Genomic DNA, 56,171 nt, shown 5'->3' with positions numbered 1-56,171 from the left:
CTTACGTGGAGCGGGCGAAGGACTGAGGCGCGAGCGCCTCAACCCTGTCTAATCCCTTGCATTGCCTTCTGCGGCCGCTGGCTCGATAGTCCTGCCGATGTGGCAGACCTTCGTGACCTACTGGCCTCTGATCCTCGTGATCATTCCGATGCTGATGGCCGCCATCGGCATCGTCCACGCCATCATGACCAAGGAAGACGTCCGCGCCGCCACCGGCTGGGTCGGCGTGATGCTTTTGTCGCCTTTCCTTGGCGCGATCATCTATGCCATTGCCGGCATCAACCGCATCCGCCGGGCTACAATCAGCGCCATGCGGCCCTTGGCCGGTGAAGCCGAGACGGCCAAACACGACCGCGACATTGCGCTCGAAGCGCTCATCTCGGCTGAATTCGGCCAGCGCTTTGCCGGCCTGAAGACACTGGGCGACCGGGTGGCGCGGCGCGGCCTGCTTTCGGGCAACGCAATCACCATCCTGAGGACAGGCGACGCCGCCTACGCAGCAATGTGCGGCGCGATCGACGGCGCACAACGCAGTATCCTGCTCGAAACCTACATCTTCGACAATGACAAGGTCGGGCAACGTTTCGTCGAATGCCTGGCCGGCGCGGTCCGGCGCGGCGTCACCGTGCGCGTGCTGATCGATGCCGTCGGGGTGCGCTATTCCGTGCCCAGCATTCTTACGACTCTCCGAGAAGCCGGCGTCACCGTCGACCTCTTCAACGGCAACATCGTCATGGGCCTGAGACTTCCCTATGCGAATCTGAGAACCCACAGAAAGATCCTGGTCGTCGACGGTGCGGTGGCATTCACAGGGGGCATGAACATCCGCAAGGGATTCTCGGCCGAATTCGTGGGAAACGCCAGCTCGGCGGATACGCATTTCCAGGTTACCGGGCCGGTCGTGGCCGACCTGTTTGCGGTTGCCGCCGAAGACTGGCGCTTTGCCGGCAACGAAGCCCTCAAGGACGAAGTCTGGCATGTCGAAAAATCCTCGCCGCCGCCCGGTCAGCCGATCCTGGTGCGGGCGGTGGCGTCGGGACCGGACGCCAGCATCGAAACCAACCACAAGCTGCTGATGGGGGCGTTCTCCGTCGCCCGCAAATCGATCCGCATCATGTCGCCCTATTTCCTGCCGGACCGGGAATTCATCAGCGCGCTGACCACGGCGGCGCGACGCGGCGTCGAGATCGACATCGTCGTACCGGCGGTCAACAATCTCTTCCTCGTCGGCCGCGCCATGACGGCGCAATACGACCAGGTGCTGAAGCATTATTGCCGTGTCTGGCGCCATGAAGGATCGTTCGACCACTCGAAGCTGATCTCGGTCGATGGCGTGTGGGCCTATGTCGGCTCCTCCAACCTCGACGCCCGGTCACTGCGACTGAATTTCGAGATCGACCTGGAGGTGCTGGATACCGGTTTTGCCACCGAGATCGAAACGCGCATCGGAGCGGCAATCGCTTCCGCCAAACCCGTCACACTCGCAACTTTGAAAGCGCGGCCATTTGTCATTCGCGTCTTCGACCGGTTGTTATGGCTGGGATCGCCCTATCTTTAGAATCAGGACATCGAGCAGTAGCCATGGACATAAACGGACGCAGCCTTCCAGAGACCGTGCTCCTGTCGATCCGCGGCAGGAAAGCGCGCAAGGCGAACGCGACGCCGCGCAAGCGCGTCGACGGCGCCCAGATGGTGGTCGCCTCCTACAATGTCCACAAGTGCATCGGCACCGACCGCAGATTCGATCCTGAACGCACCGCCCGCGTCATCCGCGAGATCGGCCCCGATGTCATCGCTTTGCAGGAGGCCGACAACCGCTTCGGCGACCGCGCCGGGCTGCTCGATCTTGCCCGGATCGAACACGAAACCGGGCTGGTGCCGGTGCCGGTTTCCGGAAACGGCAAGGGCCATGGCTGGCGCGGCAATGTGCTGTTGTTCAAGCGCGGCACGGTGCGCGACGTGCATCAGATCAAGCTGCCTGGACTGGAGCCGCGCGGCGCGCTGGTGGCCGAGATCGACCTCGACGAAACGCGCACGCTGCGCGTCATTGCCGCCCATCTCGGCCTGCTGCGCCGCTCTCGCTCCGAGCAGGCCCGCGTCGTGCTCGACATTATGAGCAGCCAGGATGAAAGGCCGACCTTGCTGCTCGGCGACCTCAACGAATGGCGGCTGGGCAACCGCTCGGCGCTGAAGACGCTGCACGCCACCTTTGGCTTCACCCCGGCGGCCGTGCCGACTTTCCCCTCCGGCCTGCCGGTGCTGGCGCTCGACCGCATCATGGCCAACCGGCACGGCATGGTCTCGTCGGTGGAAGCCCATGACACACCGCTATCGCGAGTGGCGTCGGATCACCTGCCGCTTACGGCTTTTGTGAGTTTGTAACGCGGTTGCTTCCGCCGGAGTTTAGACCGAATGGAAGTAGATGTAAGTTCCACGCTTATCCTGTAATCAGAAGTTCGGTTGATTGCGATCTATAAGCAGCCTTGCCTGCGATGACACTATAACGTGATAGCTGGCGATGCCGTCCGAATCCTGAATACAGATCCCTAATGCTCTCGTGGTCCGCATTTGTCATTGCGAATGCGACACCGCGTTTATGAGCACGCAACAAGGCGTCTCTTAATCGGATCTGATCGCTCCAAGCAAATATATTCTGATTATATTTAACGAATCCGTTCATGTTGTGCCGAACTGTGTAAGGCGGATCTACAAATACAAAATCTCCCGCTTCTGCCTCGTCAATAGCTTCCTCAAAGTCCCTATGTTTTAGATGCGTCCCTTGCAACGCGCTTGACCAAGCTGGAAAATCATCTGCATCGAAGATCACGGTTTGCTTTGTGCCGATAGGCACGTTGAAATTTCCTTTTAGATTTTCACGATAAAGGCCGTTCCAACACGTCCTATTGAGATAAAGAAATTGCGCCGCCCGAGTGATAGATGTCCCTAACTGCTTGGAGCGCAGTTCGTAGTAGTAGCCCGTCGAATGGGCTTCAGCGTGCGTCTGCATGAGCGCTTCAAATGGATTCAGATTGTCTCTGATCACCACAAAAAGCTCGATCAGCCGCCAATTGCAGTCGCTGAGAACCGCGTTTTTAGGTTGATTCTCAAAGAACACTGCGCCGCCACCCAAAAATGGCTCCACGTACCGACCACTGAAACTCGGAAGCGAAAACTGCCCGCTTTCAAATAGCCAACGTTTGCCCCCTGCCCATTTCAGAAACGGCTTCAGCGCTTGCTGTGTCATGCTTGAACCTTCGGATGCACTTCAGTTCGCAGCCATTCCACAAATTCTAGATCTTCACCAGTATAAGTCTTAAGTTGATTCTTATGCGCTGCAATATTCCTCAGTTCATTAAATGTATTTATCCATGAAATATAGTATTTCTGCCCAGAACGTTCGCTAGGGAGAGGATTCTTGAACACGTGCTCGAAATGATCCCAGTTGTTCTGCTGCTTCACAATTTCTGCGAGGTCAACAATGTTCAGGTAAGCCTCCTTAGGTTTACGCCGCGCCTTGTCCCTTTGCTGCGCTTCAAAAGCGTTGCGACGAATGCGCTCACTGTCAACACCGATCTCCCAGAACGCCTGTTCATCACTCGCAAGGCGATGAGTGCCATGAACCTTTTTCAACGTGTCGATCACATAGTTGGTCAAGCGCTCAGCCAGTTTCATGAGGAACTGATTTACCTCATCAATCTTCTCCGACGTGCTTTGCTCAACCCACCGCTGGAACTCTTCCGAGCCGAAATCGCTATGGGTCTCCGTCAGGATCTGCATAAGATGATAGGTGTACTCTTTGACGCCGCCTTCTCCGAACCTTCGGGCAAACCTGGTTCGAACTTCATCGTCAGAGGCTTTCTTTATAAAATTGAAAACAGGCTTGCAGAACTCCTTGATTTTATCTGCAAAATCCTCTGGCTTCATCATCGGAAAGTCCAAAGACTTCTTGTGTGAAAGATAAAGCGCCACCTCGGAAATCACGCTCAAATGGGCACGAATCCCCGGATTCACGGCGATATATGCATCGCGCCCAGCCTCCCACCGCGACGGATTCGCGACTCGCACCTCCTCGAAATAGGCGCTTAGAACGCTTGAGGCCCGCTTTATCGTATCTTCATCGGTGGCGCCCGACAGCATCCCGGGAGCAAGCGTCTTGCCCGCAAGCTTGCCGATGAGCGCAGATCGGCGCAGGCCGTTTACGGCTTCTGATATAGTAAGGTTCTGGTTCGGCTCGGGTGGCACCCCGTGGATGGCAAAGCGTCTTGCTAGCGGGCTTGTCTTGTCTGTATTCAACATTCTGACAACGGCCGAACCAAGCGCAGACAGTGCTGTTGAAGGATCGCTGTCCCCCATCCGGATGTCGGCCAGCAAGCTAACCAGCAGGCTCTTCGGAACACTCTTCTGTTTATGGTTGATCGTAATGAAAAGATCCGCCTCCTTTTGGACAGCCATCTTTTCAAAAGCCAGCACGAAAAGGCTTTGATCTAAATATTCGTCATCCAGATGCGAAAACCCATATAGTCGGTGCTGGCCATCAATTATCCAAGCCGAGCGGTATTTTGAAGGCAATGTAATCCACCCGAATTTAACATTCGGATCGGTATTCTCTGCGTTCGATATCTGATCAAATCGCGGAGCGTCTGAGAAATTGACTAGAATGTTTGTGGGGAAAAAGCCACCCTTCTGAATAAAGGCACCAATTTCCTTGATCCGCCCAGAAGATATCATACGCTGGTATGCTGGGCGCCCATCCGGATGGTTCAATGCTTGGTGGTTGATGAAGGCAATCTTCAGCAGGTTCCGAGGTGTCGTAACAAAGCTATAAAACAATTCGCCGCCAATTTTACCTCGGATCGCCGGCAACTTGACATCAGAAAGCCCTGGAACTTTCTGACCTTTAAGAAACTCGCCAAGAATTTGATACCTCCCAGCCGGCCCCATATGCTTAACAAAAGTTTCAAAATACTGAAGCTCATTCTCCGTTATAATCTTAACATCGTGAGCATCAGCGCGTTCGATATCCTGAGTTGACCAAAGTATATTGTTGGTAACGTACACCCAAATTATTTTTGGCTTCGCCTTACCCTTGGAATGCCTGCTGATAGAGTCCCTAAAGTACTGCTGTAACGAAATTGTCTCTTGAATGTCCTTCTGCAGTGAGCGTCGTCCACGCTCTGATCTTGACTTGCATTCAATTACGAGCGCGGTCTCGCTATCCTCCGCATAGACATCAATCTGCTTCTTTCCGACCGAGTCGTCGCCCCTTGTGAAGGTGATTTTGAAACTGTCACCGTTGAGGCTTCGATATCCCATAGAGTAAAGCAGGCACCAGACACGATCTTCCAACCTTTTGTCATGCCCTTTGTCACGCTTCAGCCGCGTAGCTCGCTTGCCTGCGCGTTGTACCGCCCATCCTTTGGCCTCTTCAGCAGGAACGTCGGCAGGATGCACACTTTTAAGGGCACTGGCATTCCTGCGCCTGCGATATTCCGCGGCAAGTTCAGTCACGTCACTAAGCAGTGGCGACAGAAAATTAGTCTTGCTGTCTTCAACTTCTAAGGATGGAATTTCTTCAGCCTGGGAGGCAATCGTCATGAAATTACGTTGAGATTCGTGGTTGCCGCATCGCTTAGTAGAGAGCTCGCCTGCTCCTAAATTGTCAAGACTATCACGAGGTGTGCGAGGTAGGTACACAAGCTATATTGTAGCCAGTATCCTCTCCTTGGCGGCGGTGCGATCCCTTGCCCCCGTCGCCACCTTCGGCCCATCCTTGGCCGTCTCGCTACCGGTGTTTCTCATTCCAATGTCGATCGGCAGCAGAGCCTACTGGAATTTCACGGAGTGTGTCGCATCCGCCTAGCGCCGTCCGTCCTCTGGCCACAGAAAGGAGAACGCCATGCGGAAACTGATCGTCACCGAATTCATCAGCGTCGACGGCATAGCCGAGGTCGAGAAGCTGCCCAAAGTGACCTGGAACGACGAGATGCAAAGGTTCAAGGAGGATGAGCTTGCCGATAGCGGCGCCATGCTTCTGGGGCGCACGACCTATGAGATTTTTGCCGGCTCGTGGCCGAGCGAAACCGGCGATTTTGCCGACCGGTTCAACGCGCTGCCGAAATATGTCGCTTCCACCAGCCTGAAAGCACTGGACTGGAAGCCGGCGGAGCTGCTGCAAGGGTCGCTGCCGGAAGCAGTCCGGGCGCTGAAGCAAGGTAGCGGCGGCAACATCTATGTGCATGGCAGCCTCAGCGTCGCGCAGGAATTGCTGCGCCATGGCCTGGTCGACCGCGTCAGGTTGCTGAGCTACCCCGGCTCCGTCGGTGAGGGCAAGAAGCTGTTCCCGTCCGATATGCCAGTGGCGCTGGAGCCGGTCTCGGCCCTCACGTTCGGCAATGGCGTGGTGGCGCTGGAATATACGGCTGGGAAGGTGTGACAGCTAATCTCCCCCCTCGTGGGGGTTGAGGAGTGGTCCGCGAAGCGGACGGAAAGCCAATTGCTTGGCTTTCCGAACGACGAACGCCCGGCAGGGCAGAGGGGGGCGCGAAGGAACGCCAGCGTTCGGGTTCGACCGACGAAAGCCGACAAAACGGCGTGGCGCCCAAATGGAAGTTCGTTGACAGGCTGGCGGGACAGCGCCCCCCTCTGGCCTGCCGGCCATCTCCCCCACAAGGGGGGAGATCAGCAGCCTCCCTCACCCAGCCTTCTTTCCCCGTTTGCCTTTGGTGGCAGCGCCCTCCCTGGCCTCCACCACCCTTTCCACCTCGCGCTTCAGCTCGTCCTTGATCTCTTCCGTCTCGGCCATGAGCGTGTCGATCTTCATGAAATCGAGCACGCGGTATTTCGACACCGGCGGGCGGATCAATATGTCGGGGGGGCGCTGGTTCAGCTTGTGGGCGATGATCGACTGCATCATCAATTGCGTGGCGCCGTACATCAGGTCGACGGTGGTCGGGTGCTTGCGCTCGGCTTCGCTGGGCGCGCCGACGACGTCGATGGCGATGATGATGTCGGCGGCACGTTCGATGAGATCGAACGGCACGGGATTGTAGATGCCGCCGTCGATCAGCACGCGGTCGTCGCGCGTTACCGGGCGGAATACGGCGGGGATGGCGGCCGAAGCGGCCAAGGCCGAATGCAGGTCGCCATCGTCGAAGACAGCCAGCTTGTGGCCGAAATAGTCGGTCGCCGTCACCTTGAGCGGGATCTTCAGTTCGGCGAAGGTTTCGGGAATGGCTTCGGGCAGGAAGGCCTTCAGGATGCGCTCGATGTTGAACTGGCTGACGCGGATGCCGCCCTGCATGGCCTCGGCGATTGTGCCCGGCCGCGAGCGCCACATGCGTGCCGCGACCTCGGCGCGGCGGCCAAGGATCGAGCGGGCATAGTCCTCGATGTCCTTGCCGCTCATGCCCGAGGCCATGCCGGCGCCCATGATGGCGCCGATCGAGGAGCCGGCGATGGCCACCGGCTTGATGCCGAGTTCGTCCAGCGCCTCGACGATGTGGATGTGGGCAAGGCCGCGGGCGCCGCCGCCGCCAAAGGCGATGCCGAAGGTGGGACCTGTCATTTGGCCTCCAGCTTCGGGCCGATGCTCATGATCGCGGGCTCAGGCGTCAGCAGCTTCTTCGCCGCCGCCTTAACCTGATCGAGCGTCACGCCGTTGATCAGCGCCGCACGGCGCTGCATGTAATCGATGCCAAGATTGTCGAGCTGCAACTCCACGAGCGTCGAGGCAATGGCGCTGGAGGAATCCAGATTGCTGATAGCATAGGCGCCGACCATGTATTTCTTGGTTGCGTCCAGTTCGGCCTCGGTCGGGCCCTCCCCGGCCATCTTCTTGACGACATCCTTGACGATGCCGAGCGTCTCGGCCGCGCGGTCCGAACGCGTCGCCGTGGTGATGATCAGCGCGTTGGAATGCTGGTGATCGACCAGGTTGGAATCGACGCTGTAGGCCAGACCGCGCTTTTCGCGCACCTCGTCATAGAGGCGAGAGGTGAAGGTGCCACCACCGAGAATCTGGTTCATCAGCACCGCGGCGAAGAAATCCGGCGCATCGCGCTTCACGCCGGGATAGGCAAACTGCAGCGAGGTCTGCGGCAGGTCGTAGTCGACCTCCAGCTGCTGGCCGAGTTTCAGCTCGGTATCGGCAACCGGTTGCAGCAACTGCTTTTCCGGCAGGCCGCCGAAGACGTCATCGAGCTTCTGTTTCAGTGTCGCGGCGTCGATGTCGCCAACCACCGCAACATGCAGGCCGTTGCGGGCGAAATTGGCCTTGTGGAAGGCAGCCAGATCCGCCGCCGTGATGGTGGCAATACTGTCCTTGGTGCCCTGGTCGGGCCTGGAATAGGGATGGTCGCCATAGATGGCGCGCAGCCATTTGGTCTGCGCGACGGTGTTGGGGTCGCGCTCACTGGCGATGATGCCGGAGAGGATCTGGGAGCGGATGCGGTCTATCGGCGCCTGGTCGAAGCGTGGGCTGGTGACCGCCAGCCTGAGCAGGTCGAAGGCCGCATCCTTCTGGTCGGCCAGCATGCGCATCGAGCCATAGGTGCCGTCGCGTGCCGCGTCGAAGCCCATTTCGGCGCCGGCATCGTCAAGCCTGGTCTGAAAGGCCTCGCTGTCGAGGTCGCCGGCGCCCTCGTCGAACAGGCCGGTCATCAGATTGACCAACCCTTCCCGCCCCGCCGGATCCTGCGTCGAGCCGCCATCGAAGACGAAGCGAATGGCAATGATCGGAATCGAGTGATCCTCGACCAGCCAGGCGTTGATGCCCTTGGAGGACGTCACCTGCTGGATGTCCATCGCGCGCGCGGCAAGCGCCGGCAGGACGAGGAAAAGGATGGAGAGGAACAAAGTGGCGGAGGCGCGGAGCGCCTTACCTTCTCCCCGCCAGGCTCCCCCTTCTCCCCTTGTGGGAGAAGGTGGCCGAGCGAAGCTCGGTCGGATGAGGGGTGTTCCAGCTTGGCGACGACGGCGATCCTTCACGCGCCCCTCATCCGTCTCGGCGCTGCGCGCCGATCCACCTTCTCCCACAAGGGGAGAAGGTAAGTGGCGCACAACGCGAGAAGGCAACACAGCGCTATGCAGGCTCATCATCAATTCCCCGCCTGCTGCTGCGGCAAGAGATAGCCGGTGGTCGAACGGTCGAGCAGCAAATAGCGTGCGGCGACCGCCTTGATCTCGTCGGCGGTGACCTTGCGGATGCGGTCCGGCCATTCTTCGACATCCCTAACGTTGCCGCCGGTGGCGAGCTCGGCGCCGTAGAGATTGGCCATCTCGTCCTGCTTGTCGCGGGCGAAGATCAGGGCCCTGATATAGCGGGCCTTGGCCTTCTCCAGCTCGTCAGCAGTGACGCCGTCCTTGACGATGCGGGCGATCTCGGCGTCGACCGCTGCCTCGACGTCGCTCAGCTTGGCGTCGCCGCGCGGCGCGCCATAGACGGTGAAATTGGTGGCGTCGAGCATGGTGCCCTGGAAGAAGGCGCCGGTCCCCGATGCGATGCCTTGCTTGACCACGAGCTGCTGGTAGAGCCGGCTGCGGGTGCCGCCGCCAAGGATCTCTCCCAAAAGGTCGAGCGCCTCGGCCTCGCCGGGTTTTGCCGTGTGGTAGGACGGAACCACCCATTGCGTCGAAAAGCTCGGCACCGAAACGCGCGCATCGGTGAGCGTCACCGTGCGCCTGGTGTTCTGCTCCGGCTCGACCGGGCGGATGCGCGGGGGCAGATCCGGGCCGCGCGCGACCTTGCCATAGGTCCTTTCGGCCAGTGTCTTCACTATATCCGGATCGACATCGCCGGCCACGATCAGCACGGCATTGTTGGGCCGATAGTACTTGTCATAGAAAGCAACCGCATCGGTGCGGTTCAGCTGTTCCATCTCCTGCATCCAGCCGATCACCGGAATGCGGTAGGGCTGGTTCTGCCAGAGCGTTGCATCGACCTCTTCGTCGAGCACGGCCTCGGGATTGCTGTCTATGCGCGAGCGGCGCTCTTCCAGGATCACGTCGCGCTCGGTCTTGATGACCTCGTCGGTCAGGATGAGGTTACGCATGCGGTCGGCCTCGAAGCTCATCATCAGCTCGAGCGCCGAGGGCGTCACTGTCTCATGGAAGGCGGTGTAGTCATAGGACGTGAAGGCGTTGTTGGAGCCGCCTATGTCCGAAATGGCGCGGTCGAACTCGCCCGCGGCGTGGTTGGTCGTGGCCTTGAACATCAGATGTTCGAAGAAATGCGCAATGCCGGATTTGCCTGCCGGCTCGTCGGCGCTGCCGATCTTGTACCACACCATATGAGTGACGATGGGGGCGCGATGATCGGGGATAACGACCACTTCCATGCCGTTGTCGAGCAGGAAGTTCGCCACCTTGCCGTCGTCCGCGGCCAAGGCCGGGCCGGCCATGGTCAACGCGGTGGCGAGCAACGCTCTCCGCAGCCATTCAGTATGAAGTGTCATTGATGGCTCCGGTTGTTATCGCGCGAGGATAGGCAGGTTGGCCATGGAGGCAAAGTGAATTGTGCGTCATTTTGAAGGCGCTGTTTCTTCCTTCTCCCCTTGTGGGAGAAGGTGGATCGACGCGCAGCGCCGAGACGGATGAGGGGTGCCGGAAGAAATTCAACGAAGGAAAATGTAAGCGATTTTCGACACTTAACCTCCAAAGCAGCGATCCTTCCAACACCCCTCATCCGACCGAGCTTCGCTCGGCCACCTTCTCCCACAAGGGGAGAAGGGGGAGCCTAATCACCCAGCCTCGATGAACCGGATCACCGTCTCGCCGTAGTTGCGCTCGTCAACCACCGAGAATTCGGGCCCAACCTCGAAGGGCGCCGAGGCGGCTTCCTCGACCACGCAGAGCGCGCCGTGCAGCAACCAGCCGCCATCCCTGGCCGAACGCAAGGCGCGCTCGCCAAGGCCCTTGCCATAGGGCGGATCGGCGAAGATCAGGCCGAATGCCGCAAGCGTACCGGCCTCGCCCAAGGCCGACGCGTCGCGGCGAAAGATCTTGGTGCGTCCGGTGAGGCCAAAGGCTTCGACATTGGTACGGATCAGGCCGCGTCCTTCCGCCGATTCTTCGATGAAGACGCCATAGGAAGCGCCGCGCGACAGCGCTTCGAGGCCGAGCGCGCCGGTGCCGGCGAACAGGTCGAGCACGCGCGCGCCCTCGAGCTTGTCGGCGAAGCGGTGCGCCAGCACGTTGAAGACGGCCTCGCGGGCGCGGTCGGTGGTCGGACGAATGGCGTGGTCGCGAGGCGTCGCCAGCGGACGCCCGCGAAATTGGCCGCCGACGATTCTCATTTAGGTCCGGGTCTCATCTGGTCCGGGGACCCTTGGGACCATTGCGCGGCCGCTCACCGCCCCGACCGCCATCCGGGCGCTCGCCGCGTGGCTTGCCGAACGGCTTGGCGCCAGCCGGCTTGCCATAGGATGGCTTGAACGAGGCCTTGCGCGCCTTGGCGTCGGCCGCCTTGGCGGCGTCGGCTTCCGCCCTGCCCTTGCCGATCGGACGCGCGCCCGGCGCCATCCAGACATTGGCCTTGCGCTGGCCCGGCGGCTCGATCGGCCGCTGCTCGCGCTCAGGCTTCTTGCCGCCGCGCGGCTTGTCGCCAAAGCCACCACGGGGTTTGTCGCCGAAGCCGCCGCGGGGTTTGTCACCGAAATCGCCACGTGGCTTATCGCGAAACTCGCTTCGCTCGGGTCTCGCGCCGCGCTCGCCAAAGCTCTTTGCCGGCGCAGCGCCTCTTTCGGGGCTGGTCGACAGCTTGCCCAGCGCTTCGTCGCGGCTGCCCTCGCGGCGCTTACGGTTCTTGATCAGACCGCCTTCGCCGATCGGTCGGCGGTCGCCCTCGCGGGTGAATTTCGGCCGCTCCGGCTCCACTTCGCGCTCGCGCCGCACCGGCTGGTTGGAAAACGGCTTGATGATCTCGGCGTCGAAATTGGCGCCGGATTCCTCGACCAGGCGCTCGCCGAGCTGGTCGCGCAAGACGCGGCCCTTGATCTCCAGCACATGGCCTTCGGCGAGGTCGTCGAGCTGGAACGGCCCATAGGAGATGCGGATCAGCCGCGTCACGTCGAGGCCGAGCGAACCAAGGATGTTTTTCACTTCACGATTCTTGCCCTCGCGCAGGCCGATCGTCAGCCAGGCGTTGGTGCCTTGCTCACGGTCCAGCGTCGCTTCGATGGCGCCGTAGAAGACACCGTCGACGGCAATGCCTTCACGCAGGCCTGCGAGCACGCTTTCCTCGACCTTGCCATGAACGCGCACGCGGTAACGGCGCAGCCAACCAGTGGCAGGCAGTTCGAGCACGCGCGACAGCCCGCCATCATTTGTGAGCAGCAGCAGGCCCTCGGTGTTGATGTCGAGCCGACCGATGGTCATCAGCCGCGGCAATTCGGCCGGCAGCACGTCGAACACGGTCTTGCGTCCCTCGGGGTCGCGGTTGGTGGTGACGACCCCGGCCGGCTTGTGGAACAGGAACAGCCTTGTGCGCTCGATCGGCGGGATTTCCATGCCGTCGAGATGGATGATGTCGCCGGGCATCACGTTGAAGGCCGGCGAGGTCAAAGCCCGGTTGTTGACCTTGACGCGGCCCGCCGCGATCAGATCCTCGGCGTCGCGCCGCGACGCAAGGCCGGCGCGGGCCAGCCGCTTGGCGATGCGCTCGCCGGCTTCTTCCGCTTCCGCGGCGCGCGGGCGCGGCTTGAAGCCGCCGCCAGATCCACCTTGCGGCCGGTCACCGCCGAAATCGCGCTTGGGGCGATCCGCGAAGTCACGCTTGGGACGATCGCTGAAGTCACGCTTGGGACGATCTCCGGCGTCGCGCTGCGGGCGATCGCCAAAATCGCGCTTTGGCCGGTCGAAACGCTTTTCGCCTTCGGCGGAAGCGGGCCGATCGCCGCGCGGTGCGTAGGGCTTGCGCGGACCTTCGCGCTTCTCATAGGGCTTGCCTTCAGGGCGCGGCCCTTTGCTGAACGGTCGGTCGCCGCTCTTGAAGTCGCGCTTCGGCCGCTCGCCATCGGCCGCCATCGGCCGGTCGCCGCGCGGCGCATAGGGCTTGCGCGGCCCTTCGCGCTTTTCATACGGCTTGCGTTCACCCTCGGCCGCCATAGGGCGATCGCCACGCGGTGCGTAGGGTTTGCGCGGCCCTTCGCGCTTTTCGAAAGGCTTGCCTTCCGGGCGTGGTCCCTTGCTGAACGGCCGGTCGCCGCTCTTGAAGTCGCGCTTCGGCCGCTCGCCTTCAGCCGCTGCCGGCCGGGCGCCGCGCGGCGAGTAGGGTTTCTTGGCCCCGAAGGAAGGCTTGCCGCCTTTTCCGGCGGCGCCATCACGGCGCGGCCCCGCGGCTCTCGGGCCGCTTTTGCCCGAGCCTTTGTGTCGCGGAGATTTCTTGTCGTTGTCGTCCATGTGGCCTTTGTCCGTTTGCGCTGCTACAGCGTGGCGCATCCTCTGGGGCGCGCAACGAACGCTATAGCACTTTGATGTGGCGCATGATCATTTCCGAAAATCGAGTCCGACGTTCGGGTTGACGCGCTCCATAACAGGATCACCGCTAAGTGGCGAGGAGATAATCAGGATGGAAACCGCGTGAAGCGGCCGGATTTCATGGCGCTGGCGCTGAAAGAGGCGAAAGCCGCCGCCTTGCGTGGCGAAGTTCCCGTCGGCGCTGTCATCGCCAGCGGCGATACGGTGGTGGCATCCGCCGGCAACCGCACCCGCGAACTTGCCGATCCGACGGCGCATGCCGAAATGCTGGCGATCCGCGCGGCCTGCCAGAAGCTCTCCAGCGAGCGGCTGACCGGCCACGACCTTTATGTGACGCTGGAGCCCTGCGCCATGTGCGCCGGCGCCATTTCCTTCGCCAGGCTGCGCCGGCTGTATTTTGGCGCGGTTGACGAGAAGGGCGGCGCGGTGGTCAACGGCGTGCGCTTCTTCGCCTCCCCGACCTGCCACCATACGCCCGATATCTATCCGGGCATCGCCGAGGCCGATGCAGCCTCGCTGCTCAAGGAATTCTTCAGGGAAAGGCGGGAACCGTAGAACGCCAGAGACTGCTTCGAAATTCGCTCGGATGAGTCATATGGTGGTGGTTTCAAGAACCGGAGCGCAGCGGACATTGTGGTCCGTGAGCACCGGAAGCGCAGAAAACGCCATCAGATGGCCGCCGGAGTAGAATTTCCAAGCGGTCTCCTACCAGGAGGGCAGCCAGTCGAACAGCCCGCCGCTCTTGCTCTTGGCGGCAGCCTCCTTCTTGAGGCGGCGTTCCTTCTTGTATTCATCCTCGCCGAGCTCGCCCTGAGGCGCGGTGTCGGCGGCGGCGCGATAGGCCAGAGGCGGCTCGCTCAGATATTTGCGGCTGTTGGGATCGCCCTGCTTGCCCTCTGCCGTGCGGCGCTGGATCTCGGCGGCGCGGCCCTTGTCCGAATCCGCCGGCGACCAGCGCGGCGGGTGGCTCGAAGCTGAATCCGCCATCGCCTTCTTCACCGCGGCCGGATCGGTCTGCACATCGTCGACGATCTGTGACTGATAGGACGGATCATCCTGGTGGGCGGTGGCGTCTGCACGCAGGCGGGCGCGGCGCTGCTCGGGCGATTCGGGCCAATCGGTGCTCGCCGTCTCGATGCTTTCCTGCGGTGCCGGCAGCACTTCCTTCTGCCCCGGTGCGGGCTTCACCAGCTCCGGACGCGGCTTGTAGTCAATCTGTTGCTTGCGCTTTGGCGAGACCGCGAAGGCGCCGGACAGGTCGCCGACAAGCTGCTCGCCAGCGGTCTTGTCGGTGCCGTAGGTGGGCGAACTCATGCAGCCGGACAGAGCGAGGCCGGACGCGACAAGCGGCGCCAGCAGCGCAACGCGCACGGAAGTTCTGTCGGTCATGCCAAAAAGTCCCACTCTAGACAGCCTCTTGATCGTCACCGGCCAAAGGTCCGGTCCCCATCGTCCACGCTCTTGCGACGGAAATCCGGCGACAATTTGTCTTCCGGAGTTTCGCGTGTTTACCTCAACCACCCGTTAAGGGCAACGCGCGGGCGGTTTCCGCCCACGCGGCGTGGCTTTTGTGCACCGGCTTATGCACTCACAAACGTCCCAGAGCCTGCAGTTCATGCAGCACGGCGGCATCGCGGGCCGAAACATCGGGGAATTCGGCGTCCTGCCCGACATCGGCCGTATAGCGCCACGAGCGCGCGCATTTGACCAGGCCGCGGTCCTCGGCTTTTTCGACCACCACGGCGACACCTTTGACATCGTCGAGCGCAAAGGCGCCTTCCGGCGCCTTGCCATGGGCGATGACGAGATCGCTGGTGATCGCCATCTCGGCCATGTCGACATCGGCGATTGCGGCTTCAAGTGCGGCATCGTCGAGGGTCACGACCGGTACCGCTTCCAGCGATGAGCCGATGACCTTCTGGGCCCGGGCGATCTCGAGCGCACCGGTGACGACACGGCGGACCTGCCGCACCTTGCGCCATTTCTCCGCCAGCGCCTCGTTCTTCCAGTTGGCCGGAATCTCAGGGAACTGGTCGAGATGCAGCGAGACCGCATCGGGATGACGGTCGAGCCAGGCTTCTTCCATGGTGAAAGGCAGCATCGGCGCCAGCCATTTCACCAGGCAGTCGAAGAGGTGTCGCACCACTTGCACAGAGGCCTTGCGCTTCACGCTGGAGGGCCCGTCGCAATAAAGCGCGTCCTTCCTGATGTCGAAATAGAAGGCCGACAGCTCGACCACCATGAAGTCGAGCAAAGTGCGGGTGATGCGCTTGAACTCGAACGCGTCGTAACCCGAGCGCACGACCTCATCGAGCTCGGCCAGCCGGTGCAGCATCAGCCGCTCCAGCTCCGGCATCTTTTCCAGCGGTACCTCTTCGCCATCGTCATGGGCGAGCGTGCCCAGCATCCAGCGGATGGTGTTGCGGAGCTTGCGGTAGGCGTCGATGTTGGTCTGCAGCACGTTCTTGCCGAGCCGCTGGTCTTCCCAATAGTCTGTCGTCACCACCCACAACCGCAGGATGTCGGCGCCGGACTGTTTGATGACGTCCTGCGGCACCACCGTGTTGCCAAGCGACTTCGACATCTTGCGCCCCTCCTCGTCCATGGTGAAGCCATGGGTGACGACGGTGTCGTAGGGCGCCCTGCCCCTGGTGCCGCAGCTTTCGAGCAGCGAGGAGTGAAACCAGCCGCGATGCTGGTCGGAGCCTTCGAGATAAACGTCGGCCGGCCATTTCAGGTCCGGACGATCTTCCAGCGTGAAGACATGCGTCGAGCCCGAATCGAACCAGACGTCGAGAATGTCCATCACCTGCTTCCATTTGGAGGCATCGTGATTGCCGAGGAAACGCTCCTTGGCGCCGGCAGCGAACCAGGCGTCGGCGCCTTCCCGTTCGAAAGCGTCCATGATGCGCTGGTTGACGGCTTCGTCCTTCAGCACATTGCCGTCCTCGTCGGCAAAGACGGCGATCGGCACGCCCCAGGCGCGCTGGCGCGACAGCACCCAGTCAGGACGCTCCTCGATCATGGCGCGGATGCGGTTCTGGCCGGCCGCCGGCACGAAACGGGTGTCGTCGATCGCCTTCAGCGCGCGGCTGCGCAGCGTGGTGCCGTCGCCGAGTTCCTTGTCCATATAGACGAACCATTGCGGCGTGTTGCGGAAGATGATCGGCTTCTTCGAGCGCCACGAGTGCGGGTAGCTGTGCTTCAGCCGGCCGCGCGCAAAAAGTGCGTTGCGCTTGATCAGTTCGTCGATGACCGCCTGGTTGGCATTGCCCTTCTTGCCGTTGTCGTCGATGACGCGCGCAGGTCCGCCTTCGCGGTCTGGACCGAAGCCCGGCGCGTCCTTGGTGAAGAAGCCGGCATCGTCGACCGGGAACGGGATCGCCGTGTCGATGCCGCGCTTGAGCAGCTCGGCCATCGCATCCGTCCAGGCGTCGAAATCCTCGCGGCCGTGGCTGGGGGCGGTATGCACGAAGCCGGTTCCGGCATCGTCGGTGACGTGTTCGCCGGCGATCATCGGCACCGGGTATTCATAACCGCCGCCAAGACCCTGGAACGGATGGGAAAGCGTAAGGCTTCCAAGCTGTTCGGCCGAAACGCTATGAAGGCGATTCAAGGTGATTTTCGCCTTGGCCGCCGAGTCTTCGGCCAGCGCGTCGGCGAAGATCAGCTTCTCGCCCGGTTGCGGGCCGAACGCGTTCTCCGCTGCCGTGACGTCATAGAGCCCGTAGGCGACGCGCGGCGAATAGCTGACGGCGCGGTTGCCGGGGATTGTCCAGGGCGTCGTCGTCCAGATGACGACATGGGCCTCCAGCAGGTCCAGCGACGCCTCGGTGAGCTTGGGATCCAGTGCCGGCTGCCCAGCCTCGAGGCTGGCAACAGGAAACTTCACCCAGATCATGTCGCTCTCGTAGTCCTGGTACTCGACCTCGGCCTCGGCCAGCGCCGTGCGCTCGACCACGCTCCACATCACCGGCTTGGAGCCGCGGTAGAGCTGGCCCGACATGGCGAACTTCAGCAATTCGCCGGCGATGCGCGCCTCGGCATGGAAGGCCATCGTCGTATAGGGATTGTCGAAATCGCCGACGACGCCGAGCCGCTGGAACTCGCCGCCTTGCACCGAGATCCAGTGCGCGGCGAATTCCCTGCATTCCTTGCGGAATTCGTTGACCGGCACCTCGTCCTTGTTCTTGCCCTTGGCGCGGTACTGTTCCTCGATCTTCCATTCGATCGGCAGGCCGTGGCAATCCCAGCCCGGCACATAGTTGGAGTCATAGCCGCGCATCTGGAACGAGCGGGTGATGACGTCCTTGAGGATCTTGTTCAGCGCATGGCCGATATGGATGTTGCCGTTGGCGTAGGGCGGGCCGTCATGCAGGACGTATTTTTCGCGACCGGCTGCGTCTTCGCGCAGCTTGGCGTAGAGGTCCATGTCCTGCCAGCGCTTGACCAGCAGCGGTTCCTTCTCCGGCAAGCCGGCGCGCATCGGGAAATCCGTCTGCGGCAGATAAAGCGTCTTGGAATAGTCGATCGTTTCAACAGTGTCGGTCATTGGTCTGCCATGTGCATTGCCCGGCGGAAGCTCGGGCGTGAAGTCTTCGGTGACGCATATCAGTTTCCCAAAACCGGACCCACTTTTGGGCGATATGCTTTGATGTTCTGGAAACAGCGCGAGGGGCGCGCAGAAACTCCCGGCGGCTCCGGCGGCGCTCAGGCCACCCGGAACACCGGGCCTGTAATTCGTATCGCAATCGCGAAAAGGCGCGAAAAGCTGGTCATGGCTGGGCTTTTAGCCGATGCCACGGCAGGAATAAAGCGCGTAAATCGCCTACATTGAAAAGTTGAAACGGTAGGTGGTCGAGACGCCGACCGTGAATTGGTCGCGCTGGCCGCGCTCCTTGACCAGGCTGGAATCGGCGGCCGGGCCCATCAGGCGCGCATATTCGCCGAACAGGCTGGCGGTCATCGGCTCGGTTACCTTCCAGGTGATGGCGCCGCCGAGGCCGGTCGATTTCAGGCCGCCGCCTGGATGGTATTCGCTGAGGCCCGAGGCCGCAGCCTCCTTGGCGTTGACGCCGTAATAAGAGTCGAAATAGCCCGATGAGGCAAAGGACACGCGCGGGCCGCCCGAAATCCTGACCGTCGGCGTGATATCGTAGAAGGCATCGGCGGCGATGTCGGCGACAAAGCCGTCATGGGCACGGATGCCGTGGCGCAGTTCGGCGCGGGCGCGCAGCCAGTCCGTCGGGTAGAATTCGAAGAAACCGCCGACTTCACCGCCCCAACGCACCGGATCGAGGCCTTTCAGCTCATCCTTGCTGCTGCGGGAAAACAGGAACTTTCCGGTCAGGCCGGCGCGGACGCCCCCATCATCGATCAGCGCCAGCGAAATGTTGTCATTGCGCGAGGTGAAGCGGGCAGCGGGGCCGACCTTGCCCAGCGAGATGATCGGCGTGGCGCTGAGCAGAAGGCTGTTGGAGCCCTCGAATTTCGGCGCGACCATCCCGCTGGCGCCAAGCGTCAGATACCAGTCACCCGAGAGCCAGCCGAAGGTGCCCTCGCCCGCATCGGCGGCAGATACCGTGAGCAGCCCGGAGGCGAGAAGCAGTGGAATCGTCCGGACAATACGCATCGTCACCCCTTACGCGAAAGGCGCCGGCATGAACACCCGGCGGTGCCCAAGCCATGGCGCCGTTTCGGTAAAATTTGACTTAAAATCAGTAACATTGCCGCCGGTGATTGTTTTAACCCGGACCGTTTTGCGCCATGAACGCAGCACGCACTGGAGCGCGATCCTGGCGACCTACCGCCACTCAAAGCCCAACTCCCGGCCACCGCGACCTATGCGAGGGTGTTTCTGGGCTTTCTCATCTGGGGTGAAACCGCGCCGCCTGTAATCCGCACTTTCCTGGCGATCCACGGCCTTGCGGGTAGGACCATCATTCCGTTTGTCACGCATGGCGGCTTCGGGCTCGGCCACAGCCAGACTATTCTGGCCAGCCACGCCCCTCGGGCGCGCCTGATGGAAGGCTTCTCGATGCAGGCGCCGCAAGAGCGCCAGACCATCGAGCGTGTCACCAGCTGGTTGGACACGCTGAAGGTCAAATAGTCGGTTATTCGTCAAGGGATGGCGGGAGTCCCTTTTGAAGTCACTGCAAGCCTACGCAGCCTGGACGATCTCGACCAATTCAACGTCGAACACCAGATCCTTTCCGGCCAAAGGATGATTGCCGTCGAGCTTGACGCTGGCGTCGTTCACGTCGACCACCGTCACCGGCATGGGGCTGCCATCGCGGGTTCTGACCTGCAATCGAGTACCGACATCGACGTTGATGTTATCTGGCACGCGGGCGCGGTCGATGGTCATGACCGCTTCGGGGCGGTGGGGACCATAGGCGGCTTCGGCGGGTACGGTGACGGTGCTTTTCGCGCCGACCTCCATGCCCTCGACATGCGTTTCAAGGCCGGGGATCACTTGCCCTTCCCCCAGCGTGAATTGCAGCGGTTCGCGGCCGGAAGCATCGAATTGAGTGCCGTCGGCCAGACGTCCAGTATAATTGATGCGCACGGTGTCGCCATTCTTGGCCTGTGTCATGGCAGTCATCCTTCGGGAGTTTTGAGGGACCGACCAGAGTTCATGGTCCCGTTCTCGATCATCCACGCACTAAGTGCGCGGCGCGAAACTCTAAAACTAGGGCGTTGGCTGCCGATGTAAACCCGCCGGTTGAGCTGCGAGCGGTCGGCCGTCGACAAAACGGCCCTATGCAACATGGTTGGGTGTGGCCGCCGGCAGCCTGCTTGCTGGACTGGCAAGGCCATCGGCGTTAACCTCCACGCAGCTTGATGCACGGCGACTCCCGAGGAGATGCGGCTATGACCCTGCACGGTGACACCCTGAACGACGCGATCGGCCGGACACGAGACAAATGGGGGTGGTTCGTCGCGCTCGGCGTCGTGCTGCTCATCTTCGGCGGCATTGCCTTCGGCAATCTGTTCATCGCCACCGTCGCCTCGGTCTATGTCGTGGGATGGCTGATGCTGATGGCCGGCATTATCGAGATCGTGCATGCCTTCGGCGTCAAGACCTGGAGCCGCTTCTTCTATTGGCTGCTCAGCGGCCTGCTTTATGCGGTTGCCGGCTTCTTTGCCTTCGACAATCCGCTGTTGGCATCGACGGTGCTGACCCTCCTGCTGGCGGTGGCGCTGGTCGCTTCAGGCGCGCTCAGGGCCTGGGTCGGCTACAGCCACCGACCGGAGAATGGCTGGGGCTGGGTCGTCGCGGCCGGTCTGATCAGCGTGCTGGCGGGCCTGACCATCGCCATGGGCTGGCCGGTCAACAGCCTATGGGTGCTCGGCCTGTTCCTGGCCATCGACCTGATCTTCCAGGGCTGGAGCTTCATCGCCCTCGGACTTGCGTTGAAGAAGTAGGGCCTTGAAGAGGTAAGCGGCCGGAAGCTCAAAAAGCGATCGCGCTGTCCAGCTGCGACAGCGGCCTGACACCGGCAAGCAGCGCGCGCGCTTCCGTCTCGTCGCGCTTGATTTGCGCCACAAGCGCGTCGAGCCCGTCGAACTTCACCTCGGGGCGCAAGAAGCCGAAGAACGAGACTTCGCAGATCTCGCCATAGAGATCGCCGGAGAAGTCGAAGACAAAGGTTTCGAGCAGCGGCGCGCCATTGTCGTCGACGGTCGGGCGGCGGCCGAAGCTGGCGACACCGTCGTGGAGCGTACCATCGGCGCGGCGGAAGCGGACGGCATAAATCCCCTCCTTTAGGGTCGCTTCGGGCGAAAGCCTCATGTTGGCTGTCGGGAAGCCGAGCGTGCGGCCGAGCTGCTGGCCACCGATGACTTCGCTCTCGACGGTGAAGCGGTAGCCAAGCAGGCCGGCGGCCTCGGCGACTTCGCCCTCACACAACAATGCGCGGATGCGGCTCGACGACACCACCTCGGCGCCTTCGTCGCGAAAAGCGTCGACCAGGGTGACGCCGAAACCATGGCGCTCGCCCGCCGCCATCAGAAAGGCGGGGCCGCCTTGCCGGTCCTTGCCGAAGTGGAAATCGAAGCCGGTGACGGCATGGGTGATGCCGAGGTTCGTCTCCAGCACATCAGTCACGAATGCCTCGGCCGACAGGCTGGCAAAGGCGCGCGTGAATGGCTGTTCGACGAGTGCTGCAAAGCCCAGATGCGACAACAGCCGCGCCTTCATCGGCGGCGGCGTCAGCACGAACAACGGCATATCGGGCCTGAACACCTTGCGCGGGTGCGGCTCGAAGGTCAGCACCAGCGCCGGCACACCGCGCCGCATGGCTTCGCCAAGCGCGCGTTCGAGCACGGCCTGGTGGCCGCGATGAACGCCGTCGAAATTGCCTATCGCCACCACGCCGCCACGCAAATGCGTCGGCAGCGGCACAGTCGCGGAAATATGCTCGAAGGCTGCGCTCATGGAAGCGACCCTACCGCAGTCTCGGAATGACCGCGACCGGCCGGTAGCCGTGCTTTTGCAGAAAGGCTGCAAGCCTGGCGGGGTCCGGCTGCATGGGATCGCCATAGTCGCGCGCGTGAATGCCGCCAGAGACGTAAAGCACGTCTATCCCATTGTCGGCGGCGCCCTTGACGTCGGTCATCATGCCATCGCCGATGGCCAGCACCTCCGAGCGCTCGACGTTACGGCCAAGAAGCAGGGCGACCTCCCGCATTGCTGCGTCATAGACCGGCGCGTAGGGTTTTCCGGCGATCAGCGTGCGGCCACCGAGCTGAGCATAATCGCGCGCCAATGCGCCCGCACACCAGATCATGCGCTCGCCGCGCTCGACCACGATGTCGGGATTGGCGCAGATGAAAGGCAGGTTCCTGGCGCGTACCCGGCGCAGCAGTTCGGCGTAATCCTCAGGTGTTTCCACCTCGTCGTCGAACAGGCCGGTGCAGACGACGCCGGAGGCCTCGAACTCTTCGACAAGATCGACGTCGAGACCGTCATAGAGGGTGAAGTCGCGGTCGGCGCCGATATGGAAGATTTTTCGCGGGCCGTCGGCGATGAGGTCGCGGGTCACATCGCCTGACGTGACGACACGGTCGTAGGCAACGGTAGGAACGCCGATCGCATTCATCTGCGCCACCACATCGGCATTGCGGCGCGGTGAATTGGTGATCAGGACAACCGGAACCTTCGCAGCACGCGCAGCGGCAAGCGCCTCGGTAGCCGCCGGGAAATGCCATTCGCCATTGTGGATTACGCCCCAGACATCGCACAGGATGGCCGAGTAGGCTCCCGACAAATCCGCGAGCGAGCCGATGATGTCAGGCGAATCCGCCATGCCGTTTTCCTGATGTGACGATCGTTGCGAGAGCTGCGGCCGACGGTCCGCCGCAACCGGCCCCGCATTAACCGAAGCGTTTCATCTTGTCACCAGCTTTCGGCGTTTTCGACGCCGTCGCGCCATGGCTTGATGGCGGTTGCATCTCGCAGAAAGCGCCCTCTCCCCAAGCTTCGGTCGATCGAAAAATGTCGCATCGCCGATCACCAGGGCCGAGTGGTTAACGAGCCTTGAAAAGATGGGCCGATCTTGAACGCATTTCAGCAACCTGAAATTTAACGATTTGTGGGCATCTTCGCGCCGATATTCGACATTTTGGGTCCTGGCAGGGGTGCTGAAGGCATGATCCGCAGATTTCTAAGCGACAGAGGCGGCAACTATGCCTTGATGACAGTGATCACCATGGTGCCCTTGATGGGCGCCCTGGCGCTCGCCATCGACTACACCGAGCTGATCCGCCAGCGCCAGGACACGCTGAACGCGCTCGATGCCGCAGGCATCGCCACTGCCCAGCAGATCGTCTCCGGCGCGACCGACGATGCGGCCAAGGCCTATGCCAAGGATTTCTTCGAGGCCAATCTCGGCCACGTCCAACCGGCCAATACGGCGCTGACCGTGACGCTTCCCAAAGACAACACCGGCGGCGGCACGCTGGTTCTGCAAGCCGCCCTGACGTACAAGCCGTACTTCGTGCCGGTGGCAGCCATTCTGCTTGGCAAGTCGTCCGGCAACACCAACGTCAATTTCACCGCCAGATCAGAGATCCGCCTCAAGAACTCGCTGGAAGTGGCGCTGGTGCTCGACAATTCCGGCTCGATGACCGAACTGGGACACGGCTCGAGCCAGGTGCGGTTCGACCTGTTGAAGAGTGCCGCCAAGCAGCTGGTCGACCAGCTTGCCGGCCAGGCACAGCTGATGAAACAGGTCAACAAGCCGGTCCAGTTCAGCCTGGTGCCGTTCGCAGCCTCGGTCAATGTCGGTCCGACGAACGCCAACGCCCCTTGGATGGACACGACGGGCGTCTCACCTCTCGATCATGAGAATCTCGACTGGTCAACGCTCACTTCGTCTGTCCTCCCAAATCAGTACGCGGTGCAGTCCGGCAGCTACTATTACGCGAAGGGCTCGGCCTGGGATGCGACGCAGCTGAACCAGGTGCTGACGCGCTTTTCGATCTATAAATCGATGAAGCGCATTTCGTCGTGCACCAAAAACTCGAGTAATGTCTGCACGTCCAACATAGTCTACGCACCGATTGCGACCTGGGGCGGCTGCGTCGAATCCCGTCCCTATCCTTACAACATACAGGACACGGCTGCTTCGACCACGACGCCGGCGACCATGTTCGTGCCGATGTTCGCGCCTGACGAGACCGACAATGTAGACAGCAATTCACGGCCGGCGAACAACAACTGGCACCTCGACGTGACGACAAGCAGCAACAACGCGACGCGGCAGAAGTACATGCCAAAATATTTCACTCCGGGCACCAAGGTGACGCCGGCCTACGGCTCCAATACCGGGCCAAATACCAGCTGCAGCACGACCGCGATCACGCCTTTGACCGACGTATCGGTCGCGGCCGGCCAAACGGCGGTCAAGGCAGCCATCGACGCCATGGTCGACGTCGGCGCCACCAATGTGCCGGAAGGCATGGCCTGGGGCTGGCGGGCCCTTTCCAGCACCGCACCCTTCACCGAAGGCCGGTCCGAATCCGAAAAGGGCAACGACAAGGTGCTGATCGTGCTGACCGACGGCGCCAATACCTATTACACGCCGACCTCGGTAACAGCGCAGTCCTACTCAGGCACCAACTACCTGCAGGGCGGCAACGACCTCGCCGGCAGCAAGGCCATCTATTCGTCTCTCGGGTACCTCACCTATCCCGGCCAAACCAAGCCGTTCGGCAGCACCTATACCTACGGCCGCCCGTTCCTTGGAACCAGTAGCAGCGTTACCAAGACCGACTATTCGAATGCCAATTACACCAAGGCGATGAACGAGCACTTCGCCACGCTTTGCACCAATGCAAAGGACGCCGGCATGATCGTCATGACGATCGCGCTGGACCTCGACGCCACCAAAACGACTGAAGCGGCACAGATGGCCGCCTTGAAGACCTGCTCATCGGATTCGCGCTTCCGCAAGGATTCGGCCGGCAATCCGCTCAAGCTGTTCTGGAACTCGACCGGCGCCACATTGTCGGACGATTTCAAGGAAATCGGCAACGAACTGTCCAACCTGCGCATCGTCAGCTGATCGGCGCTCCTCAAAGAACCAAGCGCCCTGCCCTCGGCGGGGCGCTTCGCATATGGCGGCCGCCGACGCCACGAGGCATTGGTTAGCGCTTGGTGAAGCGCTGGCCGCGCAATCGAGCGGTTTCCCAAACCCGTCCTTCAGCGTTTTGTGAAAGTGTGGCGGCATTGAAGAATCCGCAGGCGGGGCCGCTTACATCACATGCGCAAATTCTGGCGTGACTTCTGGCGCGACCGGCGCGGCAATTATGCTCTCATGACCGTTCTGGCCATGGTGCCGCTGATGGGTGGCGTGGCGATGGCCGTCGACTTCAGCGGCTTGGTCAGCGAGAAGCAGAAGGTGGTCAACGCGCTCGACGCCGCCAACTTCGCCACCGCGCGCCGGCTGGTGGAAGGCGCCACCGACGACCAGTTGCGGGCCTATGCACTCGACTTCTTCAAGGCGAATCTCAACAGCGTCGACCCCGCCAACACGACGCTCGACGTCACGCTGCCCAGCAGCACGGCCGGCGGCGGCATCGTCAAGCTTTGCGCCAGCCTGGTCTACAAGCCCTATTTCCTGCCGGCAGCGTCGATGTTGATCGGCAAGACGTCAGGCGACATCGACTACTCCGTGTGCTCGCAGGTGCGATTGAAGAACACACTGGAAGTGGCCATGGTGCTCGACAATTCAGGCTCGATGTCGATCAACGGCACCGGCGCCGGACAAAAGCGCATCGACCTTCTCAAGCAGGCCGCCAAGCAACTGGTCGACACGCTCGCCGCACAGGCAGCGATGATCAAGCAGATCGACAAGCCGGTCCAGTTCAGCCTGGTGCCGTTCGCCGCATCGGTCAATGTCGGCGCCAGCAACGACAACGCGTCATGGATCGACGCCTACGGGCTGTCGCCCATCCATAATGAGAACTTCGACTGGTCGACGCTGAACGCCGCTGACAAATATGCCCAGAAGATCGGTGGCATCTGGTACAAGAAAGGCACTGGCTGGGGCGAGCAGGAGGGGCAGATGCTGACCCGCTTCTCGCTTTATCGCGACATGAAGGTGGTCACCAGCCACGAGCGCATCGTCGGCAGCAAACGCGTGGTCTGCGACAAATACCGTGCCAATCATACATGCTCGGAGAGCCACGACGAATACGACTACAACGACACATACGGACCGTTCGCCAGCTGGCAGGGCTGCGTCGAAGTCCGTCCCTATCCCTATAATGTCAACGACGCGCCGGCCTCCGGCGGACCGAACAATACCGGCACCGGCGTCGGCGACCCCGCCACCATGTTCGTGCCGATGTTTGCGCCGGACGAGCCGGGCAACCACTGGTATATCACGCAGGATCCTGACGAGGTGGCTCCCAAGACCTATGGCGCGGTCAACAGCTGGTGGAACGACGATCCGTCGAGCACCACCGGCAAGACCAGGCAGTCCAACATGGCCAAGTATTTCCAGCCGCGGCCAATCAATGCGCCGGTACTGGCCAAGGGCGCCGGGCCAAACTACAGCTGCACCACGACGCCGATCACGCCGCTGACCGACGTCACCAACGCCACCGGGCTGACCACGATCAAGGCCGCAATCGACCTGATGGCGCCCAACGGCAACACCAATGTGCCGGAAGGCATGGCCTGGGGCTGGCGCACCGTCTCCAGCACCGAGCCCTTCACCGAGGGACGCCCGGAGACCGAGCGTGGCAACGACAAGGTGGTCATCGTGCTCACCGACGGCGAGAACACCTATTCGACGGCGAACTCCGACCCCGCCGGCAACAAGTCGACCTATGCCGGCTATGGCTATACCGGCGTCGGCTACAACGGCACCGCGGTCACCCGCCTGTTCGGCGGCACGTCGAGCGCCATCGGCCAGCTCAACTATTCGTCGAGCAACTACACCGCCGCGCTCAACGAGCAGATGGCGACGTTGTGCAACAACGCCAAGGCGGCCAACATCATGGTGATGACGGTGGCGCTCGACATGTCGACGACCGACGCCGGCGACAAGAGCGCGATGGACGCGCTGAAGACGTGTTCGTCCGACTCGCGCTTCCGCAAGGATCCGACCGACCCGAGCAAGCCTGCGAAACTGTTCTGGAATGCCACGGGCGCCACGCTGTCTGACAATTTCAAGGAAATCGCCAACGAACTGTCGAACCTGCGTGTGGTGAGCTGAGGCGCTTTCGCAGGTTTTCGACCTTGGCGTAACGGTCGGCGTCGCCAAGCCCTTGCGCGCGAGTATCCGGCGAGGCAAAGGTCAAGCGCTTCCCGGAGATGCCTTCATGCCCGAAACCGCCAACCATCTCGCCTTCGCGCTGGTCTGCCTCGGCATGGTGCTGACGCCCGGGCCGAACATGATCTACCTGATCTCGCGTTCGCTGTCGCAAGGCCCGAAGGCCGGGCTGATCTCGCTCGGCGGCGTGGCGGTCGGCTTTCTGTTCTATGTCGTATCGGCCGCCCTTGGGATCACCGCGCTGCTGCTTGCCGTGCCGTTCGCCTATGACGCGCTGCGCATTGCCGGCGCGCTCTATCTGCTATGGCTCGCCTGGCAAGCGGTGCGGCCCGGCGGGCGCTCGCCGTTCCAGGTGCGCGAACTGCCGAAGGACAGGCCGCGCAAGCTGTTCGCCATGGGGCTGATGACCAATCTCCTCAACCCCAAAGTGGCGGTGCTCTATCTGTCGCTGCTGCCGCAGTTCATCTCGCTGGACAAGGGCCATGTGCTGTCGCAGCTTCTGGTGCTCGGCGCCACGCAGATTTCGATCAGCCTGACCGTCAACGCCATCATCGCGGTGACGGCCGGTTCAATCGCCACCTTCCTCGCCGGACGGCCGCTATGGATGGTCATCCAGCGCTGGATGATGGGCACGGTGCTTGCCGCGCTGGCGCTGAAAATGGCGACCGACGCGCAACGCTAGGGTGCGTTGCCATCCAGGTGATGCCGGCCTGACCTGGATCTCAACACACCCTACGGCTGGGTGACGCTACATCGGCCGCCGTGTCTGTTGCGCGCGCTCCGGCTCCACCACCTTGCGATAGAGGTGCCAGGTGGCATGGCCAAGCACCGGCATGACCACGGCGAGCCCGGCAAACAGCGGGATCGATCCGATCACCAGCAGCACGGCGACGACCAGCCCCCACAGCAGCATCGGCAACGGATTTGCCATCACCGCGCGCGCCGAGGTCTCGATCGCCGACACGGCGCCGACGTCGCGGTCGAGCAGCAGCGGGAAGGCAACCACCGTCGTCGCCAGCACGATCACGGCAAAGATGAAACCGGCGGCATTGCCGAACAGGATCAGCGTCCAGCCCTTGCTGGTCGTCAGCAACTCGCTCAGAAATCCGGCGATCGAAGCCGGGGGCTGATCGCCGAACAGGCTGGTGTAAATCGACTGTGCGGTGAACATCCACAACAGGAACAGCACCAACAGCATGGCGCCGATGACCGCGATCGACGGCAATGCCGGCGAGCGACGCACGTCAAGCGCGTGCCGCCAGGAGGTGTCCATGCCGAGTTCGCGCCGGCGGCTGATCTCGTAGAGGCCGATTGCCGCGAACGGGCCGACCAGGGCGAAGCCCGACATCAGCGGATAGATCAGCTGGATGGCGTTGGAGCCGGAGGTCCACCGCGTCAGGATCAGGCCGACGACGGGATAGATCAGGCAGAGGAACACGTAATGCGAAGGCTTGGCCCAGAAATCGTCGAGACCGAGCTTGAGCGCATCCCAGAGGTCCGCGGTGGTGATATGGCGCACCCTGGGCTGCACATGCAGTCCGTGCGCGTCCGCCATGACATGAAAGCCGGCCATAACCTTCCTCCCGGGTGTCGGGGCGGTCACCGCCTGGATGGCCGCCCGCAGCTGCCACTTCAAGAACGCCGGCATTGTAGCCGATATTCCGGGAAAAGTCGCCGCATCACGCGATTTTCATCGGCGCCCCGGGCCGATCGCCTGACGCGGCGCGTTGAAGACCGCCTCGATGAATCCATCCGTTGCGATTTTCGCAGCCCTGCCCGGCAAAAGCCATGATCGCCGCTAAGTCAGACAGGCATGACACTGATCGACACCACCAATCACCCGCTCACGCAACCCCACTCGGGCGAAATGGGTGTAAAGCCAAACAGGCGCTTGCTGCTGATCGGCTTTGCAGCCATGGCCGGCCTCGCCGCTTGCAGCACGGTCTCGGTGCCGACCGGCGAAGGCGCCGGTGTCTCGTCCTCCGCCACCGCGACACTGGCCGGCATCCGCGCCTCGGCCGGGTTGCCGGCGCTGGTGGCGGACACGCTACTCGAGCAGGCCGCGCTCCAGCAGGCCGGCTATATGGCCTCGCGCGAACGCATGAGCCACACGACAGGCTGGGGCAAGGATTTCGCGTCACGGATGAAGGACAATGGCGTGCGCGGCGCCGCCGCCGAGAACATCGCCGAGGGCCGGTTCGACCAGCAGAAACTGTTCGACATCTGGATGCATTCGGCCGGCCACCGCCGCAACATGCTCGATCCGGATTTCAGCCGCTTCGGCCTGGCCTATGTGCGCGACGGACGCGACGGCGCCATCCGCTACTGGAGCCTGGTGCTGGGACGGTAAGCGCCTGCGGCTACCGACGCCAACTCATCGTCAGCCTTTGGCGATGACCTCGCCGACATCGCCGGCCGGCAGCGGTTCGCTGAAATAATTGCCCTGCATTTCGTCGCAATTGTTCTTGCGCAGGAAGACGACCTGGTCTTCCGTCTCGACGCCTTCGGCAAGGACCCTCAGGTTCAGCTTTTGACCCAATGAGATGACGGCGCTGGTAACCGCCTGATCGTTCTCGTCGGTCGCGAGGTCGTCAATAAAGGATTTGTCGATCTTCAGTCGCTGCACCGGAAAGGTCTTGAGCGCGCTGAGGCTGGAATAGCCGGTTCCGAAATCGTCGATCGATATCTGCACACCGAGCTGTTGCAGTCCGTTCATCGTTGCGACTGCCAGATCGAAATCCTGCATGATCAGGCTTTCGGTCACCTCGAGCTCGAGATACCTGGCCTCCAGGCCGCTTTCCTTCAATGCGTTGACGACGCGGTCGATCAGGTTCTTCTCCCTGAACTGCCGCGCCGACACGTTGACGCAGACGGTGACGGGCGGCAGACCGGCGCGCTGCCAGGCTTTGTTTTGCCGGCAGGCTTCGTGCAGGATCCAGTCGCCGATCGGCACGATCAGGCCGGTCTCCTCGGCAGTCGGGATGAACATCATTGGCGACACCACGCCTCGCGCCGGGTGGTTCCAGCGCACCAACGCTTCGACGGCCAGGATCTGACCCGACCGCAGATCGACCTGCGGCTGGTAGAGCAGCGCGAATTCCGAACGGGCGAGCGCGTTTCGCAATTCCTCCTGAAGCAGGAATTTTTCGTGTGCGCTTGAGTTGAACTCGGGGGCATAGAACTGGAAATTGTCGCTGCCGAATTCCTTGGCGCGAGACATGGCGGCATCGGCATTGGCCAACAGCTTATCCGGGCTTGTCCCGTCCTTCGGGTAATTTGCGATGCCGATGCTGGCCGTTAATCGCAGGCGGTGCTCGGCGAAAGGAACCGGCTCGGCAATCGCATCCCTGATCGTCTGCAGGGTTTCCGAAATGACATCGACATTGGTGGGCTGATCGAACAGGACGATGACAAATTCGTCGCCGCCTACCCGCACGACGGTGTCGGTTGCCTTCACGCATCCAACCAGACGGCTGGCGACAGTCTTGAGGAGTTCGTCGCCGGCATTGTGGCCCAACGTATCGTTCACCAGTTTGAAATTGTCGAGATCGATGAACACCACCGTCACCCAACGATTGTATCGCTGCGCGTAGAGGACCGCCTGGGAAAGCCGATCCTCCAGCAAAGCGCGATTGGGCAGCCCGGTCAGCGCATCATGGTTGGCCATGAAGTGGATCTGGTCTTCGGCCCGTTTGCGCTCGATAGCGATACCGGCAATGTGGGTGGTGAATTCGATCAGGCGGGTCTCGGCCTCGGTCGGCTCGCGTACGCTCATCGAATACATGGCAAAGACGCCTAGCACGACGCCCTGATGCGACAGGATCGGGGTCGACCAGCACGAACGGTAGCCATAAGGCGCCGCGAGTTCGCGGTAATCCTCCCAGAGCGGATCTTGCAGGATGTCGGCGACGATGACCGGTTCGCGCCGGTAGGCAGCGGTTCCGCACGACCCTGTCTTGGGGCCGATGGCAGATCCATCGATGGCGCTCATATAGGCCTTGGCCAGGCTCGGCGCCGCACCGTGCCGCAAATGCATGCCATCCTTGTCGAGCAGCAGGACGGAACCGAATATCCCCTTCAGTTGGGACTCGACCAGGCGCATCAGGCTGTCGAGCACGTTCTCGAGCGGTGCGCTCGTTGCAATCATCTCCAGGATGTTTGCCTGTCCGCCGCGCAGGACATCCGCCTGCTTGCGGGCGGTGATGTCGCGGGCGATGCCAACCAGACCGAAAATTTCGTTTTGAGCATTGCGCAACGGCACTTTGGTCGAGGAGAGCCATTTTACGGTGCCTGACGCATCGACGACGAACTCTTCCGCGTCGATCAAGGGTTGTCCGCTTTCGAGCACCGACTGTTCGACTTGCCGAAATCTCTGCGCAACCTCCGGGGGATGGATATCGAAATCGGTCAGGCCGATCATGTCGGCGGTCTTGTCGCGGCCACTGTCAGTCGCAAGTGCGCTGTTGACGACCATGAAGCGGCTTTGCGTATCCTTGACCCAGAGATAATTGGGCACCCAGTCGATCAGTGCCTGCAACGAGATAAGCTCGTCGACGATCTGTCTATTGGCGATGAGATCGGTAATGTCGTCATGCGTGGCTACCCAGCTGCCGTCGGGCATTGACTGGTTATAAATCTGGATGGTCCGGCCGTCGGGGAGTTTGGCGGTCCAGATTCTTGGAGCCTTGCCTGAATTGACCGATCTCGCCATCGCCAGATAGGCGTCGGTGGCCAGCGCCGCCGTGCCGGCAGCGGCGCGGCGCTCGACGATTTCACTCAGCGTAAGGCCGGGGCGCACCTGCTCAGGTGCGAGGCGGTAGATTTCCGCATAACGGCGATTGCTCAGGATCAGCCGCTCGTCGCGGTCGAAAAAGCAGATGCCTTGCGAAATGTTTTCGATCACCGTCTCGAAGCGCAGCGCCTGTGCTTCGAGTGCCGTGATCGTCGCCCGGAGGTCCCGCTCCAGCGACGCATAGGAAACATCGGCCAGTTTTGCCAACGCGGCCAAGCCGACAGGCTCAGTCGTTTCTGCTGATTTCCTGGATGATTTCGTAGCCAAACAGACCTTCTCCCAGCTGGGTCTGAAAGAACGCAACGATCATTTATGTGCCATGCGACAGTCTGTTGATAGTGTTGGATATGTACTAATAGCATATAAACCGGACCGAAATCAGACGCGAAGGTTTCTGGTTACCTGAAACTTAAACGCCAGTTTCAAATCGCCATCGGCGCTGCAGAATCGATATTCTCCGATATCTGGAGAGTTTTGCGACCATCTCGGCAATCGCCTCGATCTTGCCTATTCGCAGGCGCGGCCACGGTGGCGTCATCTGCCGTCGGCAAATATCGGCGGACGTCTCAATCCATATGTGCTGCCGGCGCCGCACCAGCTGCCGGGGCCGTCTTCGGCTTGCGCAGCAGAAACACAAACGGGATGGCAATCAGCGTCATCATCATCAGTATTTTGAAGTCGTTGACGTAGGAGATCATCATCGACTGGATGTTGACCATGCGGTCCATCTGCGAAAGCGCCATCGGATCGCCGCTTGCCGCGGCCGGCGAGGCCGCCCACAGATTTGGGTTGAACGGATTGATGAAGGCCGACAGCTCGGTGTGATTGACCTGCGTGTTGCGCACCAGCAGAACCGTCACCACCGACACGCCGATCGAGGAACCCAGATTGCGCACCAGGCTGAACAGCGCCGTGGCGTCGGTGCGGAAGCGCACGTCGAGCGTGGCGAAGGCCACCGTCGACAACGGCACGAACACCATGCCCATGCCCAGGCCCTGGATGACGCCGGAGCTGAGTATCAGCCAATTGTCCATCTGCGGCGTGAAGCCTGCCATCGTATAGAGCGATTGCGCGGTGAGCAAAAAGCCGATGACGACGAGAATCCTGGCGTCGATCTTGCTCATGAGCCGCCCGACGACAAGCATCGAAATCATCGTGCCGACACCGCGCGGCCCCAAGACGACACCGATGGTGACGGTCGGATAGCCGAAGATGGTCGACAGCATCGGCGGCAGCAGCGACATCGAAGCCAGGATCAGCACGCCCATGACGAAGATGAAGGCCAGCCCGGTGACGAAGTTGCGGTCGAGGAAAATCTTGGGGTCGATGAAAGGGCGCTCCGCCGTCACCGTGTGGATGATGAACACCCAGAAGCCGGTGATCGAAAGGCCAAGCTCGATCCAGATTTCGACCGAGGAAAACCAGTCGACCTCGCCGCCGCGGTCGAGCAGCAGCTGCAGCGCGCCGACCCCGAGCGATATCATGGCGAAGCCGAAGAAATCGAAACTGCGCACCCGCCGGGCCACGGCCGGCAGATAGGCGGCCATGCCGAGGAAGGCGACGATGCCTACCGGCAGGTTGATGAAGAACACCCAGCGCCAGTTAAAATTCTCGGTCAGCCAACCGCCAAGCGTCGGGCCCAGGATCGGCCCCAGCATGATGCCAGCGCCCCAGATGGCCATCGCCTGGCCGTGGCGCTCCCTGGGGTTGATGTCGAGCAAGAAGGTCTGCGACAGCGGCACGATCGCAGCGCCGAACACGCCCTGCATCAGCCGGAAGAACACGATGCTCTCCAGGCTCCAGGCGATGCCGCACAGCATCGAGAACACGGTGAAGCCGACAACCGCCGCCAGGAACAGTTCCTTGCGGCCGAAGCGGTCGGCCAGCCAGCCGGTCACCGGCGTCATGATGGCGGCGGCGACGATGTAGGAGGTCAGTACCCAGTTGATGTTGTCGGGCGAGGCGCCGAGGTCGCCGGTCATGGTCGGCAGCGCGACATTGGCGATGGTGGTGTCGAGCGCCTGCATGACCGTCGCCAACATCAACGCCACGGTGATCAGGCCGCGATGCGGCACTTCCTTGAACGGCTCTGGCGTGCTCATGATGCGGAACTTCCGACAGGTAACAAAAACGTGTACACTAGGCTTCCGGGCGGCGAGGCCTTCTCTGGTGAAGAGACCCTCATCGCGGTGGGACGCGATCTATCGATGTGGGGGTTACATCGACCGAACGTCTCAACACATCAGGCGCTTGCCGCCCGGAAATCCAAGGACCGAAGGATCGGTGTCGAGAGAGTCAGGCTACGGTCAGGCCGCGATGCGGCCCGGTCCAACCCCACCCCTCGCGCAACCTGCCATCGGACCAATCCTGTCATTTCAACTCGCCTGAGCGAGCATTCTGCCCGGCCGTGATCCTGCTTTTCAGCATCACGGTCCACTCACAGTCTATTGTGCCTCACCCGCGGTGGCGTGGCCGAAGATGGCCGGCAATCCGCGGGCAACGCCGGTATCCACCGTAACCGAGGCGCTCATGCCGGTGCGCAGCGCCATTTTGGCGTCGGCATCGGTGAGTTCCAGGCGCACCGGAATGCGCTGCGTGACTTTCACCCAGTTGCCGGTGGCGTTCTGGGCCGGCAACAACGAAAACTCCGCGCCGGTGCCGGCGCCGATCGCCTTGACGGTGGCCTCGAAGGTGCGCCCCGGATAAGTGTCGACCACGATCTCGGCCTTCTGGCCTGTTTTCATGTGGGTAAGCTGGGTTTCCTTGAAATTGGCATCGATCCAGGTGTCGCCTGTCTCGACCAACGCAAACAACGGCGTGCCGGAACCGACATACTGACCGACCTTGAAAGAAGAGGCCTGGCTGACGACGCCGTCCGCCGGCGCCTTGACCGTGGTCTGCGCCAGATCGTAGGCGGCTTTGTCGCGCGCGGCGAGTGCGGCCATCACCGTCGGGTGCTTGTCGGTCTCGATATCGGGATTGCCGGCGAGAGCGGCCTTGGCGCTGATGATGCCCTGCTCGGCCACGGCCAGCTGCTGCCTGGCCTTGTCGAGATCGTTCTTGGCCTGATCCAGCGAGGATTTGGCGTTGATGCCCTTCTGGGCAAGGTCGGCGGCGCGATCATACTGCGACTGCGCGTAGTCGACTTCGCTGGCGTCGGACCTCTCCTGCGCCATCGCCTGGCTGTAGGCCGCGCGCAGCTGTTCGATGCCGACGCGCGCGACCGCAACCGCCGCGTCGGCCTGGGCCAATGCGATCCGGTAGGGCTCGGGGTCGATGGCAAACAGCATATCACCCTGCTTGACCAGCTGGTTGTCCGAGATGTCGACCTGAACGATGCGCCCGGCCGTATCCGAGGCGATCGACACCTTGGCCTGCTGCAAATTGGCGTTCTCGGTCTCCTGATAGCGGCCGCCGGTCACCCAGACATAGCCGCCGCCAATAGCCAGGGCCGCCGGCAGGACGATCATTAGAAGCAAGCGGCCGAGGCGGCGCGGCTTTTTCGCAGCGACCGGGGCCGGCGCCGCCAACGGTGCGACCGCCACAGGCGCGGCTACCGGCTGCGGCTGCGGCGGCGCTTCCACATCGAGCTTGGTGACATTGTCGTCTAACTTGGCTGCCGCGTTCATGCCGCTGCCCCTTCCGTACTCTTCAGAGCCGACGTCTCGCCGTCCGCGAGGTTCCGAACGATGGTGTCCAGCGCCCGGATCAGGACGCGGCGATCTTCCGGTGAAACGCCGACCAGCGACTCCTCATAGACCTCGCCGGCCAGGCTTTTGACCTCTGCATAGGCGGCGCTTGCCTTGGCGGTCGGGAAGATCATATGCACGCGGCGATCGGCGGCATCGGCGCGGCGTTCGATCCAGCCGCCCTCCTCCATCCGGTCAACGAGGCGCGAGACGCTGATCGGCTCGATTTCAAGCAGTTCGGCAAGCCGCGCCTGACTGATGCCCTCTTCCTTGGCGACGCGGACCATCAGCCGCCATTGCGCTGACGAAAGCCCGAGCCCGCTAGCGCGCGTCTCGAAGCGCTTGCGCAGCAGGCGCTGCACGTCGTGGATCAAAAAGCCCAATCTATCTATGCCGTCGGAAACCATGAGCGGTATATATAATAAGCGTGCTTACTATTCAAGATACCGTGTTGCGCCAGAGCCGGCAAACGGGGATGGCAGCCCATGCGAGGAGATCATGGTTGCCGATGAACAACGTCGAGTGCCCTGGGTAAGCGTCTCGGGCGCCGTCTGTGGCCGCCGCAGCGCAACGGCCGACAAACGGGAACGGTTCAGGACGACGAGTGCCTATTTCCCCAAAACCCTGTTCCGCCCTTCCCAAGAACGGCCCCTCCTTTGCCTCTAATGGCAGGCGCCTCGGTGGTCGTTCCCATGTGGAGCGAATCTGACTGAGGGGATTGAATGAACGGAGCGGATCAATGGAACCCTTGAACTATGCGGTCATCGGCGGGGGCATAGGCGGCATTGCGGCCGCGCGGCAGCTCTGCGCCATGAACCCCAGCGCCCGGATCGCGATCTTCGAAAGCACACGTGAGGTCGGCGGCAGGCTGCGCTCGAAAATGCTTGCGGGCGACGCCGACGTCGTCGAACTTGGCGGAACCCGCTTCAATCCTCGCCTTCACCGCCGGGTGAATGAGCTCGTCACCGAGACGGGACTGAAAACCAAGCCATTCTCATACGATTTCGCGCCGATCCAGAACGGGCTGCACCAGCACGCCAAAGAGCTGCTCGCCTCCATCTGCGGCGAACTTCGCGATATCCATGACGGCCTCGACGCCAACGACAGGCAGAGGCTTTCCTTCACGCAAGCTGCGTTGCCGGCCCTCGGCGAAAGCCGTCTTGCCTGTCTCATCGATCTCGCCGGTTATGATGTGACCAGCCATCCGAGCATCCCTTTCGAGGTCGGCTACGGCTTCCTCAGCCATGTTCCGGAAACCAGCGCCCTCTTTGGCCAACCGGCGCAGGACTGGCGCTGCCTGACGGACGGTTTCCAGGCGCTGCCGCGCGCCATGCACGCGTCCCTGCCCGGCAATTGCTCGACCGAGTTCGACCATCGGCTGGTGGAGATCGCAGCCGTTCAAGGACGCTCCGGATACAGGCTGACGCTGGAAAGCCCCGAGAGCACGAGAGTGGTGCTCGCCGAAAAGGTGCTAATGGCAATGCCGATGCAAAGCCTCGGCAGCATCAGCGGCGTGCCGCTCGCCGCCGCTGTCCGAGATCGCATCAAGCCAGTGCCGCTGATCAAGGCCTATTTCGAATATTCCGAGCGCTGGTGGACGAAGCTCGGACTTGAGGGGCGCTGCTTTTCGACCGCTTCCGCGTTCCGCAAAATCTACTTCCCCGACCATGGCCGCCACCTCTGGGTCTATTGCGACAGCCAGAGCGCCTCCCGGTTGCGCGACGCGTTCGCCGACCGCAACGAAGTTTGTGAGGCGTTTTCCGAGACTTTGGCTGATGTCCTGCCATTTGCCGCGCAGGATATTCCGGCCCCGAGCGGACAGGGCTTTGCCTACTGGCCGGAAGGCATTGCCTTCTGGGACAGCGGACTGAATATGCTGCCCGGTCCGTTCTGGTCCGTCGGGAAAGACTTTTGCGTCTGCTCGGATCTGTTCACCGCCGATCTGGGCTGGGTCGAGGGCGCCGTCGCGAGCGCCGAACGTGCCGCGACCTTTTTGGCCCGCGGATCCATGCGGACATGCAAGGCAGGCGTTTCGGCGGCAGCCTGCTGAGCAGCGGCTCTCCGCGATGCATGTTGGAAGGGAGCGCCCTCGGCGCCGATTTTACGACAGGCGCAATTTCAATCAAACTGGCCTCGCGGAAAGACGGCAACATGGTGCCGCCAAATGCGAGGAGCCATGAGCCCGACAGAGAAAGCGCTGTGGTTTGTCGAGAGCCATCTGCCGGACGCGATCTCGCTTGACGATGTCGCGCACAGCAGTGGCGTCTCGCGCTTTCATGTGACGCGCGCCTTTGGCGCCGCCACCGGCCGTTCGGTGATGGGCTATATGCGCGCGCGCCGGCTGACCGAAGCGGCGCGCAAGCTGGCCGCCGGCGCGCCCGACATTCTCAGCCTCGCGCTCGATGCCGGCTACGCCTCACATGAGGCCTTCACCCGTGCCTTCCGCGACCAGTTCGGCACGACGCCAGAACTGGTGCGCGCGCAGGGCAGCCTCAGCAATCTCGATCTTGTGGAGCCGATCCTGATGGACCAGTCCTTCCTCGCCTCACTGCCGCCGCCGCGCTTCGAGACCGGCCGTCCCTTCCTCATCGCTGGCCTCGGCGAACGCTACAGCTGCGAATCAAGCGCTGCCATCCCGATGCAATGGCAGCGCTTCGGCCCTTATATCGGCAACATTCCGGGCGAAACCGGCGATGTCGCCTATGGCGTCTGCATCAACGGCGACGATGCCGGCAATTTCGACTACATCGCCGGCGTCGAGGTGCTGGATTTCTCCGACCTGCCGAAGGAACTTTCGCGGGTGCGGGTGCCGGCGCAGAAATACGCCGTCTTCAGCCATGCCGAGCACGTCTCGACCATCCGCCGCACCGTCAACACGATCTGGAACAAATGGCTGCCAGCCTCCGGGCACGATATAGCGGACGGCCCCGAATTCGAGCGCTACGGGCCGGAGTTCGATCCGCGCAGCGGCAATGGCGGGCTGGAGATCTGGATCCCGGTCAAGGGGTAGAACGGGAATACTCGACGGTGACAATTCTCAGTTATCAGTCTGGGTCATGATATATCTTTCAGCGAACCAGAACGAAGTGCGCGATGCCCCAAGCAGCCAACGTTCCCGATCTTGAAGCGATCATCACCAAACTGGGCAAGCTTCAGGCCGCGCTAGCAGGGGGGCTGTCCCGCGAGCGCTGCCTGCGCCGGTGGAGTGAGTTCATCCGGGAACGTGATGGACATCGATGCGTAGATTGCCATTCGCGCCGCCGCCTATCCGCCCACCATATCTGTCGCAAATCGTTCTCACGGATGCACAATTTCAAACAGGCAATGGCATAACGCTTTGTAGCGCCTGTCATAGAGAGATGCACCGGGGCTTCAATGCTCGCCCGGACCTGTCATTGCCGGTGGACGCACAAGGTGGTGAGAAGCTTGCCACGATGGAGCGACTCTACAGCATCCTTACGGACGATGCTGTAGAGCGGGGGCTGATGCGGGACCAGTTCTATTTCCTCAGCGACGAGTTGCTTGCAACCTTCAAAAGAATGCAGGGCTACGATCCCGCCACCTATTTTCCCGGATCGTGTATCGAGCAAGCCTACCTGATCTTGGCCGAGAGCGAATTCGGCTCGCGCCGCGCGATGGCAGAGGCTAACGGCGTGCCTATTACCGACAAGCCGCTTCTTCCGGGCGGACTATATCTCGTCCTCACGGACCGAGACGGGCAGCCGACCAAAAGCCTCATCGTCCAGACTTACATGCCGCGTTCCAAGCCAACGACGGACTAGCGGAAGCCTACAGCTCAAGATTCCAGTTCTGGCCGACCAGATCCTTGCCGAAGGCGTGATGGCGCTCTTCGTCGGCCCGCTTGAAGCCTGCACTCTCATAGATGTGGCGGGCGGCGGTAAGGATGTCGTTGGTCCACAGGGTCAGCGTCTTGTACCCCTTGGCGCGGGCAAAGCCGATGCACTCCTCGACCAGCCGCTTGCCGATGCCGAGGCCGCGCGCCGACGGCTCGACATAGAGCAGGCGCAGCTTCGCCACATCGTCCGACTTGCGCACGACGAAGACCGAGCCGACCACCTCGCCTTGCCGTTCGGCAATCCAGCTGCGCTCCCATTTTGGATCGAAGGATTTTACGAAGGCGCCGAGGATTTCGGCGACCAGCGCCTCATAGGTTTCGTCCCAGCCATAGTCCTGCGCATAGATCTGTCCCTGGCGGCGGACGATCCAGCCGATGTCGCCGACCTGCAAGGGCCGCAGCATATAGGGGATTTTGGGCTCCGGGCTCTCGCCCAGGAGCTGCTGCACCGTCTGCATGGCCTTTACCAGCCGGTCCTGTTCGGCAGCGGGAAGCCGTTCCAGCAAGGCGGCGACCTGATCGTGCGAACCCCGATCCAGCGGCGCGAAGGCCTCCCGCCCCGCCGACGTCAGCGTGATCGACGATTGCCGCGCATCCGACGCCAGCGCCGTGCGCGAAATCAGCTGCAAGTGCTCGAACTTCTTCAGCAGTCGGCTGACATAACCGGCATCGAGGCCGAGATCGCGAATGAGATCGGTGGCCGTCAGGCCATCGCGATGCGCCAGTTCATAAAGCACCCGCGCCTCGGTCAGCGAGAAGGCGCTTTTCAGCAGGCCTTCGTCCAGCAGGCCGATCTGGCGGGTGTAGAAGCGGTTGAAAGCCCGCACCGCGTCGATGCGTTCCTTGCCGGGTTGATGATGGATCGTCATGGGCAATCTCCTGCTCCAGGACGATCGATCATTTATTTGACTTAGTCAAGTATCCCAGCTTGACGCTCACGCCATCGTGTCTTCGGCGATGGCGCGGCGGCGGCGCGCGACCAGGATGAACAGGCCAAGCATGACGACGCTGGCCGCGGCACTGGCGGCGGCGAATTCCGGCACCGGTCGGAAATCCTTGCCGTCGATCAGGAGCGATGCCGCGATCGGCCCGATGGCCAGACCGAAGAGCTGGGCGGCCGGCACCAGAAGCACGGCCGTGCGCGTCTCGTCGGCAGTGATCGCCAGCCGGATCTGATAGGGCACGATGAACAGAAGAATGAAGCCTATGACCAGAGCGGCGGCCCAGAACATCGCCAGGTCGGGACTGCCGGCGAGTACCGCCGAACAAGCGACGGCGACCAAGCCGATCGCCACGATGGCGATGCGGTAGTCGATGCGCGCCTCGAAGACGGTTGCCGTCATTGCGCCAAGGACCTGGACCGCAAGGCTGGCCGAGACAATCAGGCCGACGGTGCGTCCGTCGATGCCGTATTGTGCGCCGAGCGGCTCGAGAAAAGCCCAGACCGAGCCGAAGAACATGAAGTAGCAGAAGACGCACAGCAGAGCGGTGAGCGAAGGAACGGTCAGCACATTGCTGAATTGTTCCTCCTTGGGCAGCTCGGCATAGCTATCCGGGACAATGAAGGCGACCGCCATCGAAACGATGCAGACGACAGCAAGGACGATGAAGCCGCCCGCCGATCCGGCGGCCGGGATCACGTAAAGTGCCAGCAAAAGAGCCAGCCCGCATTGCGCCAGGGTCTGGATGGTGACGAAATAGCCGCCGATACGCTCGGCCCGGCGCGAGCGGGCGATCAGTTCGGTGGCGACCGCCACAAGGCCACCTTCGGCAAGACCGGCCACGGCGCGGGCGGCGATCAGCGAGTTCGGGCTGACCGCATAAGCGGTTGCCCAGTTTGCCAGCGCCAGCAGGACCAGAAGGATCGCACTCTTCCAGCGCATATTGTGGGCGGACAGCATCATCGCCACCACGGCCGAACCGACGCCGATGGCGATCATCTCCGCCGTGGCGACCAGAGCGAGTTCGTCGCCGCTGACATGTCCTTCCGTGTAGAGCGCGCCAAGCAGCACCGGCTGCAGGCCGAGGATAAGCAGGCCGACCGAACCGATCCACAGCGCCGAGGCCAGTTGCGCGGCGGTCGGATTGCCGACCAGCCAGTCAACGTTTCCGGCATCGGCGTTACGAACAGAAGTCACGGGCGCCTCCCAACGTCCTTGCCTGACGGCAAAAAAACTGACAATCTGTCAGTATTTAGAAACTGATACTCGATCATATTCGTTTGTCAATCACTGGTGAGGCTCGGCATTAGCAAGGCTAGGGATCGAATTGGCGATCGAGAGGGTGGCGGCATGAACGAAGCAATGAGAACGGCGACCGAGCCGAGGCGCAGGCCGAAGCAGGACCGCAGCCGCGAGCGCATCGACGCCATCCTGTCGACGACCATGCGGCTGATCGGCGAAAAGGGCATCGACGCCGTCACCATGAAGGAAGTCGGCGCGCTGGCCGGCGGGCCGATCGCCACCGTCTATCATTACTTCCCCAACAAGTCGGCGATCCTGGCGATGCTCTACGAGCGTTTCTCCGAAGTGAGCCGCGCCCGGCTTGCGGTGATCGTTGCCGACATCGGCGGGCTGAATGACGTCATCGCCGCCGCCGACAGGCTGCTCGACGATTACTATGAACGCGTCGCCGGCGACCCCGCGATCCAGGACCTGCAGAACGCCATCCAGGCCGACAAGGCGCTGCAAAATCTCGACATCGCCGAAACCCAGCAGCAGGCGAGGATGTTTTGTGACCATGTCGAGGCGTTTCTCGCGCCGGAGCGGCGCGGAGAGTTCGGCCGCATGGTTTTCCTGATCTTCCAGCTTGCGGGAGGAGTCGTGCGCATGGCGCTGACCCAGGATGAAGCGGAAAGCCGCCATACGATCGAGGACTACCGGTCGATCATCCATACGCAGTTGCGCCAGTTTCTCTAGGCGACGAGTCTATCCCACCCGGTGCATGAGGCCCTCGAAGCCGTCGGCCAGGTGGGCAGCGCCGGCCGCAAACATTTTCACCAGATTCTTGGGACGGCCCGGGGTCTTGTTGGCGTCGAGCAGGATGGCCCTGCCCTCATGCATGACGAAATCGAATTTGCCATAGTCGAAGCCGAGTTCTCGTCGCCGCTCGCGGATCTCGTCAGGAACTGAGACAGGCTCGCGTCGGATTGTTTCAGATGCCTTGACCAGGCCGTTTGGTGAGATGTAGCGGGTGCAGCGCTCGCTCTCCCCGCAAAACACCCAGAACCGCATTGCGAAGCCATCGGGTTCCCGTTCGGCAATGAACTTTTCCACGACCAGATCGTCGTCGCCGAAGATTCCATCCGGGACGTCGCCAAGAGACCCGTAGACCTCATAGGGCTGCGGCCCCTGCACATCAGGAAAAGGCGGTTTCTTGCCCGCGCGTCTGGACCGCCGATTGAGGAACGTCTCCGGAATGCCTTGATTGTTGAGATTGGTTTTGACGATGACCGGGCCCTGCCAAGTGTCGTCATGCTCTAGCAACGCGCCGCTGACCCGTCGCTTGGAGATGTCGGCCGTTGCGAGATTGAGGCAGAATGGAAAGCCCCGTGCATAGTCGAGATAGTCTGCCGGTGTGACCGTTGCATCGACATGCAGAATTGCAATGTCGGCACCGTGCGTCCTGGCCGGGCCTTGCTGGATCCGAACCGAATGGCCGCGCCTTTTCAGTTCTTCGAGAAATATCGAAAAGCATATATGGGCTCGACCTGCGCAGTAAGAGGTTGCGGCCGCTCTGGAACCGATCGTGCTCATGCGTTACGACGACAATTCGTGCCACCGGCTGCCTTTTGATTTCCTGCAATTTTCTAATAGGCGACTGTGAACACCAAAAGCCAGAAGTCTCGGACTCTGGAAAGGCAGCATGACAAACCATTGGGACAATTATCACCGTCACTGGAGGCTTCTGGACGCGCCACTTCGGCCGACCCCGGAAACCATTGACATATTCGAGCGCGAACTCAGCCTGGCAAATGCTGATGTCCTGCTCATGGGGGTGACGCCGGAACTTGCCGTGCTCGGCAGATCGATGCTGGCGGTCGACCAGTCGGCGGCCATGATTTCGGGCGTATGGGCCGGCGACAATGCATCGCGCAGGGCGATGGCCGGAAACTGGCTGGATTTGCCCGTTGCCAGCGCCAGCACCGAGGCAGTCATTGGCGACGGATGCCTGTCCGCTGTTGCCTCGAAGGCGGCACGCGATCGCCTGCACAGCGAAATCGCCAGGGTCTTGAATTCAGGCGGGCGGGCCGCGATCCGCGTTTTCGCGGCCCCGGAAACGACCGAGGACCTGGCTGATATCGAAGCCCAGGTGCTGGCCGGCGCAATCGAGAATTTCCATGTGCTCAAATGGCGGATCGCCATGGCGTCCACCACACGCAGCCCGGATTTCGCAATCAAGGTGCGGGCAATTCGCGACGCATTCGACGGCTTGTTCCCCGACCGCGAGGCCCTTGCAACACGGACCGGATGGAGTATGGCGTCGATCAACACGATCGACGTCTACGCTGGCTCCGACATAAGCTACAGCTTCGCGCCGCTGGCCGTGCTGGTCGATGAGGCGAGCGGCTGGTTCGGCGAAGTGCGCGTCGTGCCGAGCGGCACCTATCCCCTGGCGGAACGATGCCCGCTGCTGGTGCTTGAATCGCCGAGGCGTCGCTAGGCTTCCCGTCGGACAACGGCAGGGCTCCAATTAGAGCAAATTGAGCCCACCGTTCGCCTTGACTCTCGAAAGCCACGCGCCTATTTCAGCGCCACGTTAGCACTCACCCTAAGCGAGTGCTAACTCATGTCCGGCACCGCCGGATGGAGGAACTGTTCTCACCGTTCTCATTCGAGGAAGAAAAAATGGCAAAGTCGAAGTTCCGCCCGCTTCATGACCGCGTGGTCGTACGCCGGGTCGAATCCGAATCCAAGACCGCCGGCGGGATCATCATCCCGGATACGGCAAAGGAAAAGCCGCAGGAAGGCGAGATCATCGCCGTCGGCTCCGGCGCTCGTGACGAAGCTGGCAAGCTGGTCCCGCTGGACGTCAAGGCTGGCGACCGCATCCTGTTCGGCAAGTGGTCGGGCACCGAAGTCAAGCTCAATGGCGAAGACCTTCTGATCATGAAGGAATCCGACATTATGGGCATCATCGGCTGATTATCGGCCTCACCGTCAACTGAATTCCGGGCTTGATCGCAAGCCCTTGCCAGGAGCTAAAAATGGCTGCCAAAGACGTAAAATTCTCCCGCGACGCCCGTGAGCGCATGCTGCGCGGCGTCAACATCCTCGCCGACGCGGTGAAGGTCACGCTCGGCCCCAAGGGCCGCAACGTCGTCATCGACAAGTCGTTCGGCGCCCCGCGCATCACCAAGGACGGCGTCACCGTCGCCAAGGAAATCGAACTTGAAGACAAGTTCGAAAACATGGGCGCGCAGATGGTCCGCGAAGTTGCTTCGAAGACCAACGACATCGCCGGCGACGGCACCACGACCGCGACCGTTCTGGCGCAGTCGATCGTCCAGGAAGGCCACAAGGCCGTTGCCGCCGGCATGAACCCGATGGACCTGAAGCGCGGCATCGATCTGGCCGTGACCGAAGTCGTCGCGGCTCTCGGCAAGGCTGCCAAGAAGATCAAGACCTCCGAGGAAGTTGCCCAGGTCGGCACGATCTCGGCCAATGGCGACGAGTCGGTTGGCGCCATGATCGCCGAAGCGATGCAGAAGGTCGGCAACGAAGGCGTCATCACGGTTGAAGAAGCCAAGACCGCCGAGACCGAACTGGAAGTCGTCGAAGGCATGCAGTTCGACCGCGGCTACCTCTCGCCCTACTTCGTCACCAATGCCGACAAGATGGTTGCCGAGCTCGAGGACGTCTACATCCTCCTGCACGAGAAGAAGCTCTCCAACCTCCAGGCCATGCTGCCGGTTCTCGAAGCCGTCGTGCAGACCTCCAAGCCGCTGCTCATCATCTCGGAAGACGTCGAAGGCGAGGCCCTGGCCACGCTGGTCGTCAACAAGCTGCGCGGTGGCCTGAAGATCGCTGCCGTCAAGGCGCCGGGCTTCGGTGATCGCCGCAAGGCCATGCTGGAAGACATCGCTATCCTCACCGGTGGCCAGGTCATCTCGGAAGACCTCGGCATCAAGCTCGAGAACGTCGGCCTCAACATGCTCGGCCGCGCCAAGAAGGTGTCGATCTCCAAGGAGAACACCACCATCGTCGACGGCGCCGGCAAGAAGGCCGAGATCCAGGGCCGCGTTGCCCAGATCAAGCAGCAGATCGAAGAGACCACGTCGGACTACGACAAGGAGAAGCTGCAGGAACGTCTCGCCAAGCTGGCGGGCGGCGTTGCGGTGATCCGCGTCGGCGGCGCGACGGAAGTCGAAGTCAAGGAAAAGAAGGACCGCGTTGACGATGCGCTGAACGCGACCCGCGCGGCCGTCGAAGAAGGCATCGTTGCAGGCGGCGGCGTCGCCCTGCTGCGCGCTTCGGCCAACATCAAGGTCACCGGCGTCAATGCCGACCAGGCTGCCGGCATCAACATCGTTCGTCGCGCGCTGCAGGCTCCGGCCCGCCAGATCGCTTCGAACGCAGGTGCTGAAGCTTCGATCGTTGCCGGCAAGATCCTCGACAACAAGGGCGCGACCTACGGCTACAACGCCCAGACCGGCGAGTATGGCGACATGATCGCCATGGGCATCGTCGACCCGGTCAAGGTCGTTCGCACGGCTCTCCAGGACGCGGCTTCGGTCGCTGGCCTGCTCGTCACCACCGAAGCCATGATCGCGGAGGCTCCGAAGAAGGAGTCGGCTGGCGGCGGCATGCCTGGCGGCATGGGCGGCGGCGGCATGGGCGGCATGGGCGGCATGGATTTCTAATCCAACCCCTATCAACCTTCAGATACGGAAAGGGCGCCGAAAGGCGCCCTTTTTGTTTTGAGGTCGAGCTGTCAGGCCTCAGGCGGTTGCACCGGCGTGACGCCGCGTTTCTCCGCCGGCCAGCACTGCGGTTTCGATCAGGGCCGCCACCTCGTCGGCCACCACCAGCACCGGGGCGCGGTCGCGAGTGGCTCGGGCGATCACCATCAGCCCTTCCAGCGACGATTCGACCAGCAGCGCCAGGGCATGCGCGCGGTGCTCGGGCACCCCTGCCCTGACAAAGGCCTGTTGCAGCAAGCCGATCCATTGCCCGAAAGCCGACCGGCAGAGTTCCGCCAGTTCCGGCACGTCTTTGGGTGAATCCAGCACCACCGGCGCAATCGGACAGCCCAGCGAAAAATCATTGTCCTCCAGCATGCGCCCGACCGAATGGTAGATGTGGCGAACGGCCACCGCCGGATCGTTCTCGGCGGCCAACGTCTCGCCCAGCCTTTTCGTCACGTCGGCGACGCTGTCGCGCGTCACCTCGATGACCAGCTGGTCCTTGCCACCCGGAAAATGAAAGTAGAGCGAGCCACGCGGCGCGCCGCTGGCGCCCAGAATGTCGTTGAGCGAGGTGCCGTGATAGCCGCGCTGCCTGAGCAGCAGCGCGGTCGTCTCGAGTATGCGGGTTCGGGTGTCGTTCGCCATGTCAGCCTCTGTCAGCAGCGGCCATTATAGGGCTTGCAAAAAATATGACAACCGGTCTACATAATATATAGATCGGTCTATAGATTTTTCGTTTCGACCTATTATTGCCCTCAACCTTGACTTGGGAGAATCCAATGACCATCCGTGAAGCTTCCGCCGAATGGCAAGGCACGCTGAAGGAAGGCGGCGGCCGCTTGCGGCTCGGCAGCGGCGTCTTCGAAGGCGCCTATTCCTTCCCGTCGCGCTTTGAGAACGGTCCAGGCACCAACCCGGAAGAGCTGATCGCGGCAGCCCATGCCGGCTGCTTCTCGATGGCGCTGACCTTCATCCTCGGCCAGGAAGGCTATGTCGCCCGGAACATTCGCACCGTCGCCAAGGTGCATCTCGGCGCGACCGCCGCCGGGCCGACCATCACCCGCATCGAGCTCGAAACCGAGGCGGAGGTCGCCGATCTCTCGGCAGACGAGTTCGAGCGCCTTGCGCAATCGGCCAAGGCGGGCTGCCTCCTCTCACGGGCGCTGGCCGGCGTTTCCTGCATAAATCTCAAGGCAGGGCTCATCGCCAGCGCCGCCCCTGCCGAACATTGAACATCAGGAGGCAAAGATGAAACAGGATAGTGTCGTGACAATTCACGCGGACGAACAATCCAGGCAGACTGCCGAGATCATGCGGCGCTTCAACGATGTGTTCCAGCACCGTGATCCGGCTGCGCTTGCCGAGCTGGTGGCCGACGACTGTGTGATCGAAAACACCGTGCCGGCGCCGGATGGCGCCCGCCATGCCGGCAAGGATGCCTGTGTCGGCCTGTGGTCGGCGATCGCAACGCAGGCCGGCACAAGCTTCGACCTCGAGGAAACTTTCGTCGCCGGCGAGCGGGCGACGATCCGCTGGCGCTACTTCATGGCCGACGGCAATTCCATCCGCGGCGTCAACCTGATGCGCGTTGCGGATGGGCGGATCGTCGAGGCGATGGGCTACGTCAAGGGATAGGCCTTACCCGATGCGGCACCATACGCGGATTGATCCGGAATCTCGCCCGGCAGGGCAGAGATTCCGGCTGTTGTCCCGTCAATGGACGACCCTTTGCAGCTTCACCGTCGTCTTGGGGCTGTTCTGGATGGTCTGGAAGATCACGCAGTAGCGGTCGGTGAGCTCAAGCAGCTGGTCAAGCTGGCTCTGCGAAGCATCGGTATCGATGTCGAACCGCAAGCGGATTTCCTTGAAGCCGACCGGCACGCCTTCTGTGACACCGAGCGTGCCGCGAAGATCGACGTCACCTTCCGCGGAGACTTCCGCAGACCTGATCGGAATTTCCAGCACGGCCGCGGCCGCCCGCATCGAGACGCCGGCGCAGGCGATCAGCGCCTCAAGCAACATGTCGCCCGAGCAGAGCTCCTGACCGCTGCCGCCGGCCATCGGATGGATACCGGCAAGCGCCAGTCCACGCCCGGTCTCGACCTTGCAGGTTACGGTGGAGGCGTCAGCGACACCCCTGGCCTTCAAGGTGAGAAACGCGGCCTTCGCATCTTTGCGATAAAGATCCTTGATCGGTTCCTGCGTGGCGCGGAATGTTGCGATTTCCATGATAATCTCCTGTGGTGAATTGTAGTTGTCAAAATGGCGAGCAGTGGCCGGCCTTACTCCGGCACGGCGATGCCGGAGCCGCCGAGTTCCGCGGGAAAATCCCTGAGCTTGGGCAGTCCGTCCTTCATCGGCAGCACCGTCTCGGCATAGTTGACGTGAACCCCAGGCGTGAATTTCACGCCCGGTATCGTTGCGGCATAGACGTCGACCAGGCCAAGCGGCGGATGATCGGTCATCAGATGACCACCGCATTTCGTGCAGAACTGGCGATCGCTCATTTCGGTTTTCTCGAAGCCGGACAGGAACTCCGCCCCCTTGGTGACCTTGACGTTCTGAGGCTTCCACAGCGTGAAGGCGTTCACGGGAGATGCCGACCACGATCGACAGGAACTGCAATGGCAATAGCCCATTGCCTCGGCGGACCCGTGCACTTCGATTTCCACGGCGCCGCAGAAACACCCGCCCTTATGTACCGTCATGACTTTTGTCCTTGGTTGGTTTCGACTGCGCTCGGCGTCCGCGTTCGGCAGCGCTTGAGCACCAGTGGGGTGTAAGGCTTTCGCCTGCGAACTGAATGATACGGCGTCCGCCTTGCTTGACAGCGCGTCCGGAACTGGAAAGGGATGTCGCACCGGCACCGCCCTCCGCGGTGCGGGTGCGCAGGGATGGGTGCGGGACGAAACGGAATGGCCGGGGATGCTCTGTCTGACCTGTTAAGGACGGTACGGCTTACCGGCGCGACGTTTTTCGACATTGAAGGACACGAGCCGTGGGCCGTCTGTTCGCCGGCGCCGTCGTCCATCTTGCCGAAGATCCTGCCCGGCGCCGACCATCTGATCTCCTACCATGTGGTGACGGCCGGCCGCTGCTTCGCCCGCATCGTCGGCCAGGAAGCGATCGCGCTGGAGGCCGGCGAAGTCGTCGTCTTCACCAGGAGCGACCCGCACATCATGTCGAGCAATCCGGCGCTGCGCGCCGATCCGCCGACAGCCGATGTGCTCGACATCGCGACCGCCGGCCGGATGCCGTTTTACATCAACTGCGCCGGCGACGGCGCGACCTCGGCCAGGCTGGTCTGCGGTTATCTCGCCTGCGACGCGCAGCCGTTCAATCCCCTGCTCGAGGCGTTGCCGCCGGTGATCAAGGCCGGAGATGTAAAAGGCGATGGCGGCTGGCTCGGCCAGTTCATCAATCTGGCTGTCACGGAAGTGGCGGAAAAGCGCGCCGGCAGCGAAACGGTGCTCACCAAGCTCAGCGAACTGATGTTCGTCGACGTGCTGCGCCGCTACGTGGAATCGCTGCCGCCGCAACATACGGGCTGGCTGGCTGGCCTACGCGATCCGCATCTGGCGAAGGCCTTGGCGCTGATCCACGACCGGCCGGCGCATAACTGGACGGTGGAGGGGCTGGCGAAGGACTCCGCACTGTCGCGCACCGTGCTCGCCGAACGCTTCACCCGGCTCGTCGGCATGCCGCCGATGCACTATCTCGCCAAATGGCGCATGCAGATCGCTTCGGAACTGCTCAGCGCCGGCAACAGCAACATGGCAAGCATCGCGGCCGAAATCGGCTACGAATCCGAGGCGGCGTTCAGCCGCGCCTTCAAGAAGATGATCGGCGTTCCACCCTCGGCCTGGCGTCTGGGCATCCGGACGGGGTCCGGAAGCGACGAGGCGTAACAGGCCGAGGGGCTGGCAGCTCCAGCTTCTAACGATCAGCCAGCGCCAGCTTGGCGCCGAGCATGACGAAGGCGCCGGCAAAGGTGCGGCGCATCCAGGTCAACACCATCGGCCGCGACACGACATGGCTGCGGATCGAGGCGGCAAAGATGCCGTAACCGACGAACACGACGAAGGTCAGCAGCATGAAGACGCTGCTCAGTTCCAACATCTTGGCGAATGCGTTCGGTTCGGTAGTGCTGACGAATTGCGGCAGGAAGGCGAAGAAGAAGATCGACAGCTTTGGGTTGAGGATGTTGATCAGGATGCCGGAGCTGATGACCTTGGCGGCCGAGCGGGGTGCTACGTTTTCATCGACACTCAAGCCGCCCTTCTCCTTCAGCGTGTTCCAGGCCATGTAGAGGAGATAGGCAACGCCGAGATACTTCAGGGTCTCGAAGGCGACAGCACTTGTGTGCAGCAGCGCCGCCAGGCCGGTGATGGCGGCAGCCATATGCGGGATGATGCCGAGCGTGCAGCCAAAAGCGGCAATGATCGAGGCGCGCACGCCGCGCGAGAGCCCGGCGCTCAGCGTGTAGAGAACGCCAGTGCCGGGCGAAGCCACGACGATCAGCGACGTCAACAGGAATTCGATGCTCATGGATCCTCCAACGCCCTGCCCGGCGTGGAAGCTATCGGGTGATGTGGGATGAGGCAAGCGGCGGTGAGAGTAATCTCCCCCCATGTGGGGGAGATGGCCGGCAGGCCAGAGGGGGGCGCGAAGGATCGCCTGCGCCACTGTCTTCCGATCGTTCGAAAGCCCTCAATCGTCCGCCCAGAACTATGGCTGAGAGGCCGGCGGGACAGCGCCCCCCTCTGCCCTGCCGGACGTTCGTCGCTCGCAAAGCCAAGCAATTGGCTTTGCGTCCGCTACGCGGAGCGCTCCTCAACCCCCACATGGGGGGAGATTGGCAGTTCGAGCGGCATCCCGTGCGCCTTGCGCGCCATCAGGCAATCGTCGCCGCCGGGCATGCAGGCGCGGCAGACGTCGGGGCGGATCTCGTAAATGCCGCAGGCCGTGTGCTTGCCGACCTCGCCGGTCAGCGCCGTACAGCGCACGCCATCGCAGCGCATGCCGGACAGGTCGGCCGACACGAATTTTTCCGGTATCCGGTCGAGCTGCGCATCGTCCTCTGTCGAGAAGCGTGGCCATTCGGCGGAGTAGGAACAGCAGGCGCCGCAGCTCTGGCAGTCGAAGATTGCGACCGCGCCCTTATCGCCAGACAAGAAGTCTGGTGCGTCAGCCAGCTCGGCGGGCGCGACGGCGGGATGACCGGTAGCTTGCGGCAAGGCGCTATTTCTTCTTGCCTGCCTTGCCCTTCGGCGCGTCCGCCTGCGACTTGAACAGGTCGGTCGCGGTTTCGGCGGCCTCAGCAGCCTTCGGCGCGGCGGCGGGTTTGGCAGGCTTTGCAGCGGCAGCCGGCGCTGCAGGCTGGTCCTTGGTGGAGAATTTTATGGCCATGTCAGTCCTCGTCGGAAAAACGCGATGATGGTGCGCGCGGATTGCGCAAGCGGCCGATCAGCGCCGAGACCGCCGTGATGTTCATTTCCTCGGGCGACCAGTTCCTCGCCTCGGCGATGTGGTGCGCCGCAAGCTCGCGATGCGTGCTGCCGCTGTAGGCGGCATCCTGGTAGGTCACACGCTCCTGGGTCTTTTTGTCCTCGCGGACATATTCGACCAGATAGTTCGGGGCTTCGGCACGGCCGCGCACGCCGACACGCACCTGCGCATCGCCATGGGCACGCTTGCAGCGCTCAAGCTTTTCCAGCACACGCCGGACGTATTCGACCGGCTTGTCCAGGCCTGCGACCATGGACGCAATGGTCGCATCGGCATCGATCGGCGTTGGCGGTACGCGCTTGGTTGCCATCAGCGTTTGCCTGCCCGCTTCGGCAACGCCGCAAGGGCCGCGGCCGCGGCCATCTCGTCGGCTTCCTTTTCCTTGCGCAGTTCGCGCAGGCGCGCGGTCTTGGCTTCGCGCGCCTCGCTGACGGCATCACGCTCGGACAGGATGCGGTTGAGCGACATCGACTGGGTTTGCGTCTTGCTGAACAGCGAGCCGGCCTGGTCGGCGGTCTTCGATTGAGTGGTCAAAACTTTCTCCTGTCGGGAGCCTTGCGCCGATCGGGCGAGACCGGTCTGCGGTCACGACCAAAGCAATATGGCATCGGGCAATACGGGCGGTTCAGATTGCTGGAGCGTCCCTTAGCACGTTCCGGCCGGCGTGCAGCGCACTTTTAGCGGCATGACACGCAAAATGAAAAAGGCCAGGCACCGCCTGACCTTCCATGGAAGCGCCGCGCATCCAGTTGGATGCGCAAGGCACTCCTTTCAGCCTTTCATCGGTGCCAGTACATCCGTGGTCACCGGAAGGCCGAATTTCTTGATCAGGCCGCCTTCAACTGATCGGCGGACATCTTGCCCGACTTGTTGTCGCGGGTCATCTCGTAGCCGAGCTTCTGGCCCTCGACGATATCACGCATGCCGGCGCGCTCTACGGCCGAGATGTGGACGAAAACGTCGGCGGAGCCGTCGTCAGGCTGAATAAAACCAAAACCTTTGGTGGCGTTGAACCATTTCACTGTGCCGGTGGCCATGAAGAATCCTTTCCCTGGCAAATATTCGTTAACCGTCGTGCGAATGCACAACGGTTTTTGTCTCGATTTTTGATGGGGAAGTTCGTCAAAGGCGCGCGTGCGTGCGCGGATAACAAAAGTCGGTCAAACAAATATCGACATGTTTCTTCTAGACTTCTTTTGGCGTCGAGTCAATTTCTGGTTTCTCCGCAGGTAGAATTCAACCTGGGGATGCCGGTGCATGAGGCCTCAACTGACGAGCTGGCGGAGCGCAAGGCGGGCGTAAAAAAATTCACCGGGCGCGGAACCAATCGCAAGCCGGCGCATTTCTATGGTGTCAGCAATTTTAGAGAGCGATCTCAGGACTGCTGGCAAAAGGACGCCTCCCGCACGATAAAAGGTGCGAGGGGCGTTCTTGTTTGTGCCAGGCCTTTGTTCGGCTGCGTTCCGCCGCCTGTCTTACACTCTCTCCCGGATCATCGTGATCGCCCGCGGCCGGACAGAGTTCGCTTGCAGCGGCACCGGGCGGCGGGCGATGCGGTAGACCGCTGCCGGTGGAATGTTCCTCAGCGTACGCCCCATGCGCGTCGCTTCGAGACCGAGCCCTTCCAGCAGGCCGCCGGGGACCGGGCAGCGCGGGCCGTAGGTGAACTGATAGAAGCAGCCGTCGTCGCGCAGATGCGAGAACGATCCGGCAAGGATCGCCGACACCGTCTTTGCCGGCATGGACAACAGCGGCAGACCGCTGACCACCGCGCCGGCCTGCGCGGACTGCGTCCCGATTGCGTCGCCGATGTCGGCCGCGTCGATACGCAGCAGGCGGGCTCGCGGAAAGCGCTGGGCAAGCATGGCAGCGAACTCCGCGCCCTTCTCGACCAGGATCAGTCTGTCCTCGCTGACGCCCTGCCGGATCAGGGCCTGGGTGAACACGCCCGTCCCCGGCCCCAGTTCGATAACCGATCCTGTCGACGCGGTGATCTCGGAAACCATCAGCCTTGCCAGAGCAGCACTCGACGGCGTGATCGAGGCAACACGCAGCGGATCGAACATCCAGGCGCGGAAAAAGCGAAGGATGTCAGAGGGCATGCGCCGCCCCCGGGTTTGCCAGGTTGAAGCGGACGCCGGTCAGATCCTCGGAGAGCTGCCACAGTCTTTTGGCGAGATCTGGGTCGCTTGCCGCGTCGACCGGCTGGACAATTGTCGGATAGCCGCTCTTTTCACCCCTGCCATCCGGTCCGATGAACTGCCCGCTTGCTGCCGCCGGTGCGGTTGCCGCGTAGAGCTGGTTGAGCGCGCCCATCGCCACGTCCTGCGCGAAGAAGCGGTTGCCGAAGCGCATGAACAGTTTGAGGATGCCGGTCGGGCCGCTCAGTTGCAGATTGGTGGCGGAATAGCCAGGATGGGCAAGCAGGCTGCGCACCGGCAGGCCCACGGCCTCCAGGCGCCGGTCGAGTTCCAGCGCGAACAGCACATTGGCGAATTTCGACTGGGCATAAAACGACATGCGGCCATAGTTTCGCGCGCCGACAAGGTCGTCGAAATGGATATTTCCGCGCTTGTGCAGGTCGGAACTGACGGTGACCACCCGTCCGTCGCTGCTCTGCGCCAAGCGGTCGATCAGCAGTGCCGTCAGCACGAAATGGGCGAGATGATTGACGCCGAACTGCAACTCGTACCCCTGGCGGGTCAGACTGCGCGGCGGCATCATGACGCCGGCATTGTTGACCAGCACATCGACGGCCAATCCATCTGCGATGATATCAGCGGCAAAACGCTTCACATCGTCGAGATCGGCAAGATCGAGCTTCCGCAATTCGAGCGAGCCGCGGATACGCTCGGCTTCGATACGGGCTTTCGCGGCCCGGCCCTTTTCTTCGTCGCGCGCGGTCATCACGACATGGGCGCCGTGGCGCGCAAGTTCCAGCGCCGTCTGGAAACCGAGACCGCTGTTGGCGCCAGTGACGATGATGGTTCGGCCGAACTGGTCAGGAATATCGGCGGCTGTCCAGCGACTTGGTGCAGGAGGATCATTGACGGCGGCATGCGGGATTGTCGACAAGGCAGCGGACGAGGGCTGGGTAGACAGGCGATTGGTGGATAAGGACTGGGTAGACATTGGGGGGATGTCTCCTGGGGTTGATCGTGCGGCGGTCATCTTAACAGTGTTAAGTGACAAATAGCGCAAAATCTGTACACTGTAAAGATTGGGTGCGGGAGAAATCAAATGGCTGTCGAAACGACGCGTGAAGCCTATCACCATGGCGATCTCAGGGATGCCCTGATCAAGGCGACGGACACCATCCTGGCCGAGCGCGGCCTCGAAGGTTTTACCCTGCGCGAGGCGGCGCGGCGCGCGCATGTGTCGCCTGCAGCCCCAGCGCATCATTTCGGCAGCTCCGCCGGGCTGCTGACCGAAGTCGCCATTCTCGGCTTTGAGGAACTCGCCCGCCATATCGAGGTTGAAGGGTCGGCTAAGAGCGCGACCGCGCGGCTGAAACAGCAGGCGGCCGGCTATGTACGCTTTGCCCTCGCCTATCCCGGCCGCTTCCAGCTGATGTTCCGGTATGACCTTCTGCTGCCCGATGACGCGCGGCTGGCGGCTGCGTCCGAACTGGCCAAGGTACCGATCGCGCGCACGATCCTTGCCTTGCGCGGGCTGCCCGAGGATGCCGAGCTTGACGCGCCAACGAGCGCCACGATGCTGGCAGCCTGGTCAACCGTGCACGGCTTTGCCCATCTGGCGCTCAGCGGCAAGTTTTCGAAGCTCACACCGGAGGCGAAATCCCAGCATCTGCTCGACGAGCTTTTGCCGCAGATGCTGGACATATTGTGGCCGGAGCCGAAACGCTAACCCACGCTAGAGCGTTTCACCGTTTCACGGAAACGGCGAACCGCTCTATCTCTTTGTTTTTCCGCAATTTCCGGACGGAAAACCGCTCACACTTTTCCTGGAATTGCTCTAGCGGTCTACAGGATCGCGCTGATCAGCGGCAGGATCTCGTAGCGGAAACCGCGGCCCGACCTTGACACCGGATCGCCGTCGGTAACCGCCCTCGCCTCGGCTTCGCTGCCGACGCGCAGGATCAGCAGCCCCCAGGGGCCGGCCGGGTCGGCGACCGGGCCAGCCAAAATCATGGTGCCCT

The 56,171-nt window shown here is 62.1% G+C and carries 55 protein-coding genes (2 of these 55 running past the window's edge); 22 read left to right on the top strand and 33 right to left on the bottom strand.

What is annotated here, in order from left to right; all coding sequences use genetic code 11:
* The 3 genes from efp to H0241_RS24040 all read left to right on the top strand — a co-directional run.
* A protein-coding gene (gene efp / locus H0241_RS24050; protein WP_142866998.1) for an elongation factor P crosses the window boundary here: on the top strand, positions 1–26 show its 3' portion. It extends 544 nt beyond the left edge of the window; only the last 26 of its 570 coding nucleotides appear in the window; its start codon lies beyond the left edge, outside the window; its stop codon occupies positions 24–26.
* Positions 27–97: 71 nt separating this feature from the next.
* The gene (locus H0241_RS24045) at positions 98–1,558 is read left to right on the top strand and encodes a phospholipase D-like domain-containing protein (protein ID WP_181060315.1); all 1,461 of its coding nucleotides are present in this window, start codon (positions 98–100) and stop codon (positions 1,556–1,558) included.
* 23 nt (positions 1,559–1,581) lie between these two features.
* Positions 1,582–2,382: an endonuclease/exonuclease/phosphatase family protein gene (locus H0241_RS24040; RefSeq protein WP_181060314.1), complete on the top strand. Its 801-nt coding sequence runs from the start codon at positions 1,582–1,584 to the stop codon at positions 2,380–2,382.
* Between the two features lie 55 nt (positions 2,383–2,437).
* On the opposite strand, the gene H0241_RS24035 is transcribed toward H0241_RS24040, so the two are convergent.
* Both H0241_RS24035 and H0241_RS24030 read right to left on the bottom strand, forming a co-directional pair.
* Positions 2,438–3,244: a DNA adenine methylase gene (locus tag H0241_RS24035; protein ID WP_181060313.1), complete on the bottom strand. Its 807-nt coding sequence runs from the start codon at positions 3,242–3,244 to the stop codon at positions 2,438–2,440.
* On the bottom strand, positions 3,241–5,595 hold the full coding sequence (locus H0241_RS24030; RefSeq protein ID WP_181060312.1) for a DGQHR domain-containing protein: 2,355 nt from the start codon (positions 5,593–5,595) through the stop codon (positions 3,241–3,243). Before H0241_RS24030 ends, H0241_RS24035 begins: the two co-directional genes overlap by 4 nt.
* Before the next feature lie 301 nt (positions 5,596–5,896).
* On the opposite strand from H0241_RS24030, the gene H0241_RS24025 reads away from it, so the two are divergent.
* Positions 5,897–6,433: a dihydrofolate reductase family protein gene (locus tag H0241_RS24025; RefSeq protein ID WP_181060311.1), complete on the top strand. Its 537-nt coding sequence runs from the start codon at positions 5,897–5,899 to the stop codon at positions 6,431–6,433.
* 258 nt (positions 6,434–6,691) lie between these two features.
* Here the strand turns inward: H0241_RS24025 and H0241_RS24020 are convergent, their stop codons facing one another.
* The 5 genes from H0241_RS24020 to H0241_RS24000 form a co-directional block, all read right to left on the bottom strand.
* The gene (locus H0241_RS24020; protein WP_181060310.1) at positions 6,692–7,564 is read right to left on the bottom strand and encodes a patatin-like phospholipase family protein; all 873 of its coding nucleotides are present in this window, start codon (positions 7,562–7,564) and stop codon (positions 6,692–6,694) included.
* Entirely contained in the window at positions 7,561–8,802 is a 1,242-nt protein-coding gene (locus H0241_RS24015; RefSeq protein WP_407941771.1) for a M16 family metallopeptidase, read from the bottom strand. Before H0241_RS24015 ends, H0241_RS24020 begins: the two co-directional genes overlap by 4 nt.
* A gap of 293 nt (positions 8,803–9,095) precedes the next feature.
* Entirely contained in the window at positions 9,096–10,451 is a 1,356-nt protein-coding gene (locus H0241_RS24010; protein ID WP_181060309.1) for a M16 family metallopeptidase, read from the bottom strand.
* A gap of 285 nt (positions 10,452–10,736) precedes the next feature.
* Positions 10,737–11,291: a 16S rRNA (guanine(966)-N(2))-methyltransferase RsmD gene (rsmD, locus tag H0241_RS24005; protein ID WP_181060308.1), complete on the bottom strand. Its 555-nt coding sequence runs from the start codon at positions 11,289–11,291 to the stop codon at positions 10,737–10,739.
* Positions 11,292–11,304: 13 nt separating this feature from the next.
* Positions 11,305–13,395, bottom strand: a complete 2,091-nt coding sequence (locus H0241_RS24000) for a pseudouridine synthase (protein ID WP_181060307.1) — start codon at positions 13,393–13,395, stop codon at positions 11,305–11,307.
* Between the two features lie 180 nt (positions 13,396–13,575).
* Here H0241_RS24000 and H0241_RS23995 point away from each other — a divergent pair, with 180 nt between their 5' ends.
* Entirely contained in the window at positions 13,576–14,028 is a 453-nt protein-coding gene (locus tag H0241_RS23995) for a nucleoside deaminase (protein ID WP_181060306.1), read from the top strand.
* 150 nt (positions 14,029–14,178) lie between these two features.
* Here the strand turns inward: H0241_RS23995 and H0241_RS23990 are convergent, their stop codons facing one another.
* From H0241_RS23990 to H0241_RS23980, 3 genes are all read right to left on the bottom strand, one after another.
* Positions 14,179–14,862 carry a hypothetical protein gene (locus tag H0241_RS23990; RefSeq protein ID WP_181060305.1) on the bottom strand — a complete coding sequence of 228 codons (684 nt, stop codon included), beginning with the start codon at positions 14,860–14,862 and terminating at the stop codon, positions 14,179–14,181.
* Positions 14,863–15,061: 199 nt separating this feature from the next.
* Complete coding sequence (ileS, locus tag H0241_RS23985) at positions 15,062–18,025, bottom strand: isoleucine--tRNA ligase (RefSeq protein ID WP_181060304.1); 2,964 nt, start codon at positions 18,023–18,025, stop codon at positions 15,062–15,064.
* A gap of 276 nt (positions 18,026–18,301) precedes the next feature.
* A complete protein-coding gene (locus tag H0241_RS23980) occupies positions 18,302–19,105 on the bottom strand; it encodes a MipA/OmpV family protein (RefSeq protein ID WP_181060303.1) in 804 nt (267 codons plus the stop codon).
* A 150-nt stretch (positions 19,106–19,255) separates the two neighbouring features.
* On the opposite strand from H0241_RS23980, the gene H0241_RS23975 reads away from it, so the two are divergent.
* Entirely contained in the window at positions 19,256–19,582 is a 327-nt protein-coding gene (locus H0241_RS23975; RefSeq protein ID WP_268926433.1) for a flavodoxin, read from the top strand.
* A gap of 51 nt (positions 19,583–19,633) precedes the next feature.
* On the opposite strand, the gene H0241_RS23970 is transcribed toward H0241_RS23975, so the two are convergent.
* Positions 19,634–20,068 (bottom strand): FKBP-type peptidyl-prolyl cis-trans isomerase, encoded by a 435-nt coding sequence (locus tag H0241_RS23970; protein ID WP_181060302.1) that lies wholly within the window; start codon positions 20,066–20,068, stop codon positions 19,634–19,636.
* Positions 20,069–20,346: 278 nt separating this feature from the next.
* Here H0241_RS23970 and H0241_RS23965 point away from each other — a divergent pair, with 278 nt between their 5' ends.
* On the top strand, positions 20,347–20,901 hold the full coding sequence (locus H0241_RS23965; protein ID WP_181060301.1) for an HdeD family acid-resistance protein: 555 nt from the start codon (positions 20,347–20,349) through the stop codon (positions 20,899–20,901).
* A 28-nt stretch (positions 20,902–20,929) separates the two neighbouring features.
* Here H0241_RS23965 and H0241_RS23960 read toward each other — a convergent pair whose 3' ends face one another.
* On the bottom strand, positions 20,930–21,913 hold the full coding sequence (locus H0241_RS23960) for a bifunctional riboflavin kinase/FAD synthetase (protein ID WP_181060300.1): 984 nt from the start codon (positions 21,911–21,913) through the stop codon (positions 20,930–20,932).
* A gap of 10 nt (positions 21,914–21,923) precedes the next feature.
* A complete protein-coding gene (locus H0241_RS23955; protein ID WP_181060299.1) occupies positions 21,924–22,784 on the bottom strand; it encodes a TIGR01459 family HAD-type hydrolase in 861 nt (286 codons plus the stop codon).
* Positions 22,785–23,126: 342 nt separating this feature from the next.
* Between H0241_RS23955 and H0241_RS23950 the strand changes: the two genes are divergently transcribed.
* From H0241_RS23950 to H0241_RS23940, 3 genes are all read left to right on the top strand, one after another.
* A complete protein-coding gene (locus tag H0241_RS23950) occupies positions 23,127–25,043 on the top strand; it encodes a TadE/TadG family type IV pilus assembly protein (RefSeq protein ID WP_181060298.1) in 1,917 nt (638 codons plus the stop codon).
* A 198-nt stretch (positions 25,044–25,241) separates the two neighbouring features.
* Entirely contained in the window at positions 25,242–27,203 is a 1,962-nt protein-coding gene (locus tag H0241_RS23945) for a pilus assembly protein (protein WP_181060297.1), read from the top strand.
* A 106-nt stretch (positions 27,204–27,309) separates the two neighbouring features.
* On the top strand, positions 27,310–27,942 hold the full coding sequence (locus H0241_RS23940) for a LysE family translocator (RefSeq protein ID WP_181060296.1): 633 nt from the start codon (positions 27,310–27,312) through the stop codon (positions 27,940–27,942).
* A gap of 66 nt (positions 27,943–28,008) precedes the next feature.
* Here H0241_RS23940 and H0241_RS23935 read toward each other — a convergent pair whose 3' ends face one another.
* Positions 28,009–28,833 carry a DUF2189 domain-containing protein gene (locus tag H0241_RS23935; protein ID WP_181060295.1) on the bottom strand — a complete coding sequence of 275 codons (825 nt, stop codon included), beginning with the start codon at positions 28,831–28,833 and terminating at the stop codon, positions 28,009–28,011.
* A gap of 240 nt (positions 28,834–29,073) precedes the next feature.
* On the opposite strand from H0241_RS23935, the gene H0241_RS23930 reads away from it, so the two are divergent.
* Positions 29,074–29,610: a CAP domain-containing protein gene (locus tag H0241_RS23930; protein ID WP_181060294.1), complete on the top strand. Its 537-nt coding sequence runs from the start codon at positions 29,074–29,076 to the stop codon at positions 29,608–29,610.
* 30 nt (positions 29,611–29,640) lie between these two features.
* On the opposite strand, the gene H0241_RS23925 is transcribed toward H0241_RS23930, so the two are convergent.
* The 4 genes from H0241_RS23925 to H0241_RS23910 all read right to left on the bottom strand — a co-directional run bounded on the left by H0241_RS23925 (position 29,641) and on the right by H0241_RS23910 (position 36,148).
* Positions 29,641–32,268 (bottom strand): EAL domain-containing protein, encoded by a 2,628-nt coding sequence (locus tag H0241_RS23925; RefSeq protein WP_235984435.1) that lies wholly within the window; start codon positions 32,266–32,268, stop codon positions 29,641–29,643.
* A gap of 350 nt (positions 32,269–32,618) precedes the next feature.
* Positions 32,619–34,154: a DHA2 family efflux MFS transporter permease subunit gene (locus H0241_RS23920; protein ID WP_181060292.1), complete on the bottom strand. Its 1,536-nt coding sequence runs from the start codon at positions 34,152–34,154 to the stop codon at positions 32,619–32,621.
* A 342-nt stretch (positions 34,155–34,496) separates the two neighbouring features.
* On the bottom strand, positions 34,497–35,681 hold the full coding sequence (locus H0241_RS23915) for an HlyD family secretion protein (protein WP_181060291.1): 1,185 nt from the start codon (positions 35,679–35,681) through the stop codon (positions 34,497–34,499).
* A complete protein-coding gene (locus tag H0241_RS23910) occupies positions 35,678–36,148 on the bottom strand; it encodes a MarR family winged helix-turn-helix transcriptional regulator (protein ID WP_181060290.1) in 471 nt (156 codons plus the stop codon). The genes H0241_RS23915 and H0241_RS23910 overlap by 4 nt, the downstream gene beginning before the upstream one ends.
* 332 nt (positions 36,149–36,480) lie before the next feature.
* Here H0241_RS23910 and H0241_RS23905 point away from each other — a divergent pair, with 332 nt between their 5' ends.
* From H0241_RS23905 to H0241_RS23895, 3 genes are all read left to right on the top strand, one after another.
* Entirely contained in the window at positions 36,481–37,791 is a 1,311-nt protein-coding gene (locus H0241_RS23905; protein WP_181060289.1) for a flavin monoamine oxidase family protein, read from the top strand.
* Between the two features lie 126 nt (positions 37,792–37,917).
* The gene (locus tag H0241_RS23900; RefSeq protein ID WP_181060288.1) at positions 37,918–38,751 is read left to right on the top strand and encodes an AraC family transcriptional regulator; all 834 of its coding nucleotides are present in this window, start codon (positions 37,918–37,920) and stop codon (positions 38,749–38,751) included.
* 385 nt (positions 38,752–39,136) lie between these two features.
* A complete protein-coding gene (locus H0241_RS23895) occupies positions 39,137–39,523 on the top strand; it encodes a hypothetical protein (protein WP_181060287.1) in 387 nt (128 codons plus the stop codon).
* Positions 39,524–39,530: 7 nt separating this feature from the next.
* On the opposite strand, the gene H0241_RS23890 is transcribed toward H0241_RS23895, so the two are convergent.
* Entirely contained in the window at positions 39,531–40,466 is a 936-nt protein-coding gene (locus H0241_RS23890) for a bifunctional helix-turn-helix transcriptional regulator/GNAT family N-acetyltransferase (protein WP_181060286.1), read from the bottom strand.
* 66 nt (positions 40,467–40,532) lie between these two features.
* Positions 40,533–41,735 (bottom strand): MFS transporter, encoded by a 1,203-nt coding sequence (locus H0241_RS23885; protein ID WP_181060285.1) that lies wholly within the window; start codon positions 41,733–41,735, stop codon positions 40,533–40,535.
* 153 nt (positions 41,736–41,888) lie between these two features.
* Here H0241_RS23885 and H0241_RS23880 point away from each other — a divergent pair, with 153 nt between their 5' ends.
* Positions 41,889–42,515, top strand: a complete 627-nt coding sequence (locus H0241_RS23880; RefSeq protein ID WP_181060284.1) for a TetR/AcrR family transcriptional regulator — start codon at positions 41,889–41,891, stop codon at positions 42,513–42,515.
* 9 nt (positions 42,516–42,524) lie between these two features.
* On the opposite strand, the gene H0241_RS23875 is transcribed toward H0241_RS23880, so the two are convergent.
* A complete protein-coding gene (locus tag H0241_RS23875; RefSeq protein ID WP_235984434.1) occupies positions 42,525–43,352 on the bottom strand; it encodes an ATP-grasp domain-containing protein in 828 nt (275 codons plus the stop codon).
* A gap of 109 nt (positions 43,353–43,461) precedes the next feature.
* Here H0241_RS23875 and H0241_RS23870 point away from each other — a divergent pair, with 109 nt between their 5' ends.
* The 3 genes from H0241_RS23870 to groL all read left to right on the top strand — a co-directional run bounded on the left by H0241_RS23870 (position 43,462) and on the right by groL (position 46,459).
* Positions 43,462–44,259 (top strand): class I SAM-dependent methyltransferase, encoded by a 798-nt coding sequence (locus tag H0241_RS23870; protein ID WP_181060283.1) that lies wholly within the window; start codon positions 43,462–43,464, stop codon positions 44,257–44,259.
* 185 nt (positions 44,260–44,444) lie between these two features.
* Positions 44,445–44,741 (top strand): co-chaperone GroES, encoded by a 297-nt coding sequence (gene groES / locus H0241_RS23865; protein ID WP_006203049.1) that lies wholly within the window; start codon positions 44,445–44,447, stop codon positions 44,739–44,741.
* A gap of 62 nt (positions 44,742–44,803) precedes the next feature.
* On the top strand, positions 44,804–46,459 hold the full coding sequence (gene groL / locus H0241_RS23860) for a chaperonin GroEL (RefSeq protein WP_023709705.1): 1,656 nt from the start codon (positions 44,804–44,806) through the stop codon (positions 46,457–46,459).
* A gap of 78 nt (positions 46,460–46,537) precedes the next feature.
* Here the strand turns inward: groL and H0241_RS23855 are convergent, their stop codons facing one another.
* Complete coding sequence (locus tag H0241_RS23855) at positions 46,538–47,149, bottom strand: TetR/AcrR family transcriptional regulator (RefSeq protein WP_181060282.1); 612 nt, start codon at positions 47,147–47,149, stop codon at positions 46,538–46,540.
* A gap of 134 nt (positions 47,150–47,283) precedes the next feature.
* Here H0241_RS23855 and H0241_RS23850 point away from each other — a divergent pair, with 134 nt between their 5' ends.
* Positions 47,284–47,736 (top strand): OsmC family peroxiredoxin, encoded by a 453-nt coding sequence (locus tag H0241_RS23850; protein ID WP_181060281.1) that lies wholly within the window; start codon positions 47,284–47,286, stop codon positions 47,734–47,736.
* A gap of 16 nt (positions 47,737–47,752) precedes the next feature.
* Entirely contained in the window at positions 47,753–48,139 is a 387-nt protein-coding gene (locus H0241_RS23845; protein ID WP_181060280.1) for a nuclear transport factor 2 family protein, read from the top strand.
* Between the two features lie 78 nt (positions 48,140–48,217).
* On the opposite strand, the gene H0241_RS23840 is transcribed toward H0241_RS23845, so the two are convergent.
* A complete protein-coding gene (locus tag H0241_RS23840) occupies positions 48,218–48,733 on the bottom strand; it encodes an OsmC family protein (protein ID WP_181060279.1) in 516 nt (171 codons plus the stop codon).
* A 53-nt stretch (positions 48,734–48,786) separates the two neighbouring features.
* A complete protein-coding gene (locus H0241_RS23835; RefSeq protein WP_181060278.1) occupies positions 48,787–49,212 on the bottom strand; it encodes a GFA family protein in 426 nt (141 codons plus the stop codon).
* A 207-nt stretch (positions 49,213–49,419) separates the two neighbouring features.
* Here H0241_RS23835 and H0241_RS23830 point away from each other — a divergent pair, with 207 nt between their 5' ends.
* Positions 49,420–50,412 carry an AraC family transcriptional regulator gene (locus H0241_RS23830; RefSeq protein WP_181060277.1) on the top strand — a complete coding sequence of 331 codons (993 nt, stop codon included), beginning with the start codon at positions 49,420–49,422 and terminating at the stop codon, positions 50,410–50,412.
* A gap of 28 nt (positions 50,413–50,440) precedes the next feature.
* Here H0241_RS23830 and H0241_RS23825 read toward each other — a convergent pair whose 3' ends face one another.
* The 8 genes from H0241_RS23825 to H0241_RS23790 all read right to left on the bottom strand — a co-directional run bounded on the left by H0241_RS23825 (position 50,441) and on the right by H0241_RS23790 (position 55,144).
* Positions 50,441–51,052, bottom strand: a complete 612-nt coding sequence (locus H0241_RS23825) for a LysE family translocator (protein WP_181060276.1) — start codon at positions 51,050–51,052, stop codon at positions 50,441–50,443.
* A 269-nt stretch (positions 51,053–51,321) separates the two neighbouring features.
* Entirely contained in the window at positions 51,322–51,741 is a 420-nt protein-coding gene (locus H0241_RS23820) for a YkgJ family cysteine cluster protein (RefSeq protein WP_407941769.1), read from the bottom strand.
* A 4-nt stretch (positions 51,742–51,745) separates the two neighbouring features.
* On the bottom strand, positions 51,746–51,913 hold the full coding sequence (locus tag H0241_RS23815; RefSeq protein WP_181060275.1) for a hypothetical protein: 168 nt from the start codon (positions 51,911–51,913) through the stop codon (positions 51,746–51,748).
* Between the two features lies 1 nt (position 51,914).
* Positions 51,915–52,322 carry a hypothetical protein gene (locus H0241_RS23810; RefSeq protein WP_181060274.1) on the bottom strand — a complete coding sequence of 136 codons (408 nt, stop codon included), beginning with the start codon at positions 52,320–52,322 and terminating at the stop codon, positions 51,915–51,917.
* Positions 52,322–52,546 (bottom strand): hypothetical protein, encoded by a 225-nt coding sequence (locus tag H0241_RS23805; protein ID WP_112562407.1) that lies wholly within the window; start codon positions 52,544–52,546, stop codon positions 52,322–52,324. The genes H0241_RS23810 and H0241_RS23805 overlap by 1 nt, the downstream gene beginning before the upstream one ends.
* Positions 52,547–52,839: 293 nt before the next feature.
* Complete coding sequence (locus H0241_RS23800; RefSeq protein ID WP_023671502.1) at positions 52,840–53,049, bottom strand: cold-shock protein; 210 nt, start codon at positions 53,047–53,049, stop codon at positions 52,840–52,842.
* A gap of 438 nt (positions 53,050–53,487) precedes the next feature.
* The gene (locus H0241_RS23795) at positions 53,488–54,114 is read right to left on the bottom strand and encodes a class I SAM-dependent methyltransferase (RefSeq protein WP_181060273.1); all 627 of its coding nucleotides are present in this window, start codon (positions 54,112–54,114) and stop codon (positions 53,488–53,490) included.
* Positions 54,104–55,144 (bottom strand): oxidoreductase, encoded by a 1,041-nt coding sequence (locus tag H0241_RS23790; RefSeq protein WP_181060272.1) that lies wholly within the window; start codon positions 55,142–55,144, stop codon positions 54,104–54,106. The genes H0241_RS23795 and H0241_RS23790 overlap by 11 nt, the downstream gene beginning before the upstream one ends.
* A gap of 108 nt (positions 55,145–55,252) precedes the next feature.
* Here H0241_RS23790 and H0241_RS23785 point away from each other — a divergent pair, with 108 nt between their 5' ends.
* Entirely contained in the window at positions 55,253–55,879 is a 627-nt protein-coding gene (locus H0241_RS23785; protein ID WP_181060271.1) for a TetR/AcrR family transcriptional regulator, read from the top strand.
* Positions 55,880–55,995: 116 nt separating this feature from the next.
* On the opposite strand, the gene H0241_RS23780 is transcribed toward H0241_RS23785, so the two are convergent.
* A protein-coding gene (locus tag H0241_RS23780; protein ID WP_181060270.1) for a YciI family protein crosses the window boundary here: on the bottom strand, positions 55,996–56,171 show its 3' portion. Its footprint extends 154 nt past the window's final position; the window shows 176 of its 330 coding nt (coding positions 155–330); its start codon lies beyond the right edge, outside the window; it ends in the stop codon at positions 55,996–55,998.

Source organism: Mesorhizobium neociceri (genome assembly GCF_013520985.1).
Lineage (GTDB): Bacteria > Pseudomonadota > Alphaproteobacteria > Rhizobiales > Rhizobiaceae > Mesorhizobium > Mesorhizobium neociceri.
Note: the sequence above shows the minus strand (reverse complement) of the source record. Positions and strands in the feature narration are given on the sequence as shown.

Coding starts and splice junctions, on each gene's coding strand:
- H0241_RS23955 (WP_181060299.1), bottom strand. CDS start 22,784: ATGGCGGATTCGCCTGACATCATCGGCTCGCTCGCGGATTTGTCGGGA.
- H0241_RS23795 (WP_181060273.1), bottom strand. CDS start 54,114: ATGCCCTCTGACATCCTTCGCTTTTTCCGCGCCTGGATGTTCGATCCG.
- H0241_RS24020 (WP_181060310.1), bottom strand. CDS start 7,564: ATGACAGGTCCCACCTTCGGCATCGCCTTTGGCGGCGGCGGCGCCCGC.
- H0241_RS23910 (WP_181060290.1), bottom strand. CDS start 36,148: ATGGTTTCCGACGGCATAGATAGATTGGGCTTTTTGATCCACGACGTG.
- H0241_RS23940 (WP_181060296.1), top strand. CDS start 27,310: ATGCCCGAAACCGCCAACCATCTCGCCTTCGCGCTGGTCTGCCTCGGC.
- H0241_RS23785 (WP_181060271.1), top strand. CDS start 55,253: ATGGCTGTCGAAACGACGCGTGAAGCCTATCACCATGGCGATCTCAGG.
- ileS (WP_181060304.1), bottom strand. CDS start 18,025: ATGACCGACACTGTTGAAACGATCGACTATTCCAAGACGCTTTATCTG.
- H0241_RS23810 (WP_181060274.1), bottom strand. CDS start 52,322: ATGGCAACCAAGCGCGTACCGCCAACGCCGATCGATGCCGATGCGACC.
- H0241_RS23855 (WP_181060282.1), bottom strand. CDS start 47,149: ATGGCGAACGACACCCGAACCCGCATACTCGAGACGACCGCGCTGCTG.
- H0241_RS23970 (WP_181060302.1), bottom strand. CDS start 20,068: ATGACACAGGCCAAGAATGGCGACACCGTGCGCATCAATTATACTGGA.
- H0241_RS24000 (WP_181060307.1), bottom strand. CDS start 13,395: ATGGACGACAACGACAAGAAATCTCCGCGACACAAAGGCTCGGGCAAA.
- H0241_RS23845 (WP_181060280.1), top strand. CDS start 47,753: ATGAAACAGGATAGTGTCGTGACAATTCACGCGGACGAACAATCCAGG.
- H0241_RS24025 (WP_181060311.1), top strand. CDS start 5,897: ATGCGGAAACTGATCGTCACCGAATTCATCAGCGTCGACGGCATAGCC.
- H0241_RS23900 (WP_181060288.1), top strand. CDS start 37,918: ATGAGCCCGACAGAGAAAGCGCTGTGGTTTGTCGAGAGCCATCTGCCG.
- H0241_RS23850 (WP_181060281.1), top strand. CDS start 47,284: ATGACCATCCGTGAAGCTTCCGCCGAATGGCAAGGCACGCTGAAGGAA.
- H0241_RS24035 (WP_181060313.1), bottom strand. CDS start 3,244: ATGACACAGCAAGCGCTGAAGCCGTTTCTGAAATGGGCAGGGGGCAAA.
- H0241_RS23835 (WP_181060278.1), bottom strand. CDS start 49,212: ATGACGGTACATAAGGGCGGGTGTTTCTGCGGCGCCGTGGAAATCGAA.
- H0241_RS23880 (WP_181060284.1), top strand. CDS start 41,889: ATGAACGAAGCAATGAGAACGGCGACCGAGCCGAGGCGCAGGCCGAAG.
- H0241_RS23840 (WP_181060279.1), bottom strand. CDS start 48,733: ATGGAAATCGCAACATTCCGCGCCACGCAGGAACCGATCAAGGATCTT.
- groL (WP_023709705.1), top strand. CDS start 44,804: ATGGCTGCCAAAGACGTAAAATTCTCCCGCGACGCCCGTGAGCGCATG.
- H0241_RS23980 (WP_181060303.1), bottom strand. CDS start 19,105: ATGCGTATTGTCCGGACGATTCCACTGCTTCTCGCCTCCGGGCTGCTC.
- H0241_RS23905 (WP_181060289.1), top strand. CDS start 36,481: ATGGAACCCTTGAACTATGCGGTCATCGGCGGGGGCATAGGCGGCATT.
- rsmD (WP_181060308.1), bottom strand. CDS start 11,291: ATGAGAATCGTCGGCGGCCAATTTCGCGGGCGTCCGCTGGCGACGCCT.
- H0241_RS23960 (WP_181060300.1), bottom strand. CDS start 21,913: ATGAGCGCAGCCTTCGAGCATATTTCCGCGACTGTGCCGCTGCCGACG.
- H0241_RS24010 (WP_181060309.1), bottom strand. CDS start 10,451: ATGACACTTCATACTGAATGGCTGCGGAGAGCGTTGCTCGCCACCGCG.
- H0241_RS23800 (WP_023671502.1), bottom strand. CDS start 53,049: ATGGCCACCGGCACAGTGAAATGGTTCAACGCCACCAAAGGTTTTGGT.
- H0241_RS23870 (WP_181060283.1), top strand. CDS start 43,462: ATGACAAACCATTGGGACAATTATCACCGTCACTGGAGGCTTCTGGAC.
- H0241_RS23830 (WP_181060277.1), top strand. CDS start 49,420: ATGGCCGGGGATGCTCTGTCTGACCTGTTAAGGACGGTACGGCTTACC.
- H0241_RS23875 (WP_235984434.1), bottom strand. CDS start 43,352: ATGAGCACGATCGGTTCCAGAGCGGCCGCAACCTCTTACTGCGCAGGT.
- H0241_RS23945 (WP_181060297.1), top strand. CDS start 25,242: ATGCGCAAATTCTGGCGTGACTTCTGGCGCGACCGGCGCGGCAATTAT.
- H0241_RS23930 (WP_181060294.1), top strand. CDS start 29,074: ATGACACTGATCGACACCACCAATCACCCGCTCACGCAACCCCACTCG.
- H0241_RS23935 (WP_181060295.1), bottom strand. CDS start 28,833: ATGGCCGGCTTTCATGTCATGGCGGACGCGCACGGACTGCATGTGCAG.
- H0241_RS23920 (WP_181060292.1), bottom strand. CDS start 34,154: ATGAGCACGCCAGAGCCGTTCAAGGAAGTGCCGCATCGCGGCCTGATC.
- H0241_RS23990 (WP_181060305.1), bottom strand. CDS start 14,862: ATGACCGACAGAACTTCCGTGCGCGTTGCGCTGCTGGCGCCGCTTGTC.
- H0241_RS23815 (WP_181060275.1), bottom strand. CDS start 51,913: ATGGCCATAAAATTCTCCACCAAGGACCAGCCTGCAGCGCCGGCTGCC.
- H0241_RS24045 (WP_181060315.1), top strand. CDS start 98: ATGTGGCAGACCTTCGTGACCTACTGGCCTCTGATCCTCGTGATCATT.
- H0241_RS24030 (WP_181060312.1), bottom strand. CDS start 5,595: ATGACGATTGCCTCCCAGGCTGAAGAAATTCCATCCTTAGAAGTTGAA.
- H0241_RS23915 (WP_181060291.1), bottom strand. CDS start 35,681: ATGAACGCGGCAGCCAAGTTAGACGACAATGTCACCAAGCTCGATGTG.
- H0241_RS23950 (WP_181060298.1), top strand. CDS start 23,127: ATGATCCGCAGATTTCTAAGCGACAGAGGCGGCAACTATGCCTTGATG.
- H0241_RS23790 (WP_181060272.1), bottom strand. CDS start 55,144: ATGTCTACCCAGTCCTTATCCACCAATCGCCTGTCTACCCAGCCCTCG.
- H0241_RS23825 (WP_181060276.1), bottom strand. CDS start 51,052: ATGAGCATCGAATTCCTGTTGACGTCGCTGATCGTCGTGGCTTCGCCC.
- groES (WP_006203049.1), top strand. CDS start 44,445: ATGGCAAAGTCGAAGTTCCGCCCGCTTCATGACCGCGTGGTCGTACGC.
- H0241_RS23965 (WP_181060301.1), top strand. CDS start 20,347: ATGACCCTGCACGGTGACACCCTGAACGACGCGATCGGCCGGACACGA.
- H0241_RS24015 (WP_407941771.1), bottom strand. CDS start 8,802: ATGGACATCCAGCAGGTGACGTCCTCCAAGGGCATCAACGCCTGGCTG.
- H0241_RS24040 (WP_181060314.1), top strand. CDS start 1,582: ATGGACATAAACGGACGCAGCCTTCCAGAGACCGTGCTCCTGTCGATC.
- H0241_RS23890 (WP_181060286.1), bottom strand. CDS start 40,466: ATGACGATCCATCATCAACCCGGCAAGGAACGCATCGACGCGGTGCGG.